General features: G+C 73.3%; 51 protein-coding genes (2 of these 51 running past the window's edge). 27 read left to right on the top strand and 24 right to left on the bottom strand.

Features of this window, described 5'->3' with window-relative positions:
• Positions 1–1,197 carry the 3' portion of a DNA helicase RecQ gene (gene recQ / locus FB388_RS14040; protein WP_142101050.1) on the top strand. 657 nt of this gene lie to the left of the window's left edge, so the window shows 1,197 of its 1,854 coding nt (coding positions 658–1,854); its start codon lies beyond the left edge, outside the window; it ends in the stop codon at positions 1,195–1,197.
• A 7-nt stretch (positions 1,198–1,204) separates the two neighbouring features.
• Here the strand turns inward: recQ and FB388_RS14035 are convergent, their stop codons facing one another.
• Both FB388_RS14035 and FB388_RS14030 read right to left on the bottom strand, forming a co-directional pair.
• On the bottom strand, positions 1,205–1,567 hold the full coding sequence (locus FB388_RS14035) for a DUF742 domain-containing protein (protein ID WP_170225601.1): 363 nt from the start codon (positions 1,565–1,567) through the stop codon (positions 1,205–1,207).
• 263 nt (positions 1,568–1,830) lie between these two features.
• Positions 1,831–4,272 (bottom strand): GcvT family protein, encoded by a 2,442-nt coding sequence (locus FB388_RS14030; protein WP_170225600.1) that lies wholly within the window; start codon positions 4,270–4,272, stop codon positions 1,831–1,833.
• A 53-nt stretch (positions 4,273–4,325) separates the two neighbouring features.
• On the opposite strand from FB388_RS14030, the gene FB388_RS14025 reads away from it, so the two are divergent.
• From FB388_RS14025 to FB388_RS14005, 5 genes are all read left to right on the top strand, one after another.
• Positions 4,326–5,249 (top strand): phosphotransferase, encoded by a 924-nt coding sequence (locus tag FB388_RS14025; protein ID WP_211361907.1) that lies wholly within the window; start codon positions 4,326–4,328, stop codon positions 5,247–5,249.
• Positions 5,250–5,274: 25 nt separating this feature from the next.
• Entirely contained in the window at positions 5,275–7,803 is a 2,529-nt protein-coding gene (locus tag FB388_RS41060; RefSeq protein WP_342787898.1) for an amino acid permease, read from the top strand.
• 119 nt (positions 7,804–7,922) lie between these two features.
• Positions 7,923–9,266, top strand: a complete 1,344-nt coding sequence (locus FB388_RS14015) for a glutamine synthetase family protein (RefSeq protein ID WP_425468560.1) — start codon at positions 7,923–7,925, stop codon at positions 9,264–9,266.
• Positions 9,247–9,963 (top strand): gamma-glutamyl-gamma-aminobutyrate hydrolase family protein, encoded by a 717-nt coding sequence (locus FB388_RS14010; RefSeq protein WP_142101043.1) that lies wholly within the window; start codon positions 9,247–9,249, stop codon positions 9,961–9,963. The genes FB388_RS14015 and FB388_RS14010 overlap by 20 nt, the downstream gene beginning before the upstream one ends.
• A 24-nt stretch (positions 9,964–9,987) precedes the next feature.
• Entirely contained in the window at positions 9,988–10,755 is a 768-nt protein-coding gene (locus tag FB388_RS14005; protein WP_142101040.1) for a 3-oxoacyl-ACP reductase, read from the top strand.
• A 6-nt stretch (positions 10,756–10,761) separates the two neighbouring features.
• Here FB388_RS14005 and FB388_RS14000 read toward each other — a convergent pair whose 3' ends face one another.
• The gene (locus FB388_RS14000) at positions 10,762–11,151 is read right to left on the bottom strand and encodes an MmcQ/YjbR family DNA-binding protein (protein WP_142101038.1); all 390 of its coding nucleotides are present in this window, start codon (positions 11,149–11,151) and stop codon (positions 10,762–10,764) included.
• Entirely contained in the window at positions 11,144–13,432 is a 2,289-nt protein-coding gene (locus FB388_RS13995; protein WP_142103062.1) for a HelD family protein, read from the bottom strand. The genes FB388_RS14000 and FB388_RS13995 overlap by 8 nt, the downstream gene beginning before the upstream one ends.
• Positions 13,433–13,741: 309 nt before the next feature.
• Between FB388_RS13995 and FB388_RS13990 the strand changes: the two genes are divergently transcribed.
• Together FB388_RS13990 and FB388_RS13985 are read left to right on the top strand one after the other, a co-directional pair.
• On the top strand, positions 13,742–14,512 hold the full coding sequence (locus tag FB388_RS13990) for an RNA polymerase sigma factor SigF (protein ID WP_142101035.1): 771 nt from the start codon (positions 13,742–13,744) through the stop codon (positions 14,510–14,512).
• Positions 14,513–14,540: 28 nt separating this feature from the next.
• Entirely contained in the window at positions 14,541–15,059 is a 519-nt protein-coding gene (locus FB388_RS13985; protein ID WP_142101032.1) for an SRPBCC family protein, read from the top strand.
• A gap of 1 nt (position 15,060) precedes the next feature.
• Here the strand turns inward: FB388_RS13985 and FB388_RS13980 are convergent, their stop codons facing one another.
• Positions 15,061–15,681, bottom strand: a complete 621-nt coding sequence (locus tag FB388_RS13980) for a DUF6328 family protein (protein WP_211361906.1) — start codon at positions 15,679–15,681, stop codon at positions 15,061–15,063.
• Positions 15,682–15,732: 51 nt separating this feature from the next.
• Positions 15,733–16,311 (bottom strand): type 1 glutamine amidotransferase domain-containing protein, encoded by a 579-nt coding sequence (locus FB388_RS13975; RefSeq protein ID WP_142101029.1) that lies wholly within the window; start codon positions 16,309–16,311, stop codon positions 15,733–15,735.
• 146 nt (positions 16,312–16,457) lie between these two features.
• Here FB388_RS13975 and FB388_RS13970 point away from each other — a divergent pair, with 146 nt between their 5' ends.
• On the top strand, positions 16,458–17,102 hold the full coding sequence (locus FB388_RS13970; RefSeq protein WP_142101026.1) for an SDR family NAD(P)-dependent oxidoreductase: 645 nt from the start codon (positions 16,458–16,460) through the stop codon (positions 17,100–17,102).
• Between the two features lie 6 nt (positions 17,103–17,108).
• Here the strand turns inward: FB388_RS13970 and FB388_RS13965 are convergent, their stop codons facing one another.
• The 5 genes from FB388_RS13965 to FB388_RS13945 all read right to left on the bottom strand — a co-directional run bounded on the left by FB388_RS13965 (position 17,109) and on the right by FB388_RS13945 (position 23,544).
• On the bottom strand, positions 17,109–18,167 hold the full coding sequence (locus FB388_RS13965) for a DNA topoisomerase IB (protein ID WP_142101023.1): 1,059 nt from the start codon (positions 18,165–18,167) through the stop codon (positions 17,109–17,111).
• Between the two features lie 215 nt (positions 18,168–18,382).
• On the bottom strand, positions 18,383–18,742 hold the full coding sequence (locus tag FB388_RS13960) for a TraR/DksA family transcriptional regulator (RefSeq protein WP_142101021.1): 360 nt from the start codon (positions 18,740–18,742) through the stop codon (positions 18,383–18,385).
• A gap of 69 nt (positions 18,743–18,811) precedes the next feature.
• A complete protein-coding gene (locus FB388_RS13955) occupies positions 18,812–21,172 on the bottom strand; it encodes a glycoside hydrolase family 65 protein (RefSeq protein WP_142101018.1) in 2,361 nt (786 codons plus the stop codon).
• Complete coding sequence (locus FB388_RS13950; protein WP_142101016.1) at positions 21,169–21,915, bottom strand: HAD family hydrolase; 747 nt, start codon at positions 21,913–21,915, stop codon at positions 21,169–21,171. The genes FB388_RS13955 and FB388_RS13950 overlap by 4 nt, the downstream gene beginning before the upstream one ends.
• Positions 21,916–21,981: 66 nt before the next feature.
• Positions 21,982–23,544 carry an ATP-dependent DNA ligase gene (locus FB388_RS13945; RefSeq protein ID WP_142101013.1) on the bottom strand — a complete coding sequence of 521 codons (1,563 nt, stop codon included), beginning with the start codon at positions 23,542–23,544 and terminating at the stop codon, positions 21,982–21,984.
• Positions 23,545–23,607: 63 nt separating this feature from the next.
• On the opposite strand from FB388_RS13945, the gene FB388_RS13940 reads away from it, so the two are divergent.
• The 3 genes from FB388_RS13940 (at position 23,608) to FB388_RS13930 (ending at position 28,853) form a co-directional block, all read left to right on the top strand.
• Entirely contained in the window at positions 23,608–26,133 is a 2,526-nt protein-coding gene (locus FB388_RS13940) for a DEAD/DEAH box helicase (RefSeq protein ID WP_142101011.1), read from the top strand.
• A gap of 132 nt (positions 26,134–26,265) precedes the next feature.
• Positions 26,266–26,637 (top strand): hypothetical protein, encoded by a 372-nt coding sequence (locus FB388_RS13935; protein ID WP_142101009.1) that lies wholly within the window; start codon positions 26,266–26,268, stop codon positions 26,635–26,637.
• An 89-nt stretch (positions 26,638–26,726) separates the two neighbouring features.
• Complete coding sequence (locus tag FB388_RS13930) at positions 26,727–28,853, top strand: putative bifunctional diguanylate cyclase/phosphodiesterase (protein ID WP_142101007.1); 2,127 nt, start codon at positions 26,727–26,729, stop codon at positions 28,851–28,853.
• Positions 28,854–28,895: 42 nt separating this feature from the next.
• On the opposite strand, the gene FB388_RS39925 is transcribed toward FB388_RS13930, so the two are convergent.
• Positions 28,896–29,393: a DUF742 domain-containing protein gene (locus tag FB388_RS39925; RefSeq protein ID WP_211361905.1), complete on the bottom strand. Its 498-nt coding sequence runs from the start codon at positions 29,391–29,393 to the stop codon at positions 28,896–28,898.
• Positions 29,394–29,804: 411 nt separating this feature from the next.
• Between FB388_RS39925 and FB388_RS13920 the strand changes: the two genes are divergently transcribed.
• The gene (locus tag FB388_RS13920) at positions 29,805–30,578 is read left to right on the top strand and encodes an LLM class F420-dependent oxidoreductase (protein WP_142101002.1); all 774 of its coding nucleotides are present in this window, start codon (positions 29,805–29,807) and stop codon (positions 30,576–30,578) included.
• Positions 30,579–30,630: 52 nt separating this feature from the next.
• Here the strand turns inward: FB388_RS13920 and FB388_RS13915 are convergent, their stop codons facing one another.
• The gene (locus tag FB388_RS13915) at positions 30,631–31,743 is read right to left on the bottom strand and encodes an LLM class flavin-dependent oxidoreductase (RefSeq protein ID WP_142101000.1); all 1,113 of its coding nucleotides are present in this window, start codon (positions 31,741–31,743) and stop codon (positions 30,631–30,633) included.
• 249 nt (positions 31,744–31,992) lie between these two features.
• Between FB388_RS13915 and FB388_RS13910 the strand changes: the two genes are divergently transcribed.
• From FB388_RS13910 to FB388_RS39400, 8 genes are all read left to right on the top strand, one after another.
• Positions 31,993–33,894 (top strand): FAD/NAD(P)-binding protein, encoded by a 1,902-nt coding sequence (locus FB388_RS13910; RefSeq protein ID WP_246121908.1) that lies wholly within the window; start codon positions 31,993–31,995, stop codon positions 33,892–33,894.
• A 41-nt stretch (positions 33,895–33,935) separates the two neighbouring features.
• Positions 33,936–35,009: a glycoside hydrolase family 172 protein gene (locus tag FB388_RS13905; RefSeq protein WP_246121906.1), complete on the top strand. Its 1,074-nt coding sequence runs from the start codon at positions 33,936–33,938 to the stop codon at positions 35,007–35,009.
• A gap of 18 nt (positions 35,010–35,027) precedes the next feature.
• Positions 35,028–35,495 carry an NUDIX hydrolase gene (locus FB388_RS13900; protein ID WP_142100997.1) on the top strand — a complete coding sequence of 156 codons (468 nt, stop codon included), beginning with the start codon at positions 35,028–35,030 and terminating at the stop codon, positions 35,493–35,495.
• 9 nt (positions 35,496–35,504) lie between these two features.
• Positions 35,505–36,371: a DUF4126 family protein gene (locus FB388_RS13895; RefSeq protein ID WP_142100995.1), complete on the top strand. Its 867-nt coding sequence runs from the start codon at positions 35,505–35,507 to the stop codon at positions 36,369–36,371.
• 27 nt (positions 36,372–36,398) lie between these two features.
• On the top strand, positions 36,399–37,007 hold the full coding sequence (locus FB388_RS13890) for a sulfite oxidase-like oxidoreductase (RefSeq protein WP_142100993.1): 609 nt from the start codon (positions 36,399–36,401) through the stop codon (positions 37,005–37,007).
• Positions 37,007–37,732, top strand: a complete 726-nt coding sequence (locus FB388_RS13885; protein WP_142100991.1) for a ferredoxin reductase — start codon at positions 37,007–37,009, stop codon at positions 37,730–37,732. Before FB388_RS13890 ends, FB388_RS13885 begins: the two co-directional genes overlap by 1 nt.
• Positions 37,733–38,540: 808 nt before the next feature.
• The gene (locus FB388_RS13880; protein WP_142100989.1) at positions 38,541–39,281 is read left to right on the top strand and encodes a GntR family transcriptional regulator; all 741 of its coding nucleotides are present in this window, start codon (positions 38,541–38,543) and stop codon (positions 39,279–39,281) included.
• A 149-nt stretch (positions 39,282–39,430) separates the two neighbouring features.
• Positions 39,431–39,589: a hypothetical protein gene (locus FB388_RS39400; RefSeq protein WP_170225599.1), complete on the top strand. Its 159-nt coding sequence runs from the start codon at positions 39,431–39,433 to the stop codon at positions 39,587–39,589.
• Positions 39,590–39,693: 104 nt separating this feature from the next.
• Here the strand turns inward: FB388_RS39400 and FB388_RS13875 are convergent, their stop codons facing one another.
• The 4 genes from FB388_RS13875 to FB388_RS13860 are packed head-to-tail and all read right to left on the bottom strand — an operon-like array spanning position 39,694 to position 42,369.
• Positions 39,694–40,146, bottom strand: a complete 453-nt coding sequence (locus FB388_RS13875) for a MarR family winged helix-turn-helix transcriptional regulator (RefSeq protein ID WP_142100987.1) — start codon at positions 40,144–40,146, stop codon at positions 39,694–39,696.
• Positions 40,147–40,162: 16 nt separating this feature from the next.
• Complete coding sequence (locus FB388_RS13870; protein WP_142100984.1) at positions 40,163–40,678, bottom strand: hypothetical protein; 516 nt, start codon at positions 40,676–40,678, stop codon at positions 40,163–40,165.
• A 32-nt stretch (positions 40,679–40,710) separates the two neighbouring features.
• The gene (locus FB388_RS13865; protein ID WP_246121903.1) at positions 40,711–41,532 is read right to left on the bottom strand and encodes a DUF1932 domain-containing protein; all 822 of its coding nucleotides are present in this window, start codon (positions 41,530–41,532) and stop codon (positions 40,711–40,713) included.
• Positions 41,533–41,565: 33 nt separating this feature from the next.
• Positions 41,566–42,369: a metal-dependent hydrolase gene (locus FB388_RS13860; protein ID WP_142100982.1), complete on the bottom strand. Its 804-nt coding sequence runs from the start codon at positions 42,367–42,369 to the stop codon at positions 41,566–41,568.
• A gap of 142 nt (positions 42,370–42,511) precedes the next feature.
• Here FB388_RS13860 and FB388_RS13855 point away from each other — a divergent pair, with 142 nt between their 5' ends.
• On the top strand, positions 42,512–43,105 hold the full coding sequence (locus tag FB388_RS13855) for an APC family permease (protein ID WP_142100980.1): 594 nt from the start codon (positions 42,512–42,514) through the stop codon (positions 43,103–43,105).
• Positions 43,106–43,125: 20 nt separating this feature from the next.
• Here FB388_RS13855 and meaB read toward each other — a convergent pair whose 3' ends face one another.
• The 6 genes from meaB to FB388_RS13825 all read right to left on the bottom strand — a co-directional run bounded on the left by meaB (position 43,126) and on the right by FB388_RS13825 (position 50,222).
• On the bottom strand, positions 43,126–44,109 hold the full coding sequence (meaB, locus tag FB388_RS13850; protein WP_142100977.1) for a methylmalonyl Co-A mutase-associated GTPase MeaB: 984 nt from the start codon (positions 44,107–44,109) through the stop codon (positions 43,126–43,128).
• 2 nt (positions 44,110–44,111) lie between these two features.
• On the bottom strand, positions 44,112–46,274 hold the full coding sequence (gene scpA / locus FB388_RS13845) for a methylmalonyl-CoA mutase (protein ID WP_142100975.1): 2,163 nt from the start codon (positions 46,272–46,274) through the stop codon (positions 44,112–44,114).
• Positions 46,271–48,202 (bottom strand): methylmalonyl-CoA mutase family protein, encoded by a 1,932-nt coding sequence (locus FB388_RS13840; protein WP_142100973.1) that lies wholly within the window; start codon positions 48,200–48,202, stop codon positions 46,271–46,273. The genes scpA and FB388_RS13840 overlap by 4 nt, the downstream gene beginning before the upstream one ends.
• Before the next feature lie 121 nt (positions 48,203–48,323).
• Positions 48,324–48,803 carry a Rieske (2Fe-2S) protein gene (locus FB388_RS39920; RefSeq protein WP_142100971.1) on the bottom strand — a complete coding sequence of 160 codons (480 nt, stop codon included), beginning with the start codon at positions 48,801–48,803 and terminating at the stop codon, positions 48,324–48,326.
• 10 nt (positions 48,804–48,813) lie between these two features.
• A complete protein-coding gene (locus FB388_RS39915; RefSeq protein ID WP_246121900.1) occupies positions 48,814–49,503 on the bottom strand; it encodes a DUF6529 family protein in 690 nt (229 codons plus the stop codon).
• Complete coding sequence (locus tag FB388_RS13825) at positions 49,500–50,222, bottom strand: hypothetical protein (protein WP_142100966.1); 723 nt, start codon at positions 50,220–50,222, stop codon at positions 49,500–49,502. Before FB388_RS13825 ends, FB388_RS39915 begins: the two co-directional genes overlap by 4 nt.
• A gap of 182 nt (positions 50,223–50,404) precedes the next feature.
• Here FB388_RS13825 and FB388_RS13820 point away from each other — a divergent pair, with 182 nt between their 5' ends.
• Together FB388_RS13820 and FB388_RS13815 are read left to right on the top strand one after the other, a co-directional pair.
• The gene (locus tag FB388_RS13820) at positions 50,405–50,947 is read left to right on the top strand and encodes a sigma-70 family RNA polymerase sigma factor (RefSeq protein WP_142100964.1); all 543 of its coding nucleotides are present in this window, start codon (positions 50,405–50,407) and stop codon (positions 50,945–50,947) included.
• Positions 50,944–51,663: a zf-HC2 domain-containing protein gene (locus FB388_RS13815; RefSeq protein ID WP_142100962.1), complete on the top strand. Its 720-nt coding sequence runs from the start codon at positions 50,944–50,946 to the stop codon at positions 51,661–51,663. The genes FB388_RS13820 and FB388_RS13815 overlap by 4 nt, the downstream gene beginning before the upstream one ends.
• Positions 51,664–52,238: 575 nt before the next feature.
• Here FB388_RS13815 and FB388_RS13810 read toward each other — a convergent pair.
• Positions 52,239–53,492, bottom strand: a complete 1,254-nt coding sequence (locus tag FB388_RS13810) for an IS256 family transposase (protein ID WP_142098121.1) — start codon at positions 53,490–53,492, stop codon at positions 52,239–52,241.
• Between the two features lie 358 nt (positions 53,493–53,850).
• Here FB388_RS13810 and FB388_RS13805 point away from each other — a divergent pair, with 358 nt between their 5' ends.
• The 3 genes in view from FB388_RS13805 to cydD are tightly spaced (at most 11 nt apart) and all read left to right on the top strand, a layout consistent with a single transcriptional unit that may run on beyond the window.
• Positions 53,851–55,284: a cytochrome ubiquinol oxidase subunit I gene (locus FB388_RS13805; protein WP_142100960.1), complete on the top strand. Its 1,434-nt coding sequence runs from the start codon at positions 53,851–53,853 to the stop codon at positions 55,282–55,284.
• Positions 55,285–55,295: 11 nt separating this feature from the next.
• The gene (gene cydB / locus FB388_RS13800) at positions 55,296–56,291 is read left to right on the top strand and encodes a cytochrome d ubiquinol oxidase subunit II (RefSeq protein ID WP_142100958.1); all 996 of its coding nucleotides are present in this window, start codon (positions 55,296–55,298) and stop codon (positions 56,289–56,291) included.
• Positions 56,288–57,315, top strand: the 5' portion of a protein-coding gene (cydD, locus tag FB388_RS13795; protein ID WP_142100955.1) for a thiol reductant ABC exporter subunit CydD. 652 nt of this gene lie beyond the right edge of the window; 1,028 of the gene's 1,680 nt are visible here — the first part of the coding sequence; the start codon lies at positions 56,288–56,290; its stop codon lies off the right edge, out of view. Before cydB ends, cydD begins: the two co-directional genes overlap by 4 nt.

The raw sequence follows: 57,315 nt of genomic DNA, 5'->3' as shown, positions 1-57,315 counted from the left end.
AACATCCAGTACCGGATCGCGCCGAAGGACGACCCGCGCCGCCAGCTGCTCGACCTCATCCGCACCGAGCACCCCGGCGACGCGGGCATCGTCTACTGCCTCTCGCGCAACTCGGTGGAGCGCACCGCCGAGTTCCTGGTGGGCCAGGGCCTCACCGCGGTGCCGTACCACGCCGGGCTCGAATCGGGCACGCGCGCGGCGAACCAGGCCCGGTTCCTGCGCGAGGACGGCGTGATCGTCGTCGCCACGATCGCCTTCGGCATGGGCATCGACAAACCCGACGTGCGGTTCGTCGCCCACCTGGACCTCCCCAAGTCCGTCGAGGGCTACTACCAGGAGACCGGCCGGGCGGGCCGCGACGGGTTGCCGTCCACCGCGTGGCTCGCCTACGGGCTCGCCGACGTCGTGCAGCAGCGGAAGATGATCGAGGAGTCCGACGGCGACCGCGACCACCGGCGGCGCCTCGCCCAGCACCTCGACGCGATGCTCGCGCTCTGCGAGACCGTCGAGTGCCGCCGCACGCAGCTGCTCGCCTACTTCGGGCAGCGCGGCGCGCCCGCCTGCGGCAACTGCGACACCTGCCTGGTGCCGCCCGAGTCATGGGACGGCACGGTGGCGGCGCAGAAGGTGCTCTCCACGGTGTTCCGGCTCGATCGGGAGCGGCGGCAGAAGTTCGGCGCCGGGCAGATCGTCGACATCCTGCTGGGGCGGCGCACGGCGAAGGTCGAGCAGTTCGACCACCACACGCTCAGCGTGTTCGGCGTGGGCGCCGACCTCGGTGAGGCGGAGTGGCGCGCGGTGCTGCGCCAGCTCGTCGCCCGGGGCCTCCTCGCCGTGGAGCCGCGGCACCAGACGTTCGTGCTCACCGACGAGAGCCGCCCCGTGCTACGCGGCGAGCACCAGGTCATGCTGCGGCGCGACCCGCAGCGCCAGGCCCGCCGGTCGCGTCCGGCGAAGGCGGCACAGCCCGATCTCGCGCCCGAGGCCGCCCCGGTGTTCGAGCGGCTGCGCACGTGGCGCGGCGCCACGGCCAAGGAGCAGGGCGTCCCGGCCTACGTGATCTTCCACGACGCCACCCTGCGGGAGATCGCGTCACGGCGCCCCACGTCGCTCGCCGAGCTGGGTCGGGTCAGCGGCGTGGGTGAGACCAAGCTCGCCCGCTACGGCGAGCAGGTGCTCGCGGCGCTCTCGGACTGACGGCTCGTCAGCGCGGCCGCAGGCCCTCGAGGAGCCGGGCGAGCACGTCCGCGGTCGGACGTCCACCCGTGAACGCGGGCGGAACGTGCACGTCGAGCAAACCGCGGTCCTCGAGCTCGCCCACGAGCCCGCGCACCACGGCCACCGGCACGGTGAGCGCCGCACCGATCTCGACGAGTGACACCGGCCGCCTGGCGAGCTCGACGACCGCGCGGTGCTCGGGCTCCAGGCCGGAGGTCCGGCCGGCGCGCTCGGTGGCGGTCACGACCGATTCCAGGGGTAGGTCGGCATCACTCCCCCGGGGGTGTTCCTCGGTTGTGACGGCGAGGCGGCCGGCTCGGCGCGCCGGCCCATGGACGCGCGTTGCCATGTTGAAGACAGATCTGCAGACCGAGTGACGCATTCGCATCCTCCACGGCTGTGCTGACGGGGAGCGGAACGCGCGGGCCGAGGTCGGGTGGCCCGGTGCGGGCCACGGCGACTCCGGTGTCGCGGTGAGGCCGACGTTACCGCCGGCAACGACCTCGGTGCAGCGCGTTCACGGGAACAGCGCAGTGGAACTCGACCGCACGGCCCGATTCGTTACGCCCAGTGCTCTATCCGTCGACAGTTGGTACAGCCGGGTGAAGATCGTCAGGCGCGGATGCGTTCGCCCGTCGGGTCGTAGAGCGGGCTCGCGGCCACGGTTGCACGCTCCCAGGCACCGTCCACCTGCACGAACAGCTCGGCTCCGTCCGGAGTGCCTGCCGGCAGGTAGGCGTAGGCGATGGAGCGGGCCACGGTGTACCCGTAGCCGCCGGAGGTCACCTGCCCCACCACCTCGCGGGCCAGGCGCACCGGTTCACCGCCGAGTGCCACGGCGCGCGGGTCGTCGAGCACGAGGCAACGCAGGCTGCGTTCCGGGCCGCGCTCGCGGGCCGCGAGCAGCGCCGTGCGCCCGGCGAACTCCCCCTCCCGGCGGACGGCGAAGGCGAGGCCGGCCTCGTCGGGTGTGGTCTCGGGGGTGATGTCGGCGCCCCACACCCGGTAGCCCTTCTCCAGCCGCAGGCTCTCGATCGCCCGGTAGCCGCACGGCCGGACGCCGGTCCCGGCGAGCGTCCGCCACAGGGCGGCGCCGTACTCCGTGGAGCAGTACAGCTCCCAGCCCAGCTCCCCCACGAACGTCACCCGCACGGCCCGCACGGGGATGTCCCCCACCGTCGTCTCCCGCATCGTGCCGAACGGGAAGTCTCCGTTCGCCAGCGACGCCGGGGTGAGCGGGGCGAGGAGGTCACGGGCCTGCGGGCCCCACAGCCCGAAGCACGCCTCCGCGCCCGTGACGTCGGCCAGCCGCACCGCCGCGCCCGTGAGCCTGGCCTGCCGGCGCAGCCACCCGAGGTCGTGGGTGCCGAACGCCGTGCCGGTGACCACGAGGAACTCGTCCTCGGCGAGCCGGGTGAGCGTGACGTCCATCTCGATGCCGCCGCGGTCGTTGAGCGCCTGGGTGTAGACCACGGCGCCCGGGGCCCGGTCCACCCGGCCGGCGAAGACGTGCGCGCAGAACGCCGCCGCGTCCGGGCCGCTGATCGAGATCTTCGCGAACGAGCTCTCGTCGAACAGGCCGGCCGCCTCGCGCACGGCGCGGTGCTCTGGCTCCACGCACGGCGACCAGTGCCGGCCCGCCCACCCGCGCGGCCGCAGGTCCTCGGACCCGGCTTCGGCGTAGTGGTTGACCCGCTCCCACCCGGCCTTCTCGCCGAACACCGCGCCGTGGGCGGCGTGCCAGGCGTACGCGGGCGACGTGCGCAGGGGGCGGCCTGCCGCCCGCTCGGCCGCCGGGTAGCGGATGTCGTAGTAGCTCTCGTAGTTCTCGACGGTGCGCGCGAGGGTGTAGCCGGGCGAGCGGTAGTGGCGGCCGAAACGGCGCACGTCCATGTGCCAGAGGTCCATGCCCGGGTCGCCGTCGATGATCCAGTCGGCCATCACCCGCCCGATCCCCCCGGCGCCCGCGATGCCGTGCGCGCAGAAGCCGGCGGCGACGAAGAAGCCCGCGACATCGGTCTCGCCGAGGCAGAACTCGTTGTCGGGGGTGAACGCCTCCGGCCCGTTGATCATCGTGACGATCCCGGTGTCGGCGAGCACGGGCACGCGGACCTGCGCGTTGTCGATGATCTCGGAGAACCGGTCCCAGTCCGGCGACAGCAGCTTGCCGTTGAAGTCGGCCGGCACGGCGTCGTAGGAGTGCGGGGTGGCGGTCCAGGGGGCGGACTGCCGCTCGTAGCCGCCCATGACGAGGCCGTCGACCTCCTGGCGGTAGTAGACGAGCAGGTCGGGGTCGCGCAGCGACGGCAACGGCCGGTCGGCGGGCATCGAACCGGCCGGCAACGGCGCGGTGACGACGTACTGGTGCGACATCGGCACCACGGGGATCCGGACCCCCGCGAGCCGCCCGATCTCGGCCGCGAACATCCCGCCGCAGTCGACCACGATCTCGCACTCGACGTCGCCCCGGTCCGTGCGCACCCCGCTGACCTGGCCTTTTTCCGTGTTGATCTCGATGACACGGGTTCGTTGTGCGATCGTGACCCCGTTGCCCCGGGCCAGCGCGGCGAGGGCGTAGCACAGGCGCGACGGGTCCACGTGACCGTCGGTCGGCGTGTACGCGGCGCCGAGCACGCCATCCGTGCTCATCAGCGGAAACAGCTCCTCGGCCGCGTCCGCGGAGATCAACTCGAGGGGTAGGCCGGACCGGGCCGCCCAGCCGGCCTGACGGCGGATCTCCTCCAGCCGCTCGGGCGAGGACGCGAGCCGCAGCGACCCCGACTCGACCCACCCGGGAGCGTGCTCACCACCGGCGGCCTCGAGCTTGCGGTAGAGCTCGGCCGAGTACACGTTCATCCTGGTCAGAGCCGGATCGGAGCGCAGCTGTCCGACCAGGCCCGCGGAGTGGAAGGTTGATCCACTCGTCAGCTCGGAGCGCTCGATCAACAGGACATCCCGCTCACCACGCTCCGCGAGGTGGTAGGCCACACTTGCGCCGCCCACCCCTCCACCGATGATCACGATGCGGGCACGGCCGGGCAACACGTCTGGCATGACCCGCACCTTACGGTCTAGACCGTATTTGACGCGACTTCTACCATCCCCCAGTGGAGTTGACCACGACCGTGCTCGCCTCGGACCTTGACGCGCTGCTCGACACGATTCCGTGCACCGCGCGACAGCCGCGCACCGTCGTCGATCTCCCTGGTGGGCTCACCAATCGCAACCTCAAGGTCACCAACGCGGACGGCACCTGCGTGGTGCGGATCCCGGCCGGTGGGAAGAGCCTGCTCGGCATCGACCGTGACGTCGAGCACGCCAACTCCGTGGCCGCCGCCGAGGCCGGCGTGGGGGCGCCGGTGCTGCACTACCGGGCCGGCGAGGGCCTGGCCGTCGGCTTCCTGCCCGGCCGGGCGCTCGGCAACGCCGACCTGCACCGCCCGGACGTACTGCACCGCGTCGCAGCCGCGTGCCGGCAGCTGCACTCGGGGCCCCGGTTCGTCAACGACTTCGACATGTTCGAGGTGCAGGCGCGCTACCGGCGGATCGTGGCCGAGCACGGCTTCCGGATCCCGGAGCGGTACGACGAGTTCGCTCCGGCGGTGGCCAGCATCCGCGAGGCGCTCGGGCCCCGCACCGACACGGTGCCCTGCAACAACGACCTCCTCGCCGAGAACCTCCTCGACGACGGCGAGCGCGTCCGCATCATCGACTACGAGTACTCGGGCAACAACGACCCGTGTTTCGAGCTGGGCAACATCTGGAGCGAGGCGACGCTGCCACTCCCCCTGCTCGACGAGCTCGTCACGGCCTACTACGGCCGGCCCCGCCCGCGACAGGTCGCGCGGGCGCGCCTGTTCGCCCTGATGTCCCAGTACGGCTGGACGCTCTGGGCGGCCATCCAGCACGGCTCCAGCCCCCTCGACTTCGACTTCTGGTCCTGGGGCATGGAGAAGTACGACCGCGCCGTCGCGGCGTTCGACGGACCCGACCTCGAGCACCTGCTCGTGGCGGCCTCCCAACCCGAATAACCCATATTCATCACCAAGGAGCCACGTGGCTGCCACCGAGAGTGCCGAGCGCACCGAAGACGAGGCGATCCTCCATCGCCTCGGCTACGCCCAGGTGCTTTACCGCGAGATGGGCGGGTTCTCGAACTTCGCCATCTCCTTCACGATCATCTCGATCCTCGCCGGATGTCTGACGTCGTACTACCTCGCCTTCAACAACGGTGGTCCGATCGCGATCACCTGGGGTTGGCTGCTCGTCGGCGCGTTCTGCGTGCTCGTGTCGATGGCGATGGGTGAGATCGCCTCGGCGATGCCGACGGCGGGTGCGCTGTACTTCTGGGCCTCCAAGCTCGGCGGGCCGGCGTGGGGCTGGTTCACCGGCTGGTTCAACCTCATCGGTCAGATCGCCGTGACCGCCGCCATCCAGTACGGCTCTGCACTCTTCGCAACGGCTCTGCTCAACCTGTGGTTCCCCGACGCCGTCGGCACCGACACCGGGGCCGTCTTCATCACCCTGACGGTGATCGTCGCGCTGCAGCTCGGGCTGAACCTGCTCAACGTCAACGTCCTGGCGCTGCTGAACACGGTCTCGGCGTGGTGGCACATGGTCGGCGTCATCGTGATCGTCGCCATCCTGATCGCCGTCCCGGACAACCACCAGTCCGCCGGGTTCGTGTTCGGCGAGGTCATCAACAACTCCGGCTTCTCCGACTCGGCGATCGTGTTCGTCTTCGGCCTCGGGCTGCTGATGGCGCAGTACACGATCACCGGCTACGACGCGTCCGCGCACATGAGCGAGGAGACCCGGCAGGCCTCGCGCGCGTCGGCGCTCGGCATGGTGATGTCCGTCGTCGTGTCCGTGGTGTTCGGGTTCATCCTGCTGGTCGCGGTCACGTTCGCGGTGCCGGACGTGCAGGGCACCCTCGACGCCGCCGGCAACGCCGTGGTCTACATCTGGACCGAGTCGCTCGGCGAGACGTGGGCCGAGTTCCTGCTGCTCATCGCCGTGATCGCCCAGCTGTTCTGCGGCACGGCGTCGGTGACGTCGGCATCGCGGATGATGTTCGCGTTCTCCCGCGACCGGGCGGTGCCGTTCTCGGGGCTGTGGCGCAAGGTCGCGGCCAACCGCGTGCCGGTCAACGCCGTCACCGCGATCTCGGTGCTCGCCTGGGCATTGATGCTCCCGACGCTGGCCAACGGCGTCGTCGGCTACGCCGTGGGCACCTCGATCGCGGTGATCGGCCTCTACATCGCGTTCGCCCTGCCGATCATCCTGCGGATCAAGGCGGGCGACCGGTTCGAGCGCGGCGCGTGGAGCCTCGGTAACCACTACAAGTGGATCGCCCCCGTCTCGGTGGCGTGGATCGCGCTCGTGTGCGTGCTCTTCCTCATGCCGCTCTCGCCCAAGGGCATCCCCGGTGCTGAGGACTTCAGCTGGGAGTCGGTGAACTACGCCCCGATCACCGTGTTCGGCGCGCTCATCCTGTTCGGCGGGTGGTACCTGCTGTCGGCCCGGAACTGGTTCACCGGGCCGGTGCGGGAGGCCGGGTCCGAGGAGGAGCTCAAGACGATCGAGGCGCAGCTGGACGCCGAGGCTCACCGGGACGCCCCGGGTGCCGCTGCAGCGACCGCAGGTGCGGGGGCCGCGGCAGGTGCGGTGGCCGTGGCCGAGAAGGTCGGGACGGACACCGAGACCGCCGACGACAAGGCCGACGACAAGGCCGACGACGCCGGTGACAAGGCCGACCCGGCCGACGACGAGGTCGTCAAGGCCGATGACGAGGTCGACGCGAAGGCCGATGCAGCGGAGGAGTCCGAGGTCGTGGCCACCGAGCCCGTGGCCACCGAGACCGTGGCAACGGAGCCGGTAGTCACGGAGCCGGTGGTGGCCGAGTCCGAGGCCGGGGAGACAGCGGCCGCGGAGAGCGACGCGACGGCCGACGTGGCGAAGGTCGACACCACGGATGGGGCGGAGGACACCGCCACCACGACCGAGACTGCGACCGAGACCCCGGACGCCGAGACGGCCGCTGAGACGGCGGAGACCCCGGCGATCGCGGACCCGGTCAGTGCGGACCCGGCGACTGCAGTCCCGGCCACCGCAGACCCGGCCACCGAGGAAACTGCCACCAAGGAGCCGGTCACCGGCACCGAGGCTGTCCAGGAGCCCGCGGCCGACGCGGGCACCGAGGCCGCGGTCGCGACCGAGCAGCCCCGCGAGGAGGAGGGTGGGACCGGCACGGCTGGGACCACCGCTGGGACCACCGCTGGGACCACCGCTGCCGCAGCGGGTGTCGTCACCGCGGGCGCCGCGACCGCTGCTGCTCCGGCGGTCACCGAGGAGCGGTCCGAGGTCACCGCCGACGAGGCCACGACCGCACCGGTCGTCGCCACCGACGCGGCGGCGCCCGGAGAGGCCGATGCTGACCTGCGGGCGCAGCTGAAGGAGGAGCTCAAGGCCGAGCTGAAGGCGGAGCTGCGTGCGGAGCTGCTCGACGAGCTCCGGCGCGAGGCCACCACCAACGGCACCGTGCCCGCGAGCGCCACCGGCACCGACGCCGGCGCCTCCGCGTAGAGGCGTAGAAAGGCGCACGACCGCTGTACGAACCGCACTCCCGACGGGCAACCTTCCGGCGGGAGTGCGGTTCGTCGTGAACCGCACCACCCGGAAGGACTCCCATGGCCCGCCCCGGCATGCTCACCCTCGAGCAGCTGCGCTCGTCCGTCGAGGACGGATCGATCGACACCGTTCTCGTCGCGTTCACCGACATGCAGGGCCGCCTGCAGGGCAAGCGGTGCGCCGCGCAGTACTTCCTGGACGAGGTCGCCCCGCACGCCGCGGAGGCGTGCAACTACCTGCTCGCGGTCGACGTCGAGATGAACACGGTCGGCGGCTACGCGATGTCGAGCTGGGAGCGCGGCTACGGCGACTTCGTGCTGGTGCCGGACATGAGCACGCTGCGTCTCGTGCCGTGGCACGAGGCCACGGCGCTCGTGCTGTGCGACGTGCAGTGGACCGACGGTGCGCCGGTGGTCGCGTCCCCGCGGCAGATCCTGCGCGCCCAGCTGGACCGGCTCGCGGCGCACGGGCTCACCGCCGATGTGGGCACCGAGCTGGAGTTCATGCTGTTCGCCGACTCGTTCGACTCGGCGTGGCGCAAGGGCTACCACGACCTGGAGCCGGCGAACCTCTACAACGTCGACTACTCGATGCTCGGCACCGCCCGGGTGGAGCCGCTGCTGCGGCGCATCCGCAACGGCATGACGGGCGCGGGGATGGTGGTCGAGTCGGCGAAGGGCGAGTGCAACCTCGGCCAGCACGAGATCGCGTTCCGCTACACCGACGCCCTCGCCACCTGCGACAACCACTCGATCTACAAGACGGGTGCCAAGGAGATCGCCGACCAGGCCGGCATGGCGCTGACCTTCATGGCGAAGTACGACCAGCGCGAGGGCAACTCCTGCCACATCCACATCTCCCTGCGGGGCGAGGACGGCCCGGTGTCGGCGGGCGAGGGCGAGCACGGCTTCTCGAAGCTGTTCGCGCACTTCGTCGCCGGGCAGCAGGCCTGCCTGCGCGAGCTCACCTACCTCTTCGCCCCGAACATCAACTCCTACAAGCGCTACGCAGAGGGCAGCTTCGCCCCCACCGCCGTGGAGTGGGGGCTGGACAACCGCACCTGCGCGCTGCGGGTGGTCGGGCACGGCCCGTCGCTGCGGGTGGAGAACCGGGTGCCGGGGGGCGACGTGAACCCCTACCTCGCGGTGGCCGCGCTGATCGCGGCCGGTCTGCACGGCATCGAGAACGAGCTGCCGCTCGCGCCGCCGTTCACGGGCAACGCCTACCAGTCGAGCGGCTCCCGGGTGCCCACGACGCTGCGCGAGGCGGCGGAGCTGTTCGCCGGGTCGAAGGTCGCGGAGACCGCTTTCGGCACCGAGGTGGTGGAGCACTACAGCAACGCGGCACGGGTCGAGCTGGCCGCGTTCGACGTGGCGGTCACCGACTGGGAGCGCAGGCGTGGTTTCGAACGGCTCTAGCCCGCGGCCGCTCGTCGGCATCACCGCGTACGGGGAGCGCGCCCGCTACGGGGTCTGGGACAACGCTGCCGTGCTGCTTCCGCGCACCTACCCGGACGTCGTGATCGCCGCGGGCGGGGTGCCGGTGCTGCTCCCGCCGGTCCTGGAGTCGGCGGCCGCCGTGGACCGCCTCGACGCCGTGGTGCTCGCGGGCGGTCCGGACGTCGGCCCGGACCGCTACGGAGCCAGCCCGCACCCGCGCACCGGCGAGCCGCGTCCGGAGCGGGACGCGGCCGAGCTCGCCGTGCTGCACCGCGCCCTCGAACGCGGGATCCCGGTGCTCGGCGTGTGCCGGGGCGCGCAGGTCCTCAACGTCGGGCTCGGCGGCACCCTCGTGCAGCACGTGCCCGACGCGGTGGGGCACTCGGGGCACAACCCCTCCCCCGGCGTGTTCGGCACGGTCGAGGTGGCCCTGGAGCCGGGCAGCCGGGTCGGGGCGGCCCTCGGCTCGACCGCGACCGTGCGCTGCCACCACCACCAGGCCCTCGACCGCCTGGCGGACGGCCTCGTGGTCACCGGGCGCGCGACCGACGGGCTCGTGGAGGCGGTCGAGCTGGCCGACGTCCCGTTCGTGGTCGGGGTGCAGTGGCACCCGGAGGAGGACGCCACCGACGTCCGCCTCATGGCGGCGTTGGTCACCGCAGCGGTTACGGTCTAGACCTCAGGATCTAGGCTCGCGGGCATGACGGAAAGGTTCTCCGGCCGCACAGCGGTCGTGACGGGTGGCGGCAGCGGCATCGGGCTCGCCACGGTGCGCCGCCTCGCCTCCGAGGGCGCGCGCGTGGTCGTCGCCGACATCGACCCGGGCCCCGGCAAGGCCGCCGCCGACGAGGTGGGCGGGCTCTTCGTGCAGACGGACGTCACCTCGGAGACGCAGGTGGAGGCGCTGTTCACCGCGGCCGTCGACGCCTACGGGAGCGTCGACGTCGCGTTCAACAACGCCGGCATCTCGCCGCCGGACGACGACTCCATCCTGGAGACCGGCCTCGACGCGTGGCGCCGGGTCCAGGAGGTCAACCTCACCTCGGTGTTCCTGTGCTGCAAGGCCGTGATCCCGCACATGCAGCGCCAGGGCCGCGGCGCGATCGTCAACACCGCGTCGTTCGTGGCGGTGATGGGTGCCGCGACCTCCCAGATCTCCTACACCGCCTCCAAGGGCGGGGTGCTCGCGATGACCAGGGAGCTGGGTGTGCAGTTCGCGCGCGAGGGCATCCGGGTCAACGCCCTGTGCCCCGGGCCGGTCGACACCCCGCTGCTGCAGGAGCTGTTCGCCGCCGACCCCGAGCGCGCCCAGCGCCGCATGGTGCACATCCCGATGGGCCGCTTCGCCCGTCCCGAGGAGATCGCCTCCACGGTCGCGTTCCTCGCCAGCGACGACGCCAGCTTCATCACCGCCTCCACCTTCCTCGTGGACGGTGGCATCTCCGGGGCCTACGTCACCCCGGTGTAGGGCGGGTCAGCTGTTCGCCGGCCCGCCAAGCCGGGCGAGGAGGGACTTCGGCGCCACCTGCCGGTAGGCGTCGGTGACGACCTCGCCGACCTCGTCCCAGTCGGGCCCGGTGTCGAGCCGCATCCCCACCCAGTCGCGCCCGCCGAACCGCGGCGCGAAGAAGCGATCCGGCGCGGCGGCCACCAGCTCCTGCCGCGCCCCCGGCGGGGCCGCCGCCCAGATCGCGACGTGCGGCAGGTCGAACTGCGGGTGCTCGTCGGGGTCGACGAACTTCACGAACGACCGCCTGCCGCGCACGAACCAGGTGGGCGCTGCGTGCGTGCGGCCTTCGGTCACCTCCGGCAGAGCCAGGCAGCGCCTGCGTACCCCGGCCAGCAGCAGCGGCGTGTCAGCCACCGTTCTGCAGCTTGTGCAGCATCGCCGGCAGCGGTTCGGCGTGCACCACGGCGAGCCGCTGGGTGGCGCGGGTGAGGGCGACGTACAGGTCGCCCCGCCCGCGCGGCGACTCGGCCAGCAGCTCGGCGGGCTCCACGACGATCACGGCGTCGAACTCGAGGCCCTTCGCCGCCGAGACCGGGAGCACCACCACCGGAGCGGTGAGGTCCACCGTGGCGCCGCCCGAACCGTCGGTGCCGTCGGCCCCCTCCGTCCGCTCGGTGTCGTCCGCACCGAGCAGCCGGACCCGCAGCTCGTCCAGGCGGCCCGTGGGCACGAGCACCGCCGTGCGGCCGTCGCCGACCGCGCCCGCCTCCTCGGCCAGCACCTTCGCCACGGTGTCCTCCAGGCTGCCCGCCGAGGCCGGCACGGCCCGCGGCGGCACCCCGGTGCTGCGGACCGAGCGCGGCGGCGCGAGGCCCGGTTCGATCGTGGCGAGCACGTCGTCGGCGACGTCGGCGATCTCGGACGGGGTGCGGTAGTTGACCGTGAGCTGCTCGAGGCGCCAGCGGCGCTCGACGAACGGCGCGAGCACCTCGTCCCACGAGCGGGCGCCCGCGAGGTCGCCGGTCTGCGCGATGTCGCCGACGATCGTCATCGACCGGCTCGGGCAGCGGCGCATCACCAGCCGCCACGCCATCGGCGAGAGCTCCTGCGCCTCGTCGACGATCACGTGGCCGTAGGTCCACTCGCGGTCGGCGGCCGCCCGCTCCGCCGTGGAGTCGTAGCGGCGCGTCGCCTGCCGCTCGGCGAGCCGGTCGGCGTCGATGACGTCGGTGGCGCGCAGCAGCTCCGGGTCGAGGTCCTCCTCGAGGTCGAGGACGTCGAGGACGCCCTGGGCGTAGAGCACCTCCTCGCGCAGCGCGGCCGCCTCGCGGGCCGCCGCCTCCGAGCCGTCGTCGCCGAGCAGCTCGGCGGCCTCGTCGAGCAGCGGGACGTCGGCCGGGGTCCAGCGCTGGTCGGCCGGCACGTCGTCGGCGGAGGCCGGCCGGTGGAGCAGGTCGCGGTCGCCGGCGGGCAGCCTGCGCGCCACCGAGTTCAACCGCTTGCGGTCGGCGAACAGGTCGGTGAGCAGCTGCTCGGCCGACAGCGTCGGCCACAGCGCGTCCAGCTCGCGGGCGAGCTCGCGGCTCTCGGTGAGCTCGTCGCGGATGTCGGCCAGGTCGCCCGCGTCGAGCAGGTCGCGCCGTCCCGGGCTCGTCAGGGTGCGCGCCACCTGCTCGGCGAGCAGCCGCACGGCCTCCTTGCGGAAGATCCGCCTTGCCTCGTTGTGCGGCTTGCGGGAGCGGCGGGCGCGGGTGCGGGCGGCGTGGGCGACATCGCGGTCGAGCCGTACCGGCTGGCCCTCCACGACCAGCTCGACGGGCCGGCGGGGAACCTGCTGGCGGTCGCGGACGGCGGCCGCGACGACCGCCGCCATCTCCGCCCGCCCCTTCACGGCCGCGGTGACGGCGGGCTCCGAGCGGCGCGCGTCGAGACCCGGGTGCAGCTGCCCGACGGTGCCGAGCACCACGCTGGTCTCGCCGAGCGATGGCAGCACCTGCCCGATGTAGGACAGGAAGGTGGGGTTGGGCCCCACCACGAGCACGCCGCGGCGGGCCAGCCGGTCGCGATGGGTGTAGAGCAGGTACGCGGCCCGGTGCAGGGCCACCGCGGTCTTGCCGGTGCCCGGGCCGCCCTGCACGACCAGCACCCCCGACGGCTTCGAGCGGATGATGGCGTCCTGCTCGGCCTGGATCGTCGCCACGATGTCGGCCATCCGGCCGGTGCGGCGCGCGTCGACGGCGGCGAGCAGGGCGGCCTCGCTCGTGAGACCGCTGGACTGGGACGCCGCCGTGGCGTCGTCGAGGTCCAGCACCTCGTCGTCAACCGCGATGACGTCGCGGCGGCGGGTGCGCAGGTGCCGCCTGCGCCGGATGCCTTCGGGGGACGCCGCGGTGGCCGTGTAGAACGGGCGGGCCGCGGGCGCCCGCCAGTCCATCAGGAGCGGCTCGTACTCGTTGTCCTCGTCGAGCAGGCCCAGGCGGCCGATGTAGCGGCGCTCGCCGTCCTCGGCGTCGAGCCGGCCGAAGGCGAGACCGTGCTCGGCGGCCCGCAGCGCGGCGAGGCGGTCGGTGTACATGGCTGCCGCGGCGTCGCGCTCGGTGAGCGCCTGCGGCGTGCCGACCGTCTCGTCGTGCAGCACGTTCGACAGCCGCCGGGCCGTCTCGGCCCGCCGCGCGTCGAGGCGTTCGTACAGCATGTGGACGTAGGCCCGCTCGTGCTCGATCCCGTCCTCGAGCCGGCCGGGGAGCTGGTTCGGGATGCGGGCGTCCGGCACCGCGGGGGACGTGCTTTTCGACACCGGCAGATCACCTTCGCGGGCGTGACGTACGACAGGGCGACTTACGAACGTACCAGCGGCCGGGTTTCTGGTCGGCAGGCCGCGGGTAGGTCTTCGCGTGCACCTCCCGGTCTTCCCGTGCGATCAGGGCGTGCGGACGAGCGAGCGAGTCGTCGACACGGCGTCCCCGCCCCGTCCAGCTCGCGAGCGCGCCTGCGAGGCCGCTCGATGAGCGACACGTCCCGGGACTCGGACTACGGCCACCTCGCACCGCTGTTCGAGGAGTTCGCGGCCCTGCCACCGGACCACCCCGAGCGGCCTGCGCTGCGGGCCAAGCTCGTCACCGGGTACCTGCCCGTCGTGCAGCACATCGCGCGCCGGTTCGCGGGCCGCGGGGAACCGGTCGACGACCTCGAGCAGGCCGGCACCGTCGGGCTGCTCAACGCCGTGGACCGGTTCGAGCCCGCTCGGGGCATCGACTTCCTCTCCTACGCGGTGCCCACCATCACCGGCGAGATCCGCAGGCACTTCCGCGACCGGACGTGGTCGATGCGCGTGCCGAGGCGGCTCAAGGACCTGCAGAGCACGATCAACAGCGCGATCGGCCCCCTGTCCCAGGAGCTGGGGCGCGCGCCGCGGCCCAGCGAGATCGCCGCGCGGCTCGGCCTGCCCACCGAGGACGTCGTGGAGGGCATCGACGCCCAGCAGGCCTACCGCAGCAGCTCCCTCGACGAGCTGGTGGCAGGCGCCGACACACCCCTCACCGACACCCTCGGCGACGTGGACGTGGAGCTGGACAAGGTCGAGTACCGCGAGACCCTCGCGCCGCTGCTCGACGAGCTCCCAGAGCGGGAACGCACGATCCTGCTGCTGCGCTTCTTCGGCAACCTCACGCAGACCCAGATCGCCGACCGGGTCGGTATCTCGCAGATGCACGTGTCCCGCCTGCTGTCGCAGACGGTCGCGCAGCTGCGACGGAGGATGACGGAGGACGGATAGGTGCCGATCTGCCGGGTATGTCTGCGGCATGACCACCAACGTTGTGCAGACCGTCGACGTGGACGTGCCCGTCACCACGGCCTACAACCAGTGGACTCAGTTCGAGTCGTTCCCGAAGTTCATGGAGGGCGTCGAGCGCATCGACCAGGTGACCCCCACCCGCACGCACTGGGTCACGAAGATCGCCGGCGTGGAGCGCGAGTTCGACGCCGAGATCACCGAGCAGCACCCCGACGAGCGGGTGGCCTGGCGGACCGTGGACGGCCCCAGCCAGTCCGGTGTCGTCACGTTCCACCGCCTCGACGACAGGCACACCCGCGTGACCCTGCAGATGGACCACGAGCCCGAGGGCCTCACCGAGAAGGCGGGCGAGGCGCTCGGCATCATCGAACGCCGCGTGAAGGGCGACCTGGCGAACTTCAAGGAGTTCATCGAGTCCCGCGGCCGCGAGGAGGGCGGCTGGCGCGGCGACGTCGGGCGCAGCCCCCAGACGCCCCCGTCCGGTTCCACCGGTTCCACCGATCTCCCGGGCAACCTGCCCGGCTGACTCACGCCGACGTCGGTTCGCGGGTCGTCGCCCGATCTCCGGGCGGCGGCCCGCCGTCGTCTTCCCCGCTGTCCTCGCCGTCGTTGTCGCCGCTGCCCTCGCCGTCGCCGCCGTGGAACGCCGTAGGCAGATGCGTGCGGCGCAGCAGCGGGATCGGCAGCACGAACCACAGCAGGCACAGCCCGAGGCAGACCACGACCGCACAGGAGATCGCGAACGACAGCCCGACGGCGACGTCGAGCACCAGCAGCACGCAGCCGGTGAGCGTGAGGGCGAGCGCGCCGAGGCCGAGCGTGAAGAGGCGGTGCCCGAGCTGCACCGTCTCCACCTTCAGCCCGCGGCGGAACGTCACGCGGTGCACGGCTGCCGGGGCGACGAGCAGGCCCGCCGTGAGCACCGAGCAGAGCAACGTGACCACGTAGGTCCAGCGTTGGATCTCGTCGATCGACCCGAAGCGCTCGGTGAACGAGAGCGTCAGCAGGAACGCGAAGAGGATCTGCACGCCCGTCTGCGCAACGCGCAGCTCCTGCAGCAGCTCGATCATGTTGCGGTCGGCGCGCTGCAGCGGACCCTCGCCACGCCCGTCGGCCCGGCTACCGGTGCCCGAGCGCCACTTCGTCATGGGGCATGACTACCCGAACGAGTGACGCACGACTCGGCAACGATGCGCCCGTTATACGGTCGCGCCCTCGTCGTGCACCCGGTGCTCGCCCTCGGCGAACTCCTCCACGATCTTCGCGCAGAACGCGGGCAGGTCGCCGGGGTTGCGGCTGGAGACCAGCCCGTTGTCCGTGACGACCTCCTCGTCGACGACTGTGCCGCCCGCATTGCGGATGTCGGTGCGCAGGCTCGGGTAGGAGGTCAGGGTGCGGCCACGCACCAGGTCGGCCTCCACGAGCGTCCACGGGCCGTGGCAGATCACCCCCACCGGCTTGCCCGCGCGGAACACGTCCTGCACGAAGCCGCGCACGTCCGGGTCCATCCGCAGGCGGTCGGCGTTCACCGTGCCGCCGGGCATGATCAGGGCGTCGTAGTCGGCCGCGGACACCTCCTTCGCCACCTTGTCGACGGTGAACTTCTCGGCGGGCTCGATGTCGCCGTTCATCGCCTGGATCTCGCCGTCGGACAGCGAGACGATCTCGGTGCGGGCGCCCTCACGGGTCACGGCGTCGCGGGGTTCGGTGAGCTCCACCTGCTCCACGCCGTCGGTCGCGAGGATGGCGATCCGCTTGCCGTCCAGCTTGCCGGTCATGAGTTGTCCTTCCGCTCTCTCGTCCTGGGGTCCGCGTGTCGCGTACCCGGCATCGGGGCGGCTACGCCCCGGCGGGCCGACACGCGTGTTGACCTTGACACCGGTGTCAGGCCCTACCGTCCCCACACGACGGAGAGGAGCCGGACATGGCGGGCGCGGTCGTGCTGGGAGCGGGGGCCGGGATCGGACGGGCGGTGGCGGAGCGGTTCGCCGGCGGGGGGATGCCGGTCACGGTCGTGGCCCGGACGCGGGCCACCCTCGACGCCGTCGCGGGCGCGATCGCGAGTGACACCCGTGACCTGCTCGCCCTGACGGCCGACGTCGCCGACGAGGACGGCCTGCGGGCCGCGCTGGACGCGGCCACGGCTCGCTTCGGCGTCCCGGACGTCGTGGTCTACAACGCCGCCCTCGTGCGGCCGGACGCGCCGGGAGAGCTGGCCGCGGCCGGCCAGCTGGAGGCGTGGTCGGTCAACGTCCTCGGCGCACTCACGGCCGCGGCGCACGTGCTCCCGGCGATGGCGACGCGGGGCAGCGGCACGTTCCTGATCACCGGCGGGATGCCGGAGCCGAAGGCGGGGTACGTGTCGCTGTCGCTGGGCAAGGCCGGGGTCCGCGCGCTCGCCGCCATGCTCCACGAGCGGTACGGCCCGTCCGGGGTGCACGTCGCGACGGTCACGGTCGCCGGTCCGGTCGCGCCCGGCGGCCCCTGGGACCCCGACGAGGTCGCAGAGCACTACTGGCGGCTCCACCACCAGCCGCGGGAGGTCTGGACCCACGACGTGGTGCACTGACACCTCTCAGGAGGTGATGAGCCGCACCACCGCCCGCTCCACGGCGGCTCGGGTGGCGTCCTCGGTCAGGTCCGGCATGGCCGAGCCGTTCTCCAGCCGCTGCAGGGCCCGCAGCACGGTGCGCCCCTCCTCGAACCGCTCGATCACGCGCGGATCGACGTAGGAGCTGCGCGCGACCGTCGGGGTGTTCCCGAGATGCGTCGACACCTCCTTGATCGCCTGGTTCACCACCCGCTTGCGGGCGCGTTCCTTGTCGGGCACCCCGCCACGCGCCACCCCCGCGGCGAGCGTGACGGCGGCGAGCACGGTGGCGTTCCAGGTGCGCAGGTCCTTGCAGCTGTACTGCTCCCCGATGATCTCCTTGACCGCGGCGTTGAGGTCCTCGGCCCGCACGTCGTGCCACCCGCGGCCGTTGCGGTAGACGAGCAGGTCCTCCCCTCCCCCGCGGCGGCGCAACAGCGAGTTGACGACCTTGTGCAGCAGCGGGTCGCGCAGCGCCAGCGTGCGGGGGATGCCGCCCTTGGCCGGGTAGGAGAACAGCACCGCGCCGCGCTTGAGCTGCACGTGCTCGCGACGCAGCGTGGCCAGCCCGAACGTGCCGTCCTCGTCGTCGTCACCGGGTGCGTACTCCTCACCCCCCGGCCGGAAGACGCCCACGTCGAGCATCCGCACGCCCGCGGCGAGCACCCGCTCGCGGCCGAGCCCCTTCTCCTGCAGCCGCTGCACCAGCTCCAGGCGCACCTCGGGGAGGGCGGCGCCGAGGGTCAGCACGCGCTCGTACTTCTCCTTGTCCCGCAGGCGGCGCCACTCCTCGTGGTAGCGGTACTGGCGGCGGCCCGCCGCGTCGGTCCCCACGGCCTGGATGTGGCCGTCCGGGTCGGGGCAGATCCACACGTCCTGCCACGCGGGCGGGATCGCGAGGGACTTGATGCGCGCGATCTCGGCCGGATCGGTGATCGGCTCGCCCGCGCAGTCGTAGAAGCTCCATCCCCGGCCTCTGCGTCGCCGGACGAAGCCGGGCTCGGCCGGATCGGCCCGGACCAGCCCCTCGAGAACCTCGCTCACGCCCTCCAGCTACCCCGGCGCGGGCCCGATCAACCCGGCCCGTTCACCGCCTGTCCAGGAGCGATGCTCGGACGCGCCACCACCGTCGGAGACGCCGAACGGAGCGCGCCGGAACGCCGGACTCGCCCAGCCAGAACGCCGGACTCGCGGGTGAGTCCTGCGTCCGAGCGGGCGAGTCCGGCGTCCGAGCTCGCGTGGCGGCTACGGCACGACCGCTACGTCACCACCGGGGTGTCGGCGTGCTCGCGGCAGGTGCGCGCCTCCGGGCGGGCCTCGAGGCGCTCGTCGTCGATCTCGCGGTCGCACACGGCGCACCGCCCGTACTCGCCCCCGTCGAGCCGCTCCATCGCGTCCAGGACGCGGCGGCGCTGCTCGACGAGGGTGTCGACGCTCATCTTCGCTTCCATGGTCGTGTTCACCTCGGAGCCGTAGTCACCGGGGTGCTGACCGAGGGCGCCCTCCTGGCCGAGGGTGTCCGCCGAGGCCTCGGCGCGGTTCTCCTCCGCTGCGCGCAGCCGGTCCTCCAGCGCGCTCAGCTCGTCGGTCAGCAGATGTCGGGCGCGGTCGGGGTCCACGAGCGTCCTCCTTCGTGCTCTGCGTCCCGATCACGTACCCGATCCGCGAGCGCGTACGCCCCCGGCCGCTCAGCTGCCCGGGTGGCGGGCCTTCGGGCCACGACCGTACGGCTGCTCCACCGGCTCGGGCGGGTCGAACGCCGGGATCGCCCGCACCTGCGGCTCCTCGGCGAGCGCCAGCGCTTCACCGTGGTGGCGCAACCGCATCGGCGGCCCGGACACCAGGCTGTACTCCGCCTCGTCCGGCCGGATCTCCACCCGCAGCTGCCTGCCCTGCCACCTGAGCCCGAACGAGATCCGCGACAGCGCAGGGGGCAGGCGCGGCGAGAACGTGATCCCGCCGTTGTCCATGCGCATCCCGCCGAAACCGACGACGACCGTCGTCCAGGTGCCCGCCATCGAGGCGATGTGCACGCCGTGGTCGGAGTTGCCCGCCAGGTCGTCCAGGTCCACCAGCGCGGCCTCGGCCAGGTAGTCGTAGGCCAGGTCCAGGTGCCCCGTCCACGCCGCCACCACCGCCTGCGTGCACGCCGACAACGACGAGTCCCGCACCGTCAGCGCCTCGTAGTAGGCGAAGTTGCGCCGCATCTGCTCCGGGGGGAACGCGTCCGGCCGCAGCTGCATCGCCAGGACCAGGTCCGCCTGCTTGATGACCTGCTTGCGGTACAGGTCGAAGTACGGCACGTGCAGCAGCAGGGGGTACTTCTCCGGGGGCGTGTTCTCGAAGTCCCACACCTGGTGGTGGGTGAACCCCTCCGCCTGCGGGTGCACCCCCAGCACCTCGTCGAACGGGATCCGCATCGACTTCGCGGCGTCCCGCCAGGACGCCATCTCCTCCGCGTTCACCCCGAGCTTCGCGGCCGCCCGCGCGTGCCGTGCCGCCGTGTCCGCGGCCACCCGCAGGTTCTGCTGCGCCATCAGGTTGGTGTAGACGTTGTTGTCGACGATCGCGGTGTACTCGTCCGGCCCGGTCACCCCGTCGATCCGGAACTCCCCCGCCGAGTCGTGGTGGCCCAGCGAGCGCCACAGCCGCGCCGTGGCCACCAGCAGCTCCAGGCCCACCTCCCGCTCGAACACCGTGTCACCGGTGGCCGCCACGTGCCGCCGGACGGCGTCGGCGATGTCGGCGTTGATGTGGAACGCCGCCGTGCCCGCAGGCCAGTACCCCGAGCACTCCTGCCCGCGGATCGTGCGCCACGGGAACGCCGCACCTCGCAGACCCAGCTGCTCGGCCCGCTCGTAGGCGAGCGGCAGGATCGACTGCCGCCAGCGCAGCGCGTCGGCCGCGGCGTCGGGCGCGAGGTGGGACAGGACGGGGAGGCAGAAGGTCTCGGTGTCCCAGAAGGTGTGCCCGTCGTAGCCCTCGCCGGTGAGGCCCTTGGCCCCGATCGCGCGGCGCTCCGCCCGGGCTCCGGCCTGCAGCACGTGGAAGACCGCGAGGCGGACCGCCTGCTGCAGCTCGGCGTCACCGTCGATCTCGACGTTCGCGGTCTGCCAGAAGTCGTCGAGGTAGGCCCGCTGCTCACCGCGCAGGCCCTCCCAGCCCGTGTAGCGGGCCGCCGCGAGCGCCGCCCGCACCTGGTCGTGCAGGGCGGGCAGCGACCGGCGCGACGACCAGCCGTAGGCCAGGTACTTGACCAGCCGCAGGGTCTGGCCGGGCTCGAGCCGGGCGATCACCGTGGTGCGGCCGATGTCCTCGGTGGCCTCGGAGGCGACCTTCACCCCCTCCGGCCCGTGCACCTCGTGGTCCATCGCTGCGGCCACCCGCAGCCCGGAGCGGCGGGTGCGGTGCAGCAACGTGGCGCCTGCCTCGTCGCAGCGGTGCTGCTCGGCCACGAGCGGGTCGGTGAGCGCCGCCTCCACCCGCGGGTCGGCCTCGTCCCGGGCGGGCAGCTGCTCGTTGGCCACCAGCTCGGACTGCAGCACGAGAAGGGCGGGCGCGTCGAGCACCTCCACCTCGTACTCGATCGCGGCGATCGCGCGCTGGGTGAGCGACACCATCCGCGTCGAGCGCACCCGCACCATCCGGCCCGCGGGCGATGACCATTCGACCTCGCGGGTGAGCGTGCCCGCCTGCAGGTCGAGCACGCGCTCGTGACGCCGCAGCTGCCCGTACCGCAGGTCGAACGGTTCGTCCTCCACCAGCAACCGGATCAGCTTGCCGTTGGTGACGTTGATGATCGTCTGCCCGGACTCGGGATAGCCGTACCCGCCCTCCGCGTACGGCAGCGGCCGCCGCTCGTAGAACGAGTTCAGGTACGTGCCCGGCATCGCGTGCGGCTCGCCCTCGTCGAGGTTGCCGCGCATCCCGATGTGCCCGTTCGACAGGGCGAACACCGACTCGACCTGGCCCATCCGGTCCAGGTCCAGCCGCGGTTCCCGCACCACCCACGGCTCCACGGCGAACGCGCGACCCGGGTCAGGGCTCATGGTTTGCCCCCCAGCAGGTCGGCGAGGTCGGTGACGACGATGTCGGCGCCGTGCGCGCGCAGCGCCTCGGCCTGCCCGAGCCGGTCCACCCCGACGACGAACCCGAACCCGCCCGCCTTGCCGGACGCGACACCCGCGAGGGCGTCCTCGAACACGACGGCCTCGTCCTTGCCGACCCCGAGGTCGGCGGCCGCGGCGAGGAACGTGTCGGGAGCGGGCTTGCCGGGCAGGCCGCGTTCCTTCGCGGTGACCCCGTCGACGCGGTGGTCGATGAGGTGGGCGAGGCCTGCGACCTCGAGCACCTGCCCGGCGTTCGCCGACGACGACACGACGGCCGTGGCGAGCCCGGCGTCCTTCACCGCGTGCAGGTAGCGCACCGAACCCGGGTACACCTCGACGCCGACGGTGACGATCTTCTCCTGGACCAGTGCGTTCTTGCGGGTGGCGAGCGCGTACACGGTGTCGGCGTCCGGGGCGTCGTCCGGTCCACCTTCCGGGAGCTCGATCCCGCGCGAGCGCAGGAACGAGTCGGTGCCCGCCATCCGCGGCTTGCCGTCGACGTAGGCCGCATAGTCGGTGGCGATGTCGAACGCCCGGAACGGTGTGCCCTCCCGCTCGGCCCGGGCCCGCAGGTACTCGTCGAACATCTGCTTCCACGCGGCCGCGTGGACGCTTGCGGTATCGGTGAGCACGCCGTCGAGGTCGAAGAGGCACGCGCGCGTTCCGTCGGGGAGGCCGAGCATGTGCGCACGGTACCGAGCCCGCGATCATTGGGGGAGGCGGAGTGGCCGACTCGTGCGGGTGTGGCCCTACGAGGACAGGCGGATCGTCCGGGCGGCGGCCGAACCGCTCGTCACCTGCACCTCGCACCCGCCCTCGACGGGCCGGGCGGCGAGGGTGAGCAGGCCCCCCTCCGGCCGGGGCTCGATGTCACGCTGCACCGCGTCGCGCACGGCGGCGAGGATCTGCATCGGCGTCACCGGGATGGGGTGCAGGGTGGGCGCCACGTCGACCGTGACCCGCAACCGGCGGCCGAAACGGGCCTGCTCGAGCTGCAGGTACCCGTGGACGGCCGCGAGCTCGTCGCCCAGCGTGCTCCCGCCCACCTGGTCGGCGGCCCTGGACAGGTCCGCGAACCCGATGAGCAGGTCCCTGGCCCGGCCCGGATCGGTGCGGATCAGCGCGGCGATCGTGTTCAGGGAGTTGTAGACGAAGTGCTGCTCCAGCCGCCGCACCTCGGTGGTGCCCGCCGCCGGTTCCGGCGCGGCGGGCTCCGCGCTGATCTCCTCGGGCTCGGGCTCGGGCTCCGACTCGGGCGCCGGAACGGGCTCGGACGCCGGCTCCACCGGAGCCGCAGCGGCGGGTGCGGGTTCGGGCGGGCGCGCCCACCGGTCCTCGTGGACGTCCGCCGCGTCGAGCAGACCGCGCCAGTACGGGCGGCGCATGCGGTCGCCGCCGATCCAGCCGGAGAACTCGGCGAGCCCGACGAGGTCGGGGCGAGCCCAGCGGGCGTTGCGGGCCGCCAGCGTGGGCACGGCGCCGACGAACGGGGGCGCGTCCTGCTCGCGTTCCGCGAGCGCCGCGGCGAGCCTGCGGCGTTCGCCGAGCGAGACCCCGACGCGGCCGATGTAGTGGAGGGCGCCCGGTGCGTCCTCCACCGGAGCCCCGAGCAGCAGGGTGGCGACCGTCTCGGGCCGGTGCGGGTCGGCGGGCGTCCAGCCGCCCACGAGCACCTGGCGGGTGCGGGTGACCGGCACGCGCAGCCAGAACCGGGAGCGCCCCCCTGGGTGGTAGCGGCCGCGCAGGTGCCGGGCGTGCAGGCCGTCGGCGCCCTTCTGCTCGGCGATCGCGAGCATCGTGTCGATCTCGGTGGCCGGCAGCGGGGACGTGATCCACACCGGCGGGCTGGCGAAGCCCAGCCGGTCGAGCAGCGCGCGCCGGTCGGCGTAGGGCAGGCCGGTGGTGCTGTGCCCGTCGAGCCACAGCAGGTCGGCGATCTGGAAGTCGACCGGGATGCGCCGGATGGTCGCCTCGGACGGGCGGTGGCGGGCGCTGCGGCGCGCGATGAGCCGGGGCCGGACGGCGTGCTCCTCGCCGCGTGCGACGAGGGTGCCGTCGAGCACCATGCCGCCCGGCGGTGACCGGCGCAGCAGCGGCTCGGCCAGCTCGGGGTATGCGGAGCTCATCGAGTTGCCTGCCCCCGAGAGCAGCCGCACCCGCCGCCCGGGCTCGACGTAGGCGATGCAGCGGTGCCCCGTCCACGCCACCTCGACCACCCAGTCGGATCCGGTGGGCGGGTCGCCGGTGACGGTGCCCGGCTGCATGGGCGGGACGAGGGCGGGCACGCCACCTCGGGTCCCCCGCTCCGTCACGACAGCCACCGTAGCTGGCCGGCGTCACGCCGCCATCCTCCGTGGGGGACGATCGGGGCCATCATGACCCTCACCGACCGGCTTCCCCCCGCCCCCGATCCCGACGCCCTCGTCGAGGCGTTCACCGACTGGGCGTACGAGGAGCGCGGGCTCTCGCTCTACCCGGCGCAGGAGGAGGCGCTGCTGGAGCTGGTCACCGGGGGCAACGTCATCCTCTCGACGCCGACCGGGTCGGGGAAGTCCCTCGTAGCGGTCGGCGCGCACGCCGCGGCGCTCGCCCGCGGGGAGCGCACCTTCTACACCGCTCCGATCAAGGCGCTGGTCAGCGAGAAGTTCTTCCAGCTCATCGACACCTTCGGCGCCGAGAAGGTCGGCATGCTCACCGGGGACGCCGCGGTGAACGACAAGGCGCCGATCATCTGCTGCACCGCGGAGATCCTCGCCAACATCGCCTTGCGGTCCGGGCCGGGCGCCGACGTCGGCTCGGTGGTGATGGACGAGTTCCACTTCTACGCCGACCCCGACCGGGGCTGGGCGTGGCAGGTGCCGCTGATCGAGCTGCCGCAGGCGCAGTTCCTGCTGATGAGCGCCACCCTCGGCGACGTGTCGTTCTTCCGCGAGGACCTCACCCGCCGCACCGGCCGGGACACGGCGGTGATCACCTCGGTCGAGCGGCCCGTGCCGCTGCACTTCCGCTACGTCCTCACACCGCTGCACGAGACGATCGCCGAGCTGCTGCAGACGCACGAGGCGCCGGTCTACGTCGTGCACTTCACCCAGGCGGCCGCGATCGAGCGCGCGCAGGCGCTCATGAGCGTGAACGTGACGTCGCGGGAGGACAAGCAGGCGATCGCCGACCTCATCGGGCGGTTCCGGTTCACCGCGGGCTTCGGCAAGACGCTGTCGCGGCTGGTGCGCCACGGCATCGGCGTGCACCACGCCGGCATGCTCCCCCGCTACCGCAGGCTGGTGGAGACCCTGGCGCAGGCCGGGCTGCTGAAGGTCATCTGCGGCACCGACACCCTCGGCGTCGGGATCAACGTGCCGATCCGCACCGTGCTGTTCACGGCGCTGTCGAAGTACGACGGGCAGCGCACGCGCCCGCTCAAGGCACGGGAGTTCCACCAGATCGCCGGCCGCGCCGGGCGCGCGGGCTACGACACCGTCGGCACGGTCGTCGCCGAGGCGCCCGACCACGAGGTGGAGAACGCCCGGCGGCTCGCGAGGGCGGGCGACGACCCCAAGAAGCGGCGCCGCGTGGTGCGCACGCAGCCGCCCGAGGGCTTCGTCGGGTGGTCGCAGACGAGCTTCGAGAAGCTGCAGAACGCCCAGCCCGAGCCGCTCACCAGCCACTTCGCGGTCACCCACGCGATGCTGCTCAACGTGATCTCCCGGCCGGGGGACGCGTTCGCCGCGATGCGGCACCTGCTGGAGGACAACCACGAGCCGCGGGCGCGGCAGCGCCGCCACATCCGGCGCGCCATCGCCATCTACCGGGCGCTGCGCACCGCGGGCGTCGTGGAGGAGCTGCCGGAGCCCGACGCCGAGGGCCGGCGGGTCCGGCTGGTCGGTGACCTCCAGCTCGACTTCGCGCTCAACCAGCCGCTGTCCCCGTTCGCGCTCGCCGCGATCGACCTGCTGGACCGGGAGTCGCCGCAGTACGCCATGGACGTCCTGTCCGTGCTCGAGGCCACCCTGGACAACCCGCGCCCCGTGCTGATCGCGCAGGAGAAGAAAGCCCGCGGGGAGGCCGTCGCCGCGATGAAGGCCGACGGCATCGAGTACGAGGAGCGGATGGCGCTGCTCGAGGACGTCACCTACCCGCGCCCCCTCGACGAGCTGCTCCACGCCGCCCTCGAGACCTACCGGAGCGGGCACCCGTGGGTCGAGGACGCCCACCTGTCACCGAAGTCCGTGGCGCGGGACATGTTCGAGAAGTCGATGACGTTCGTCGAGTACATCGGGCACTACGGCCTCGCCCGGTCCGAGGGCCTCGTGCTGCGCTACCTCGCCGACGCCTACCGCGCGCTGCGCCAGACCGTGCCGGACGAGGCGAAGACCGAGGAGCTCGCCGACGTCGAGGCGTGGCTGGGCGAGCTGGTGCGGCAGGTCGACTCCAGCCTGCTCGACGAGTGGGAGGCGCTCGCCTCGGGCGCCGGGGCAGGCGAGGAACCCGCGCCTCCGTCGCTCGACGCCACCCCGACCGCGGTCACCGCGAACCCGCGGGCCTTCCGCGTGCTCGTGCGCAACGCGATGTTCCGCCGCGTCGAGCTCGCCGCCCTGCGCCGCTTCGACGAGCTGGGCGAGCTCGACGCCGACGCCGGCTGGGACGCCGACGCGTGGCGGGAGGCCCTCGCCCCCTACTTCGCTGAGCACGGTCACGACGGCATCGGCACGGGCCCGGACGCGCGGGGCCCGCAGCTGTTCACCGTCACCGAGGAGCCCGAGCGCTGGCTCGTCCGGCAGGTCCTCGAGGACCCGGAAGGCCACCGCGACTGGGGCATCACCGCGGAGGTCGACCTGTCCGCGTCCGACGAGCAGGGCAGCCCGGTCGTCTGGGTGACGGGCGTCGAACCCCTCGGGGGCTGACCGGCCACTCCCCCACGTCAGCAAGGCCACCTCCCGGACCCGTGACGTCGGGAAGGTGGCCTTGCTGACGTCCGGCGCGCCGTGTCCATGATCGGTTGACGATTCGAGGGCGTCAATGAAACATTGACAGCTATGAAGTACGAGGATGCGGTGCGCTGGCTCGACCGGGTCGACCCGATGATCGCGCGGCCCGACCCGTCGGTCACCGGGCGGCTCGACCGGCTCAAGGAGGTGTCCAAGGACGGCGGGCTCACCCGGGACGCCGCGGCCGCCTGGTACGCGCTCGTCGGCGAGATGCGCCGGCTCGCCGACTACTACGAGCGCGACCTCATCCGCAAGCTGCGCGCCGACGGGCTCACGTGGGCCCAGGTCGCCGACGCCGTGCAGGCGCAGCTGTCGAGCCGGCAGGCCGCCCAGGCCAAGTGGAAGCGGCTGCTCGACCCCGGCCGCCGCACCACGACCGGCGACATGCGCCGCGGTGGGCGCCCCCGCCAGTCGCCCTGAACGAGCGCCGCGAGCGGCGAGGAGCGGTAGGCTCCGACCAAGATCGCCCCTGGACCCGGGCGGTCAGGGGCACGAGCGGGGGCGCGGGCATGGGTGACGACGCGCATTCGCTCGGAACCGCGTGGGCGGGCTCGGTGCAGGCGGCGGGGTTCGTGCCGCTCCCCCGCCGCGAGCTGCGCGCCGCACTCGTCGACCGCGCCGGCACGCTGCTCGACGCCGCGTCCGGCACCGCCGGTCCGGAGGCGGCCGACGCCGTGGGGCGCTGGCTGGTGGACACCCACTTCACCCACCCGTCCGCCCTCGGGCAGACGCTCACCGTCCTCGGCCCGTCCCTCGCGCGGGTCGATCCCGACCGTGGTGCCACCGTCCTCGCCGCGCTGGCAGCGGGCTACGCCGCCGCGCTCCAGGAGCGCACGCGCGCGGAGCAGGAGCGGCTCACCACGGCCGCGTTCGCCGCGCGGGCCGCCGCCGAGCAGGCGCGCTGGGCGAGCGAGGCCCGCTTCGGCGCGCTGTTCGCCGACGCGGCGATCGGCATCGCGATCGTGACGGCCGATGGCGAGATCGTCGAGGTGAACCGGGCGCTCTGCGAGATGTTCGGCCGCCCGGCCGACGAGGTGCTCCACCGCAGGGTGGAGGACTACATCCCCGCCGACGACCACGAGCACCGGCAGAAGCTGGGTGCGATGCAGGCCGGGGAGCTGGAGCACGTCCGGCTGGAACGGCCCTACTCGCACGCCGACGGCACCACGATCTGGGCCGACATCGTCCTCTCGCTGGTCAGGGCGCCCGACGGCGCGCCCCGCTTCATCGTCGTCATGATTGCCGACGTCACGGAGCGGCACCGCCTCGAGACGTCGCTGCGCCACCAGGCCCAGCACGACCCCCTCACCGGTCTCCCCAACCGCACCATGTTCTTCGAGCGGCTGGAGTCGGCGCTCGCCGCCGGCCGGCACGTCGGCGTCTGCTACCTGGACGTCGACGACCTCAAGGCCGTCAACGACACGCTCGGCCACGACGTCGGCGACCACGTGCTGCAGACCGTGGCGCACCGGCTCGCCGACGAGATCGGGGGCGCCGGGCGCCTGGTCGCTCGGATGGCGGGCGACGAGTTCGTCGTGCTCGTCGAGCAGCCGGCCGACCGCCCCGACCCCGGCGAACCGCTCCGCGTGGCACGCCACGCCCTCGACGTGGTGCGGCGCCCGGTCGTGTCCGGCCCGCACCGGATCCTCGTGTCCGCCAGCGTCGGGGTCGTCGAGCGCGAGGACAGCTCGTCCGGCGCGGGTGAGCTCGAGAACGCGGCGGACCTCATGAAGGCGGCCGACACCACGCTGCAGTGGGCGAAGAAGGACGGCCGCAACCGGGTGGCGCGGTTCGACGCCGAGCGGCACCGCGCCGCCGTCGCCCGGTACGAGCTGTCCGCCCGGATGCCCGACGCCCTCGGGGCGGGCGAGTTCGTGGTCGACTACCAGCCGCTGGTGCGCCTCTCCGACCAGCGGGTGGTCGGGGTGGAGGCGCTCGTGCGCTGGGAGCAGCCCGGCGGCGACCGCATCGGGCCGGACGTGTTCATCCCGGTCGCCGAGGAGACCGGTCTGATCGTGCCGCTCGGGAGGTGGGTGCTCTCCGAGGCGTGCCGGCAGGCGGTCCGCTGGCAGGCGGAGGACCCGGACTCCGAGCTGTTCGTCAGCGTCAACCTCGCGGCCCGCCAGGTGCGCGAGCCGGGGGTCGTCGACGACGTGGCGCGCATCCTCGCCGAGTCCGGCTGGCCCGCGCACGCGCTGCAGCTGGAGCTCACCGAGAGCGATCTCATGGGCACCACGGGCGAGCCGCTCGAGGCGCTGCGCGCCCTGGCGGAGATGGGGGTGCGGATCGCCATCGACGACTTCGGCACCGGCTACTCGAACCTCGCCTACCTGCGGACCCTGCCGGTGCACGCGCTGAAGCTCGCGGGGCCTTTCGTCACGCGGCCGTTCGCCCGGGATCCCGACAAGGGAGGCGATTCCGACTACGACGAGGTCGACCTCGAGGTGCTCGCCCTGCTCGTCGAGCTCGCCCACACGCTCGGCCTGTCGGTCACCGCCGAGTTCGTGGAGACTTCGGTGCAGCTGGAGCGGCTGCGCAAGCTCGGCTGCGACACCGGGCAGGGCTGGTACTTCGCCCCGCCGGTGCCCGCATCGGCCGTTCCGGACCTGCTCCGCGGTCCGGTCGGGCCTGCCTGACGACCGGCGCCGGCTCCTCCGGCGGCACGGGGTCTTCTGGCGTCACAGCCTCTTGAGGCCGGTGAGCACGCGCTGCATGAGGTCCAGGTCGGGGCCGTCGGCGCGGTGGACGGCCACGGCGCCCGCGGCCGCGAGGTCGCCGACGAGCACGCGCGCCACCCCGAGGGGCACGCCCACGCGTGCCGCGAGCTCGGCGACCGACCGCGGCTCCTGGCAGAGGCCCAGCGCCATGTGGTGCTCGCCGGTGAGCCCGGTCGGCTTCGCCTGCGGGACCGCCGACACGAGCGTCTCGATCGAGAGCTCGAACGTCGAGCGGGTGCGGCCGCGGGTGTACACGTACGGCCGCACGATCGCCGGACCGGCGGCGACGGGTTCCTCCGCGTCCGGCGGCGGTGGAGGTGGTTCCTCGGGTGGGGGCGCGGGAGCCTCGGGGATCTCGGGAGCGGCGGGCTCGGCGGGCGCCGGTGGCGGGGTGGGTTCCTTGCGGGCGCCACCGAAGCGGGCGCCGGTCAGCCCGATCGCCGATCCGTCGGGAACCACGGCCTCGGGAGCTTGTTCTACGGGTACCTCGGCCGGCGCGCCGTGCTGCCGTGCCCCGGAACGGGGAAGCGGGCTCTGTTGCACCACCGGGATCACGGCGGTGTCCGCCTCCGGTGCCGGCTCGGCCGTCGGCGGTTGGTCGGCCTCCGCCGACTTGCGGCGGGCGGTGCGCTTCCGTCGTGACGCTCCCCCGAACCGCGCTCCTGTTGTGCCGATCGCAGGCCCGGAATCGTCCCCCGTGTCCACTTCGTGGCCACCCCCATCGCTCCGAAGTGGGTCCACCATGTCGACAGGCCGTTACGATCGCGTTACTGATTCGTTCCACCGCCATGACAAGTCGTGATCATGCGATTACGCAGAGCGAGATGATCCCGCACCCGCTGCTGCCGCCGGAGGTGGAAGGATCAAGGCATGACGCAGCCCATCCGGATCGGTGTGCAGCTGCAACCGCAGCACGCCGACTACGCACAGATCCGAGCCGCCGTCGCCGAGGCCGAAGAAGCCGGCGTCGACGTGGTGTTCAACTGGGACCACTTCTTCCCGCTCTACGGCGATCCGGACGGCAAGCACTTCGAGTGCTGGACGATGCTCGGCGCGTGGGCCGAGGCCACCAGCCGGGTCGAGATCGGTGCCCTCGTCAGCTGCAACAGCTACCGCAACCCCGAGCTGCTCGCCGACATGGCCCGCACCGTCGACCACATCTCCGGCGGCCGCCTGATCCTGGGGATCGGCGCCGGGTGGTTCCAGCGGGACTACGACGAGTACGGCTACGACTTCGCCACGGCCGGGGCCCGGCTGGCCGACCTCGCGCAGGCGCTCCCCCGCATCCGGGACCGCTGGTCCAAGCTCAACCCGGCACCCACGCGGGACATCCCGGTGCTCATCGGCGGCGGCGGGGAGCGCAAGACCCTGCGCTACACCGCCGAGCACGCCACCATCTGGCACAGCTTCGGCGACCTCGACACGTTCACCCGCAAGAGCGGGATCCTTGACCGCCACTGCGCCGACGTCGGCCGCGACCCGGCCGAGATCGAGCGCTCCATCGGCGTGTCGGCACCGCCGCAGGAGGTCGCGGACGGGTTGATCGCCGCAGGCGCGAGCCTCTTCACGATCGGCGTCGGAGGCCCCGACTACGACCTCGGTCTGGTCAAGGAGTGGGTGGCCTGGCGCGACGCCGGGCGCTGACCGCGTGGTGGTGGCCGGCCGCACCGGCCACCACCAGTGGGCAGAAGCCGGATCAGGCCGGCACCGACGCGCGCTGCTCCGCGTCCCGCCTGGCCACCTCCGCCCGTACGAGCGGGATGACCTCGCGGCCGAACTCCTTCGCGTCCTCCAGCAGGTCGTAGCCGCGAGCCGACAGGATCCGCACGCCGAGGTCGTAGTAGTCCAGCAGCGCGGCCGCGACCGTCTCCGGCGTGCCGACGAGAGCCGTGGAGTTACCGGCGCCACCGGTCGCCTTCGCCGTGACCGTCCACAGTGCCCGGTCGTGCCGCTCGCCCTGCTCGGCCACCGCGAGCAGGCGCTGCGAGCCCGCGTTCTCCGGGTCGGTGAGCTTGTGGCGGCGGGTGAGCTGCGCCGTGCCGCCCTTCGTGCGGTCCTGGATGCGGGCCACGGTGGCGTAGGCCTTCTCCCAGGCCTCCTCCTCGGTGCGGCCGAGGATCGGGCGGAACGCCACCTGGAACGCCGGGGCCGGGCGGCCGGCGGCCGCCGCGAGCTCGGTGATCGTGCGGACCTGCTCCGCCGTGCCTGCCAGCGGTTCGCCCCACAGCGCGTAGATGTCGGCCTCCTCGGCCCCGACCTGGTACGCGGCGGGCGACGAGCCGCCGAACGAGATCCGCGGGCGGGGCTTCTGCACCGGCTCGACGTCGAGCACGAAGTCGGTGAACCGGTAGTGCTCGCCGTGGAAGTCGAACGGCTCGCGTGACGTCCAGGCCTTCTTGAAGATCTGGATCGCCTCGCGGGTGCGGTCGTAGCGGCGGTCCTTGGGCAGCGTGTCGCCCTCGCGCTGCTGCTCGTGGTCGTTGCCGCCGGTGATGACGTGCACGGTGGTGCGACCGCCGCTGATGACGTCCAGCGTGGCGATCGTCTTCGCCGCGAACGTGGGGTAGGAGACGTTCGGGCGGTGCGCCACGAGCACCTGCAGGCGCTCGGTTCGGCAGGCGATCAGTGCGGCGGCCTGGGCGGGGTCGGGGCTGCCGCTGCCGTACGCGGTGAGGACCCGGTCCCAGCCGGACTCCTCGTGGGCGCGGGCGAGCGCCACGGTGTACTCGGGGTCGAAGGCGGGGCCGGACCGGGAGTTGGTCTCGGTGCCGTCGTTGGTGGCTCCCATGCCGAGGAACTCCACGGGCATGTCCTGCTCCTTGGGGTAGTGGTGCGATGGCGGGCGTCAGGAGCCCGGACACACCGCCGACCACACCCGACCGAGGTCGACGTGCCGTCGGGTCACCAGCGGAACGCGGATGGCCACACCCCCACTCCAGCACCCGCCACCGCGGCCGTCAACGGGTCGCCTCCCCTGGCTGCCGCTGGGAACGCGACCTACAGTCGGTGGGGTCGGCGCGACGCGGCGCAGCCCCCATTCCCCCTCGAGGAGCAGCCTGTGAGCTCTGCGATCGCGATCGTCGGCGCGGGCCCGCGCGGCGTCGGGATCCTCGAGCGGCTGGGCGCCAGCGCGCCCGGGCTGGGGCCGGACGGCCTGGACGTGCACCTGGTCGACCCCTACCCACCCGGTCCGGGCCGGATCTGGCGCCACGAGCAGTCGCCGCTGCTCGCGATGAACTCGATGGCCGCCGACGTCACGATGTTCACCGACGACACGGTGGTCTGCGAAGGGCCGATCGTGCCCGGGCCGTCGTTCTGGGAGTGGGCGCAGGCGCTGCGCACCAGCGGCGACCCCGACTCGCTCGGCCCCGAGCTCGCCGCCGAGCTGCGCGGCGTCACCGCCCAGACGTTCCCGACCCGCAGGCTGCAGAGCGCCTACCTCTCATGGGTGCTGCGCGAGGTCATCGCCGGGCTGCCACCGGGGATGCGGGCGCACCTGCACCGCACGCGCGCCGTCGACCTCATCGAAGAGGGTGACCTGCAGGTCGTCCGGCTGGAGAACGGCGACACGCTGCGCGTCGACGCCGTGGTGCTGGCGTCCGGGCACCTCGACGCCACGCCGACCGACGAGGAGCGCGCGCTCGCGGCCCGCGCCGCCGACGCCGGGCTCACCTACCTGCCTCCCGAGCAGACCACCGACTCCGACCTGTCCGTGGTCCCCGCGGGTGAGACCGTGCTCGTCCGCGGCCTCGGCCTCGCGTTCGTCGACCTCGTCGTGCTCCTGTTCGAGGGGCGCGGCGGGCGGTTCGAGCCCGACGGGGACGAGCTGCGCTACGTGCCGTCGGGGGCGGAGCCGCGGCTCGTGGCCGGCTCGCCCAGGGGGATGCCCTACCACTGCAAACCCCACTACGGCCTGCGCGCCGGACGCCCGCCGCTCCCCCGGTTCTTCGGCCCGGCCGCCGTCGACCCGCTGATCACCTCGGGCGGGCCGGTCGAGATGCACGCGCAGGCGTGGCCGCTGATGGCGAAGGAGATCGCCTGGGGCTGGTACCACGAGCTGTTCGTCGGCCACCCGGGGCGCGTCCGGCTGCCGTGGCCCGAGTTCGCGGCGCGGTTCGCCCGCCTCGACTGGGGTTCACCGGCGATGGCCGAGCTCATCGCCGCCGCCGTGCCGGACCCCGTGGACCGCATCGACCTCACCGCGCTCGACCACCCCCTCCACGGCGTCCGCGCCCCGGACATCGCCACGCTGCAGCCCCTGGTGCGCGAGCGCATCGCCGAGGATCTGCGCCAGCACGTGGATCCTGCGCACACGCCGCACCTCGGCGCTTTCGTCGCGATGCTGTCGGTGTACGGGGAGGTCACCCGGCTGTCCGGGTCGGGGGTGCTGTCGGCCCGCTCCCGGGCGGAGGGCCTGCCCCGGTGGCAGAGCTTCTTCAACGCGGTCGCGAGCGGCCCGCCCGGCTTCCGGGTGCGCGAGCTCCTCGCGCTGGCCCGCGCGGGCTACGTCACGTTCCTCGGCGAGGGCATGTGGGTGGACGTCGACGGCACGGGCGGCACCTTCCGGGCCGGGAGCGCCAGCGTGCCGGACGCCCCGCCGGTCGCCGCCCGCGTGCTGGTCGACGCGCGCCTGCCGGACCCGAGCGTCGTCCGCACCGGGGATCCGCTGATCGCCGCCCTGCTCGCCAGGGGCGCCGTGAGCGAGGAGGTGCTGCGCGACGCGGACGGCGCGCTGCTGCGGGCCACCGGCCTCATCCGCGTCCGGGCGTCCGACGGCGCCCTGGTCGACGCCGCCGGGATGACACATCCACGGCGGTTCGCCGTGGGCCCGCACACCACCGTGAAAGTGGCGGGTGCGTTCACGCGGCCGGGGATGAACGCGCAGAGCCTGCGCTACAACGACGCCGTCGCACGGGCGGTGCTGCGCAGCCTCCCGGGTGCGCGGGCCGCCGCGGCATAGTGTGATCAGTCCCGTCCGCTGACGACGAGTCCGGAGGGCCCATGGCGCACCCGATCCCGCTGCGGCCGGAGATGGCGTTGATCAGTTCTGCCGTCACCCGCTCGATCAGCCCGGAGAACCCCACCGGCGCGCCCGGCGCCGGGGGCGGCGCCACCGAGGGCACCGGCGCCGACGCGGCACGCGACCTGGGCCGCGGCTGGAAGGTCTCCCCCTCGATCGAGGTCCCGGCCGGCACCACCGCCTGCCTCGCCGACATCGACGGGCCCGGCACGGTGCAGCACATCTGGATCACCACGCACCCGTCGAACTGGCGCAGCCTGCTGCTGCGGATGCACTGGGACGGCGACGCGGAACCGGCGGTCGAGGTACCGCTCGGCGACTTCTTCGGCCAGGGCTGGGGCGAGTTCGCCCAGCTGTCGTCGCAGGTCGTCGCGGTGAACCCGCACGGAGGGCTCAACTGCTACTGGCAGATGCCGTTCCGGTCGGGTGCGCGGATCACGCTCGAGAACCTCGGCGCCGACCCGGCGATCGTCTACTTCCAGATCACCTACGCGCTGGCTCCGGTGCCCGAGCAGGCGGGCTACCTGCACGCCCAGTGGCGCCGCGACAACCCCCTGCCCGAGGGATGCACGCACACCCTCGTCGACGACGTCACCGGGAGCGGGCACTACGTCGGCACGTACCTGGCGTGGGGGGTCAACTCGAACGGCTGGTGGGGCGAGGGCGAGGTCAAGTTCTACCTCGACGACGACCGGGAGCTGCCGACGATCTGCGGCACCGGCACCGAGGACTACTTCGGCGGCGCGTGGAACTTCGACGTCCCCGGCCACGGCTACACCGCATTCACCACGCCCTACCTCGGGCTGCACCAGATCGTGCGCCCGGACGGGGGCTACCGCAGCCAGCAGCGGTTCGGCATGTACCGCTGGCACCTGCCCGACCCGATCCGGTTCTCCCGCGCCCTCCGCGTCGACGTCCAGGCCCTCGGCTGGCGCTCCGGCCACCGGTACCTGCAGCTGCAGGACGACATCGCCTCGGTCGCGTGGTTCTACCTCGACCGGACCTCCACCTCCCGCCCGCCCACACCCGACGCCGACCACCTCGAGGTCACCTGACCTGCCACACTTCCTCGGGTGGCGGCGACGAGGAGCGCGGGAGTGGTGCTGCACCGACCGGGACCGGACGGCACCGAGGTGCTGCTCGGGCACATGGGCGGGCCGTTCTGGGCCCGCAAGGACGACGGGGCCTGGTCGATCCCCAAGGGTGAGCACGGCCCCGACGAGGACCCGCGGGCCGCTGCGGCCCGCGAGTTCGCCGAGGAGCTCGGCTCGCCCATGCCGGACGGGCCGCTCGTCGAGCTCGGAGAGGTACGGCTGTCGGGGGGCAAGCGGATCACGGCGTTCGCCCTCGCCGCCGACTTCGACGCCGACCGGATCGTCCCGGGCACGTTCACCCTGGAGTGGCCGCCGCGGTCGGGCACGCTGCAGGAGTTCCCCGAGATCGACCGGGCCGCGTGGTTCGACCTCGACACGGCACGCCGGAAGATCACGAAGGGGCAGCTCTCCCTGCTCGACCGGTTGCCGGCCGTTGTCGCCGGGTAGCGGGATCTCATGAGGTCCCTCGTCTCCGGACTGCTGCGCGGCGCCGCAGCTGGCGCAGCCGGCACCACCGCGCACTCCGCCGCCGGCTACCTGGACCGGGCGCACCGGCCGGCCCGGTTCTCCGCCTCGGGCCTGCTCGCGGACACCGCCACCGGCGTGGGTGTCGGCGCGCTCGCCGGCGTGCTGCGGGCGACCGGGGTGCGCCCGCCCGCCGCCGTGAGCGGACCGCTGCTCGGGCTGGCCGCCGCCGCTGCGCGCGGCGGTCCGTCGGCCGTGCTGCGGATCGTCGATCCGCGCCGCAGCGCGCACTGGGTCGCCGAGGCCGTCCCACCCGTGGTGTACGGGTTCACGACGCACGCCACCCTCGTCTCGGTGGCCCGCGTGGCCGAGGGCAGGGAGCCGGTACCGCAGGCGAGCCCCGCAGCGCTGCTGCGCGCGGCCGCGCTGGGTGCGGCGAGCGGGTCGCGCAGTGTCACCGGACTGGCCGCCGTGGCGCTGACGTCCCGGCCCGGCGACACCGGCCCGGTCGCCTCCCGGCTCGGCGGCCGCACCGGGAGCGCGGTCTCGAGCCTCGCCGCAGCCGGGGAGCTCGTGGCCGACAAGCTGCCGGGCGTACCGAGCCGCCTCGCGCCACTCGGGCTGATCCCCCGAGCCGCGTTCGGCGCCACGTCGGCCGCCGCGGTCGCCCGCCGCGACGGGCACGACCCGACGCTGCCCGGCCTCGTCGGCGCCGCCGCCGCGATCGGCACGGCCGTGCTGGGCGTGCAGCTGCGGGCGGCCGCGCAGCGGCGGTTCGGATCGGACCGGCCCGGGGCGCTGGCCGAGGACGTCATCGCGGCCGCGCTCGGCTGGCTCGGCGCGCGCCGCCCGGAATGATCCCGCGACGCGGAGGTTGATGAGAGCATGGCCGGTATCACCCGAGGTTTCACCGGACGGCGGCGCGAGCGCGACCAGCGACTGCCTCCCGGGCAGTACGACGCGCGTGACGAGTGGCCGGTGCTGCACGCCGAGGCCACCCCGAACATCCCCACCGACCGCTGGACGTTCACGATCGAGGGGCTGGTCGAGAACGTCGTCACCTGGAACTGGGACGAGATCCACGCGCTCCCCCGGTCCCGCTACGAGGGTGACATCCACTGCGTCACCACCTGGTCGAAGCTCGGCATGACGTTCGACGGCGTCTCGGTCGACACGCTGCTCGGCGCCGCGAAGCCGCTGCCGACGGCCACCCACGTGATGGCGGTGTCGCACACCGGCTACACCACGAACCTCCCGCTCGCCGACATCACCGACGGCAAGGCCTGGGTCGTGTGGGACGCCGACGGCAAGCCGCTCAGCACGATCCACGGTGGCCCGGCGCGCCTGCTGGTGCCACACCTGTACTTCTGGAAGAGCGCGAAGTGGGTGTCCGGCCTGCGCCTCATGGACCACGACGAGCAGGGCTTCTGGGAGCGCAACGGCTACCACGACCGCGGCGACCCCTGGGCCGAGCAGCGCTACCAGGGCGACTGATGACGCTGACCCCGGGCGGCACCACCCACCGCCGCACCCTGCGCTGGCAGACCGCGAAGGTCCTCTCCGTGCGGGACGAGACGCCGCGCGCCCGCACGTTCCGGCTCGCGCTCCCCGAGCCGCGCCCGCACCTGCCCGGGCAGTACTACGTCGTGCGGCTCACCGCCCCGGACGGCTACACGGCCTCCCGCGACTACTCCCTCGCGTCGGCTCCGGACGAGACGGGGGAGATCGAGCTGACCGTCGAACGGCTCGACGACGGAGAGGTCTCGGAGTTCCTGCACGACGTCGTGGTGCCCGGCGACGAGCTGGAGGTGCGCGGTCCGATCGGCTACTTCGGCTGGGACGCGAGCGGGCCCGCGCTGCTCGTCGGCGGCGGATCGGGCGTGGTGCCGCTGATGGCGATGCTGCGCCACGCCCGCCGGCTTGGCCGCCCCGACCTCGTGCGGCTGGTCGTCTCCGCCCGCTCGCCGGAGGACCTGTACTACGCCGACGAGCTGCCCGGCCCCGAGACCACCCTGATCTACACGCGCCGGGCGCCCGCCGACGCCGGCCGCGCCGTCGGCCGCCTCGCCGTCGCCGACGTCGCGCCGCTGGTGCGCGGGGGCGAGAGGGCCTACGTGTGCGGCTCCCCCGCCTTCGCAGACGCCGCCACCAACGTGCTGGTCGAGGCCGGTGTCCCGGCCGAGAGCATCCGCGTGGAGCGCTTCGGCCCATCGGGCTGAGACCCGGCGCCCACGCTGCGCGCCAGCTCGAGTCCCGGGTGGCGCGAGCGGTATCGAGCAAGGCGACTTTCCGGTGGTCACCCTGCGGGTCGAGGGTCGGAACCACCGGATAGTTGCGCGGCACCCGGCAACGACGGACTCGAGAACCGCCGTGCCCCCGCGTCGGGAACGGCCGCCCGAGCAACCACGGAATTCGGTGGTTCCGCCAACCCGACCCACTCGCCCACGCAAGAGCTCGATGCGAACGATGGGGACTACCCGGAAGGCCGGGACGGGTGCGCGACGGCCAGGGGCGCGGGGTGTCGAGAACGGCGCGCCAAGCCGAGGCTTTCATGATCAATCGACCCCTCGGGGCCTGATCGCGAGATCAAGCGACTGTGGCGCGCTGAGGCGCCCATGATCGTCCCGAGATGCGGCTCACCGTCCTCACCAGGGCGACCCACCTTTCTCTCGGACCGATCACGGGTCGTTGATCGCGGCGAGATGACGGTTCGCGCCCTGGCTAGGGCGGTCGTCGCCATCTGGGATCGATCATGCGCGCCCGCCCCGACCACCGCGCCTGTGAGCGCCGCTCGCGGGACTGAGTCCGGCGCCTGACCGCATGATCGCCGCGAGTGGTGGGAGAGCGACAGATCTGTCGCCGCCACTCCACTCCGGCCGATCTCGCCCGGCGATCCGTGGCCGGAGGGCCCGCCGTCGCGGTCCCCGCGGCCGACGCGCGGGGTGCTCGTTCACCTCCGCCGGTAGCTCGCCGTCCGGCTGATCGTTAGGTTGTCAGGACCAACGGCACCCCGGACAGGAGGCTGCGATGCCCGACCGCCCGCAGGTCCTGGTGGACCGAGCCAGCCCGGTGCCGCTGTACTTCCAGGTGGCGCGCCAGCTGGAGCAGGCCATCGAGTCGGGCGTGCTGCCGCCCGGCTCCCGCCTGGACAACGAGATCGCGCTCGCCGAGGAGCTGGGGCTGTCGCGCCCCACGATGCGGCAGGCGATCCAGTACCTGGTGGACAAGGGGCTGCTGGTGCGCAAGCGCGGCGTCGGCACCCACGTCGCACGGGCGCGGGTGCGCCGCCCGGTCGGTCTCACCAGCCTGTTCGACGACCTCGCGAGCTCGGGTCAGCGGCCGACGACCACCGTGCTCTCACACACCGTGGAACCCGCGTCGGGTGCGGTGGCGGCCGCGTTGGAGGTGCCGGAGGGCACGTCGGTCGTCACGCTGGAGCGGCTGCGCCGCACGGGCGGCGAACCCCTCGCGATCATGCGCAACCACCTGCGCGCCGACCTCGTGCCCCTGCAGCCGGAGCTCCTCGAACAGCGCGGGCTCTACGAGGTGCTGCGCGAGGCCGGGGTGGCACTCGCCTCCGCCACCCAGAGCATCGGCGCCCGCCGGGCCACCGCCGCCGAGGCCGCACTCCTCGACGAGACGCGCGGGGCCCCGCTGCTGACGATGCGGCGGACCACGTTCGACGACCGCGGGCTCGTCGTCGAGTTCGGCGACCACCTCTACCGGGCGTCGCGCTACTCGTTCGAGGTGGCGCTCACCGGCCGGTGACCTCGCACGGGCCCCGGAGCGGGACCGTCCCGCCGCGTCGGGCACGCTGCGTGCCCCCATCACCCGATCCAGTTCCCCAGGGGACCTCTTCGGGTGGAATTGGCCCGCCGCTCGCGACGGGCGCCGACCCGGGCAGTCAAGCTGTGGCCATGCGACGCAAGCGTCTGGCAGCAACAGCCCTGGTCAGCCTCGTGATCGGCGCGGTGCTGGCGCTTCTCGCGCCGTCGGCCCCCGCCGCGTCCGCCTCCGAGTCCGGCAGCTCGCCCGGAAACCGGGGCTGGGTCGCCGGGAGCGACGGCGACGACTGACCTCAACCTGCTCCGAACCCGACCCGGGGCCACCTGCCCCGTGCAGACCGCCGCCGCTCCCACCCCCTCCGGTGCGGCGGCGGTCCGCGTTCCGGGAGGGATCGTCAGCGCACGTCCGCTGCAGCGAGGACCTCGCTCAGCCGCCGCACGGTCTCCCGGGCCCGCTGCAGGTCGGCCACGCCGAGTCCGCTGCGGGCCAGCAGGTCCGCCCGCCGTGGCTCGCTCTCGCCCCAGAGCCGCTCCAACGTCCCCAGTCCGGCCGCAGTGGCGCGGAACTTGGGCGAACGTGGCCGCCGCGCGTTCGCCACGCCCGCCAGCTGCCCGTCGGCAACCAGCTCGTCGACGACGCGCTGAACCCCCTGGCGGACCTGGCCCAACCGGCGGGCGATCTCCGGTACGGACAGCGCCTCCTGCGAGACGACGCTGAGGACGTGCCAGCGCGCGACCGTCGTGCCCGCCTCGGCGGCGTCGCGTTCGCTGATCCGCCTGCTGCGACCGGCCAGCTCGTAGACGTCGGCCATGAGGAGGCGGTACTCGCCGACGAGCTCGGAGGTCATCGAGGGCACCGGCCCCTCACCGCTGCCGCCGGGCGCGGAACCGCTGGCGGACCCGCATACCGGCACCACCGGGCTCGCCCTCCTCCGCCTGCCAGCGAAAGCTCTCGGCGCCGAGCTCGCTGAACGTCCACCGGACGGGCACGGGGCCGGACCCGCGATCGAGCTCGCCGTCGAGCCGCAGGCCGTCCGCGGTCGGGCGCCCGACGAACGGGATCACCCAGCCCCGGCCCGGCCCGTGCCACGTCGACCGGAAGGCGCCGAGGTCGGGGTCGTAGAACCGGACGGTCATCCCCCACTCGCCGTCGACGCCCTCGGCCGCCCGGGTGCTGCGCGACGGGCTGATCCACACGTCGACGACCGCGCGCCCGTCGAGTGCCCACCCGAAGTGCCACTCACCGTCCCGGGTGTGGACGGTCCCGTCCGGCCCGATGTCGTCGACCTCGAGCGACCAGCTGCCGATCAACGGCGCGAAGAGCGCGAGGTGGTCGGCGAGGTCGTCGCGGGGCCCAGGGGCGAACAGCACGTCCTGCATCTCCGCATCCTGTCGTCTTTGACAGCATGCTGTCAAAGACGGTCAGGTGATCCATCTGCCATCCGCCGGTAGACCTCCGCGGCGGCGCGGGAGAAGCCGTCCGGCACGCCGACCGCGGCGAGGGCGGCGGCCGCTTCGTCCATCTCCCCCGCCCAGCGCCACGCCTTCGCCCCTGCGCGGGTGTGCAGCGCGTCCAGGTGCGCCGTGAGATCGACGCCGTCGCGGGCCAGCTGCTCGGCGAGGGGATCGCGCACGCCGTAGGCGTCGGCGGCCTCGGCGAGCGCCGCCCACAGCGTGGGAAGGGCCTTGGTCTGCAGGGCGTAGCAGGCCTTGATCGCGCTCGCCTGGCCGAGGCCGGGCCCGAGCACCCGGGCGGTGAACGGGGAGCCGGCGAACAGGTCGGCCACCGCGGGTGCCGCCTCCCCCGACAGCCACAGCACCGTGCGGCCGCGCTCCCAGGCCGGTGCGCCGATCACGGCCCCGTCGACCACGTGCCGCTCGCCCAGCAGCGCGCCGATGCCGTGCACCGTGGCGGGTGCGACGGCGTTCGCGTCGACGTAGAGGGGAGGGTCGGGACGGCCTGCGCACGCGGCGGCCACCTCCTCGGCGACGGCGCGCGCGGCGTGCGGCGGGCAGATCGAGATGATCAGGTGCGCGCGGCGGGCCAGCTCGGCCACGTCGGGCACGGCGACGAGGTCGGCGAGCTCCGCCCGCTTCGCGGTGGCGTGGCTGCGCCCGGCCGCTGCCCAGATCACCGCGCCCGCGCGCGCCTTCAGCGCCGAACCGAGCGCGGCGCCCATCGCACCGGGGTGCAGGATCCCGACCACCGGCCGGTTCGGGAGAGGTGAGTCCACGCCCGCATCATCGTCCCCGCCCGGCCGGCCTCCTCAGCCGCCCGCGACGAGCCGCTCGACGTGAGCTCGCATCTCAAGCAACCAGGGCGCAACCCCGGGCACGACGAACGCGCCGAGCAGGAACACCCCGACGGTGAGGGCGGGCGCCACCAGCAAGGCCTCGACGGACCCACCGGTGCGGAACCGCAGCGGCCGCGGGCTGCCAACCGGGTACCACCGGCGCCGCCGGATCGGCAGCGGCCACAGCAGCGGCGCGCCGGACTCGGTGATCGCATCGCCGATCGAATGCACCACCATCCCCAGCGTGACCGCGGTGCCCAGCCAGCCCGCCGTGCCCGCGGTGCCGCCCGGCACCGCGTGCTCGATGCCGTAAGTGAGCCCGGCGGCGATCACCAGCGACGGTGGCCCCGGCACCAGCGCGTCGAGCCCCTTGATCGCCAGGGCGAGGCACACGAACAGCGTGCCGACCAGCACCGGGGTGCCGAACCGCGCCGACGCGAGGTTCACCGCCACCCCGAGCAGGACGGCCCCGACGACGGTGTGGGTGAGGCCGCGGTGGGAGCCGCGACCGGTGTCCCGAGGACCTCGGGTGAGGTCGTACACCAGCCGCGACAGCGGCCGCACGAGGTGGCTCGCGACGAACGAGGCCGCCGAGAACCGGCGCGTGGCCATCGACGACGGGTGGTCCAGGTCGGGCAGCAGGGCCGCACCCGCGCAGACCGCGGTGAACGTCAGCACGGTGCCGGCGTCGGGGTGCTCCCCCAGGAGCTGGGGTACGAACCCCGCGACCGCAAGCCCGAGGGCCGCTCCCGACAGCGCGTGACTGACCCCGAGCACGCCGCGACGTTAACCCGACCGGGCGACATGATCGCCTCGCCACGCCGACGCGCGTGATCGGTGATCAGCCCCTGACCACGAGTGCCGGGTGGCGCCGGCGTGCGTAGCGCCTGGCGCAGCGAGCGGCATACCCTCGCGCGTCGTGGGCGACGGGGCTCTCAAGCGCGACGCGGTCGGCGTCACCGGCTCGGTGGCCATGTCGCTGGGCGTCATGAACCCCGCATCGGGGATCATGTTCACCGCGGCCTTGATCGCGGTCCACGCCGGCCCGGCGCTCCCGCTCGTCTACCTGATGTCGCTGGTCGGCGTGATGCTGCTCGTCAACACGATCGCCGAGTTCTCGCGCCGCCTGCCGCACGCCGGGTCGTTCTACGCCTTCAACACGGCAGGCCTCGGACCCACGTTCGGGTTCTTCGCCGGGTGGCTGCTGTTCGCGGCCTACCTCTACCCGCAGAACCTGCTCGCCTTCGGGGCCTTCGCCTCGGCAGCGCTCGCTACCCAGCTCGGGATCCACGTCGCGTGGTGGGTGTTCACGGTCGCCGCCGCGGTGACGATCTGGGCGCTGTCGCTGCGCGGCCTGCTCGGCCTGCGCGAGCGCGTGGAGGCGGTGGCGGGGCGGATGAGCGTCCGCAGCCTGCGTGGCGCCGGCACGGTGCTCCTGGTGCAGATGCCACTGGTGCAGACGCCACTGCCGGTTGAGCGGGCGGCCGCGCCGACTCCTCGGCACGGCTCATAGCCCGCCCGCAGCCATCTCGATCAGCCGCCGAGCCGGTCCAGGAGCTGCTGGGCGGCCAGCGTGGGGGTGAGCTCGCCGTCCCGGACGGCCCGCTCGACCTCGGGGAGGGCCGCGCGGACGCCCGGGTCGGACTGCAGGCGGTCGAGCAGGCGGTCGCGGACCACCCGCCACATCCACTCGACTTGCTGGTCGGCGCGGCGGCGCTCCAGCTCGCCCGCCGCTTCGAGTGCGGCGCGGTGGTCCAGCACCGCCGTCCACACCTCGTCCATGCCTGCGCCGGTCTGGGCGCTGCACGTGAGGACCGGTGTGGTCCAGGCCGCGGTGGAGGGGGTGAGCATGCGCAGGGCGCCGCGCAGCTCGCGGGCCGCCGCGCGGGCGTCGGCCTCGTGCGGGCCGTCGGCCTTGTTGACGGCGACGACGTCGGCGAGCTCGAGGATGCCCTTCTTGATCCCCTGCAGGGAGTCGCCGGTGCGGGCGATCGTGAGCAGGAGGAACGTGTCGACCATCGCGGCGACGGCCACCTCCGACTGGCCGACCCCGACTGTCTCCACCAGCACCACGTCGTAACCGGCGGCCTCCATCAGCACGATCGTCTCGCGGGTCGCGCGTGCGACGCCGCCGAGCGTGCCGGCGCTCGGCGAGGGCCGCACGAACGCGCCGTCGTCGCTCGCGAGGCGCGCCATGCGGGTCTTGTCGCCGAGGATCGAGCCCATCGTCCGGGTCGAGGACGGGTCGACGGCGAGCACGGCCACGCGGTGGCCCGCCGCGGTGAGCCGGGTGCCGAGCGCCTCGATGAAGGTGGACTTCCCGACGCCCGGCACGCCGCTGATCCCGACCCGGCGACCGCCACCGGCGTGCGGGAGCAGCTCCATCAGCATCTGCTGCGCGGCCTCGCGGTGGTCGGTGCGGTGCGACTCGACGAGCGTGATCGCCCGCGCGAGCACCGCCCGCGACCCGGCCAGCACGCCCTTCACCAGGCCTGCGACGTCGACCTCGCGCGGCACGGCTACCCGTGCAGCTTCGCCGTGAGGGTGCCGAGCAGGTCGACGGCGGCCTCGGCGATGACGGTGCCGGGGCCGAAGACCGCGGCGGCGCCCGCCTCCTGCAGTGCGGCGTGGTCGGCGGGCGGGATCACACCGCCGACGACGATCATGATGTCGTCGCGGTCCAGCTCTGCGAGCTCGGCGCGCAGCTCGGGCACGAGCGTGAGGTGCCCGGCGGCGAGCGAGCTGACCCCGACGACGTGGACGTCCGCCTCGACGGCCTGGCGGGCGACCTCGGCGGGGGTGGAGAACAGGGGGCCGACGTCGACGTCGAACCCGAGGTCGGCGAACGCGGTGGCGATCACCTTCTGGCCGCGGTCGTGCCCGTCCTGGCCGATCTTGGCCACCAGGATGCGCGGCTGGCGGCCCTCGAGGGCGGAGAACTCCTCCACCAGCTCGCGGGCGCGGTCGATCGCCGGGTTCTGCCCCGCCTCATGCGCGTACACACCGGAGATGATGCGGATCTGCCCGGCGTGGCGCGAGAACAGCTTCTCCAGCGCGTCGGAGATCTCCCCGACCGTGGCCTTCGCCCGCGCTGCAGCGACCGACAGGGCGAGGAGGTTCTGCTCCTCGCTGCGCGGGGAGCCCTCGGCGACCAGGGCGGCCGCGTTCGTCAGCGCCTGCAATGCGCCCTCGACCGCGCGATCGTCACGTTCCTCCCGCAGCCGGCGCAGCTTCTCCAGCTGCTCGCGACGCACGCCGGCGTTGTCGACCTTCAACACCTCGACGTCCTCGTCGGAGTCGGCGACGTAGGTGTTGACGCCGATCACGGGCTGGCGCCCGGAGTCGATCCGCGCCTGGGTGCGGGCCGCGGCCTCCTCGACCCGCAGCTTCGGGATCCCGGCGTCGATCGCGGCCGCCATCCCACCGGCCCGCTCCACCTCGGTGATGTGCGCCCAGGCGTGGCGGGCCAGGTCGTAGGTCAGCCGCTCCACGTAGAAGCTGCCACCCCACGGGTCGATCACCTTCGTGGTGCCGGACTCGTGCTGCAGCAGCAGCTGCGTGTTGCGCGCGATCCGCGCGGAGAAGTCGGTCGGCAGCGCGAGGGCCTCGTCCAGGGCGTTGGTGTGCAGCGACTGGGTGTGGCCCTGGGTGGCGGCCATCGCCTCCACGCAGGTGCGGATCACGTTGTTGTAGACGTCCTGCGCGGTCAGCGACCACCCCGAGGTCTGGCAGTGGGTGCGCAACGACAGCGACCTGTCGCTACCCGGGTCGAACTGCTTCACCAGCTTGGCCCACAGCAGCCGCGCCGCGCGCAGCTTCGCCACCTCCATGAAGAAGTTCATGCCGATGCCGAAGAAGAACGACAGCCGGGGCGCGAACGCGTCGATCCCCAGCCCGGCGTCGACCCCGGCCCGCAGGTACTCCACGCCGTCGGCGAGCGTGTAGGCCAGCTCCAGGTCGGCGGTCGCACCCGCCTCCTGGATGTGGTAGCCGGAGATGGAGATCGAGTTGAACTTCGGCATCTCCCGCGAGGTGTAGGCGAAGATGTCGGAGATGATCTGCATCGACGGCTGCGGCGGGTAGATGTAGGTGTTGCGGACCATGAACTCCTTGAGGATGTCGTTCTGGATGGTTCCCGTGAGCTTCTCGTGCGGGACGCCCTGCTCCTCGCCGGCCACGATGTAGAGGGCGAGCACCGGTAGCACGGCGCCGTTCATCGTCATCGACACCGACATCTCGCCGAGCGGGATGCCGTCGAACAGCTGCCGCATGTCGTAGATCGAGTCGATGGCGACGCCCGCCATGCCCACGTCGCCCCCCACGCGGGGGTGGTCGGAGTCGTAACCGCGGTGCGTCGCGAGGTCGAACGCGATGGACAGACCCTTCTGCCCGGCCGCCAGGTTGCGCCGGTAGAAGGCGTTCGACTCCGCCGCGGTGGAGAAGCCCGCGTACTGGCGCACCGTCCAGGGCTGGGTGGTGTACATCGTCGGGTACGGGCCACGCAGGTACGGCGCGATCCCCGGATAGGTGTGCAGGAAGTCGATGCCGGTGAGATCGGCCGCGGTGTAGAGCGGCTGCACGGCGATGCCCTCCGGCGAGTCCCACACCGGGACCTCTCCGGCCCAGTGCTGCTCGGGCGGTGCCTCGTCGTCGAGGGGGACCCGGGTGAAGTCGGGGATCACGGCTGCACCTCCAGTGCCCGGTGGACCGACTCGATCACGGCCAGTGCGTCGCACCCCGCGGCGAGGTTGCCGTCCACGCCCGGCACCTCCGCCGTGCCCGCCAGCAACAGATACCTCGCCCCGGCTGCGCGCAGCGCCGCCACCGTCTCCTCGGCGCGCTCGGCGTAGAGCGCGTCCGGCGCGCAGAGCACCGCCACCGGGGTGCCCGCCTCCCGGAACGCCGCGACCACCTCGTCGGAGGTCTCGGTCGGTCCCGCTTCCGGGGTCTCGATCCCACCGGCCTGCAGGAGGTTGCGCGCGAACCCCGCCCGCGGCGTGTACGCGGCGAGCGGGCCGAGGGTGGCCAGGAACGCCCGCGGCCGGGAGCCGGTCTCGGCGAGCAGGGCGTCCGACCGGTCCCGGTAGGCCTCGTAGCGCTCCGCGGGCCGGAACCGCGGCAGCCCGGCCGGGGGCGGACCGGGGTCGCCCGCCGGCTCCCGAATCTCCCCCGGGTCGGCGTACTCGCTCACCCCGACGATCGGCGCGGTGCGCCGGGCGGCCGCCTCCTCGCGCCGCCCGCGAACGACGGCGACCCGTTCGGCCACCAGGCCGGCGTCCAGGGCGGCGAGCACCCCGCCTGCTGCCTCGATCTCCTGGAAGAACGCCCACGCCGCGGCGGCGAGCTCGCGGGTCAGCGACTCCACGAACCAGGAGCCGCCCGCCGGGTCGATCACCCGCGCCAGGTGCGCCTCCTGCACGAGCAGCGACTGCGTGTTGCGCGCGATCCGCCGGGAGAACGGTCCGGACCCACCCAGGGCGGCGTCGAACGGGGCCACCGTGACCGCGTCCGCCCCGCCGATGCCGGCCGCGAAGCCCGCGACCGTGCCGCGCAGGAGGTTGCCGTGCACGTCCCGCCGGGTCAGCATCGACGGCGACCCCACTGCGTGCTGGAACTGCGGCGACGCCGCACCGCACGCCTGCGTGACCCGCGACCACAGCAGGCGCGCCGCCCGCAGCTTCGCGATCGTCGGGAACTGCTCGGCAGTGGCGGCGTACCGGAACTCGATCAGCCCGGCCGCCGCGGGCAGGTCGAGCCCGGCCGCGGTGAGCGCCCGCAGGTAGGCGACGCCCGCGGCGAGCGAGAACCCCAGCTCCTGCGCATCCGACGCCCCGGCGCCGTGCACCGGCAGCGCGTCGACGACCACCGCACGGACCCGCGGGAACTCCTTCGCCACCCGCACGGCGAGCGGCACGACCGCATCGGGCTCCGGCCCGTCGCCGGTACGAGCCCGCCTGCCCACCGGGTCGAGACCCAGCGTGCCCAGCAGATCGGCGGGCGGGACGCCGCGATCCGCCGCCAGGCCGAGGAACGCGTCGGCCGCGGCGAGCTCCGTGTCCGCGCTGTCGCCCGACGCGTCGAGCACGACGGGGGCGAGATCGAGGTGCACGCCGTCGAGGACCGCGCCGAGATCCGCGACGGCGGTGCCACCGGCACCGACCGCGAGCCAGATCGAGGACACCCCGTTCTCGAGGTCGGCGAGCACCGCACCACGAGCTGCCGCGGGGTCGGGATCGGCGTGGCGCTGCCGCACGTCCCATCCGGCGGGGGCGGGGCCGTTCGCGCGCCCGCCGCGCACGTACGGGGCCGCGCCGGGCACCCCGGCAGCATCCGGGTCGGGGGCGTCGCCCGCCGTGTAGAGGGGGCGGACCGGGATGTCGTCGAGCGTGCGCCCGGTCAGCCTGTCGAACCCCGCGCCCGGCTCGGCGTTCTCCGGGAGCTTGCCTGCCTTGCGCACCACCTGGTCGACGAGCGCGAGCCAGTCGGCCCGGTCCGCCTCGGGGAACTCAGCGGCGAGCGCCAGCTCCTCCGGCTCCGGGGGCGCCTGCGCGTCGAGCGCGTCACCGTCGACCTGTGCCGTACCGGCCGTTCCGCTGGGGGCCGTGTCCATGCAGCGCCACACCTTCCGCCACCCCGGGCGGCAACCCTGCCGCCGGGCCCGACCGTCCGGAGTGTAGGTCGGTGCGGCTGCTGCGGCCGGGTCCCCGCGGGGTGATCCGACCCACGGCCGCTCAGGCGAGCCGGATCTCCTCCCCGGTCACGGTGATGTCCCGCTCCGCGAGCGGGGTCTTCGCGGGCCCGTCCACGACGGAGCCGTCGGCGGCTGCGAACTTGCTGCCGTGGCAGTTGCAGTTGATCGTGCCGTCGGCCACCTCCGTGACCGGGCAACCCTGGTGGGTGCAGGTGGCGGAGAAGGCGCGGTACTGCCCCGCGGCCGGCTGGGTGACCACCACGTCCTGTTCGGCGAACACGGCACCGCCGCCGACCGGGATGTCGGACGTCTTGGTGAGCGCTGCGCCCTGCGAAGAGCCGCCCTGGGGAGAACCGCCCTGGGCGGGAGCGCCCTGCGCGTCCGGTGCGGCGGGCGCCTGCGCGGGCGCCGTGCCGGCTCCGTAGGTGGTGCAGGCGCTCAGCGCTGTGACGCAGGCGGCACCGCACGTACCCGCGACGAACGCGCGCCGCGTGAGGGGGCTCGGGTGGGCAGGAAGCACGGGTTTCCCTTCAGAAGGAGAGTCCGGACGTCGAGAAGAACCACACCGCCGAGCTGAGCCAGACGGCGGTGAGGGATGTGAACAACAAACCCCCGAGCAGCGGGAGGCTCCAGCGGGGGCTCGTCGGCCGCTGCAGCACGAGCATCTTCGTGACGAACACGCCGTACAGGAAGCAGCCTGCGAGTGAGTGCACGAGCACGCGCGTCGTGCCGTCGGCGAATCCGAGGGCGTAGAGGCAGTGCACGGCCACCGGGACGGTGAGCAGCACCGCCGCCCGCCCCGACCAGCGGTGCAGGCCCGCCACCCAGCCGGGCGCGCCGCCCGCCGCCCGCCACCGGCGACCCACCCGCCCGTAGAGGGCGGCCGCGGACCACAGCTGCACGAGCGCGAGCAGGAACGCGCCGGTGGCCAGCCACGACTTCGCGGCGATCCCCGAGGAGAAACCTGCGATGTTGAGCGCGACCGACGTCGGCTCGTGCGTCCGGCCGTACACCCCGAGGCCCACTGCGACCAGCGAGCCGATGGCCGCCGCGACGACGAACCCGGCGGCTCCGCTCCGCGGTGCGGCGCGGCGGTGGGGCGGAGGGATGGGATAGCCCACCGCGCGCGGCATGGTCCGCTCATGATCCGGCCCGGAATGCGGCCCGGGCATCCCGGCGGTCGTCTGCTGGGACGGGAAGCCGGGTGCGGAGCGGGTCATCGCCGGACCACCGGCGCGGAGCCGTCGAGGGCGGTGACCGTGACCGGAACGCCGTCGATCGTCGTCGCGGCGGGGTCGGCCGGGTTCAGCGCGGGCGCGGGCCTGCGGGTGCCGCCCGCGTTGGCGACGCCGGTGACCTTGCCGTCCTCGTCGACGATCCAGCCGATCCGGGTGAGGACACCGCGCACGGCGGCGCGACCCTCGTAGAGCCCGGCAGGCGTCGCGACGCTCTCCGCGGCGAAGGGCAGCTCCTCGCCCCCGACGGTGACCGTGCCGAGTGTGGCCGCGTCCGTCACGGTGGCGGTGATGCCGGGCTTGCCGTCCGCCCCGGACAGCTGCAGGTCCGCGCCGGTGATCGTGCCGTCGAGCCAGGCCTCGACCTTCTTGCCGTCGCAGACGTAGGCCACGGCCTTCCCGTCCTTCACAGCGAGGGCGACGGTGACCTCGTTGCCCGCCGACCGGCCCGTGTACGCCGCCTGGACCACGGCGGGCGCTACCGGGGCGGCGGCGGGCGGGACGGGTGGTGCGGCGGCGTTCGGCGCGGGACCCGCGTCCGGCGCGGCTCCCGGCGCCACCTCGGCCGCGACGACCGGCGGCGCGGCCACGGCGGTGCCGGCCGTGGTGGCCGGCGGGCCGAGGACCGTGGTGTTGACCAGCAGCAGCCCACCGCCGAGCGCGGCCACCGTCCCGAGTGTGATCAGCGGTGCGAACCTGGACACGGCATTTCCCCCGGGGTCGTCGGGGCCCGGTCGGTCCGGGCGCACTCCTCCCCACACGGATGCGATGGCCGAGCGGTTCGAGGAAATACCGATGAACCACCCGCCGCGTTCGGCCGTGTCGGGGGTGGGAACTGCTCCGCTAGGGTTCCGCCCCCGACCCAAGCCCCGGGAGCCCACCGACCATGCCACCCGCCCGTGATCGTGACGAGGCACTGGTGCACGCCGTTTACTCCGAGCACGGGCGCGCTCTGCTCGCGTACGCCACCCGGCTGACCGGCGATCGTGCCGCTGCGGAGGACATCGTGCAAGAGACGCTCATCCGTGCCTGGCGACATCCCGACGTACTGACCAACGGCAAGGGCTCCACGCGGGGCTGGCTGCTCACGGTGGTGCGCAACCTCGTGACCGACCGGTACCGGGCCAAGGCCGCCCGGCCGCAGGAGGTCGCGGAGAACCCGGACATGCCGCCCATGGTCCGTGACCACGCCGACAGCGTCGTGGCCTCGGTCACGGTGATGGCGGCCCTCGACGAGCTGTCGGAGGACCACCGGGGCGTGCTCGACCAGATCTACTTCCAGGGACGCAGCCTCGGCGAGGCCGCCATGGCGCTCGGCATCCCGGCCGGCACCGTGAAGTCGCGGTCGTACTACGCGCTGCGGGCACTGCGGCAGGCACTGGCGGGAACGATGTCCGAAGGCGCGACGGGGCGGGAGGTGCCGGCATGAACCGCCACCGGGCCGGGAACGGCGGCTGGACGGGACCGGAGTACGGCGGGGCGCACATCCCCGAGGAGCTCGGCGCCCATGCCCTTGGCCTGCTCGACCCGGCGCAGTCGCGCGCCGTTGAAGAGCACCTCGCCGGCTGCCCGGCGTGCCGCCGCGAGTGGGAGGAACTGCGCGGGATGGTCGACCTGCTCGACGACGTGCCACCGGAGGCGTTCCTCGACGGTCCACCGGACGCCGACTTCATGCTGCAACGCACCGTGCGCCAGATCCGGGCGGAGGCGGCGGCGCGACGCCGCCGGGGCCGGTTCCTGTTCGTCGCCGCGGCCGCCGCCGTGATCGCCGTCGTACTGGGCGGCGGGGTGATGATCGGGAGACAGACCGCCCCACCACCCCCCGCGGTCGTGGCCGCGCCGGGCGCCGTACAACTGGCGGGCGACGGCGCTCCCGGCGTCTCGATGACCGCGACGCTCACCCCTGCCGCTGGCTGGGTGCGCCTCACGACCTCGGTGAAGGGGATCCCGGCCGGCGAGCGGTGCTACATCGTCGTGGTGGCCGAGGACGGTACCCGCGAGATCGCGGGGGGCTGGCTCGTCTCGCCGTCCGGCTGGCGCGACGGCGTGACGCTCGACGGCTCCGCCCTGGTGCCACTCGACCAGGTCGCCGAGGTGGTCATCCAGAACGAGGCAGGCCGGGAGTTCGCCACCGCAAGGGTTTAGGAGCCTCGAGGCCTGCCTTCTCAGGGCCTCCCGGCGGCGCCGCGCATTGTGCGGGGACGCCCCTCACAGCTCAAGGGCGCTGCGCGTCGCTCCGCGATCGCTAGCGCGACCCTTGACCTGCGAGCCTCTGCGACCCCTTGAGGGCAAGCTATGCGGGCAGGCCCAAGGGCCTGCCCTCTCGGTGCGCGGCGCCGCCAGGAGACCGGTGTCGGGCATCTCCTTGTCCCGGTCCCTCGCGCACCCCGTTTCGGCTCACGCACCCCGTTCCGGTCCATGCGACCGGTCGACGGGGTGCATCAGCCGAGAAGGGGTGCGTGAGCTGTGAAGATCACCAGTTGGGTGCGTTTTCCGACGCAGGGCGTCGGGTTTCGCACCGAAACGCTGATCATGCCCGTGAGACCGGGCTTCGGTGGCGCCGCGCCCCGAGAGGGCAGGCCCGGGCCTGCCCGCGAAGCGGGCCCTCAGGGGTCGTAGAGGCTCGCGGGTCAAGGGTCGCGTAGCGATCGCGGCAGCGACGCGCGGCCACGTCCGCGGAGGTGGTGTACAAGATCGCCCCCGCGTGATCTTGGTGAAGGTTATGCGGTGAGCGCCTCGGTTGTCACCGGTGGCTCGCTGGTGGCCGGGTTGGGTTCGGTGGTGATGATGCGGATGCGGGACTTGGCCAGCAGTTCCAGGCCCATGTAGCGGCGGCCTTCGGTCCATTCGTCGCTCTGCTCGGCCAGGACGGCGCCGACCAGGCGGATCAGGGCGTCGCGGCCGGGGAAGATCCCGACCACGTCGGTGCGGCGGCGGATCTCCTTGTTCAGCCGCTCTTGCGGGTTGTTGGACCAGATCTGGCGCCAGATCTCGCGTGGATAGCTGGTGAAGGCCAGTAGCTCGGCGCGGGCCGCTTCGAGGTGTTGGGCCGCGTCGCGGAAGCGGGGCTCGAGGGCGTCGATGACGCGGTCGTACTGGGCGTGCACGGCGTCGGTGTCGGCCTGGTCGAAGATGGTGCGCACCTGGGTGGCCACGTGCGGCTGCGCGCTCTTCGGGACGCGGGTGAGCAGGTTGCGCAGGTAGTGGGTGCGACACCGCTGCCAGGCCGCGCCGGGCAACGCGGAGCCGATCGCCGCGACCAGGCCGGGGTGGGCGTCGGAGATGACCAGCTGCACCCCGGACAGGCCGCGGGCGACCAGTCCGCGCAGGAACGCCAGCCAGCCGGCGCCGTCTTCGGCGCTGGCGACGTCCAGGCCGAGGATCTCCCGATGGCCATCGGCGTTCACCCCGGTCGCCACGAGCGCGTGCACGTTGACCACGCGGCCGTCCTCGCGGACCTTCACCACGAGAGCGTCGACCCAGACGAACGTGTAGGGCCCGTGATCGAGGGGGCGCTGCCGGAACGCGGTGACCTGGGCGTCGAGGTGGGTGGCCATCTCCGACACCTGCGATCGGGACAGCGACTTGACGCCGAGCTGCTCGGCGAGGCGCTCGACTCGGCGGGTGGAGACGCCGAGTAGGTAGGCGGTGGCCACGACGGTGACCAGGGCCTGCTCGGCGCGGCGGCGGTGGGTCAGCAGCCAGTCGGGGAAGTAGGAGCCCTCGCGCAGCTTCGGCACGGCGAGCTCGACGGTGCCGGCGCGGGTGTCCCATTCCCGGGCCCGATACCCGTTGCGCCGGTTGACCCGCTCCTGGCTGCGTTCGCCGTAGTCGGCGCCGCAGGCCTGGTCGGCCTGGGCGGACATCATCGCGTTCGCCAGCGAGGCGATCATCTGCCGGAGTAGATCCGGCGACGCGCCCTGCAGCTGCTGCTCCAACAGTTCGGTGACCTCGATATGGTGCGGTGCGGCCATCGTGGTGATCCTCTCGGTGAGTTCCTTGGTCGGTACTCATCAAGATCACGCGGTGGCCGTCTCACATCACGACGCCACGCCGCTCACCAGCGAGGGACTCGTACACCACCTCTGAGGACGCAGCCCGACGCGCAGCGCCCTTGAGGCGTGAGGGGCGGCCCCGCATGATGCGCGGCGCCACCGAAGGCCCGGGGAGAGGTGGCCTCGACAGACCGCGACGCCACCCAAGGCCCGGGGAGGGCCGAGCCTGGACGGGCGACTGCCACCGGGGGCGAGATCCGCGACACCCACCCACCCCTCGATCTTCTACATGCGGTAGAACTACTACAGGCAGTAGAAGTTCACGGGGGAGGCTCGGGTGGACGCACTGGACCTGGCGCGGTGGCAGTTCGGGATCACGACGATCTACCACTTCCTGTTCGTCCCGCTGACCATCGGGCTCTCCGTGGTGGTCGCGGCGCTGCAGACCGCATGGCACCGGACCGGACGGCCGGAGTACCTGCGCGCGACGAAGTTCTTCGGGAAGCTGTTCCTGATCAACTTCGCGATGGGCGTGGTGACCGGGATCGTCCAGGAGTTCCAGTTCGGGATGAACTGGAGCGCCTACTCGACGTTCGTCGGGGACGTCTTCGGGGCGCCGCTCGCACTGGAGGCCCTGCTCGCGTTCTTCCTGGAGTCCACGTTCATCGGCCTGTGGATCTTCGGGTGGGACCGGCTCCCGCGCCGCGTCCACCTGGCGACGATCTGGGCCGCCGCGATCGGCTCGAACCTGTCGGCGTTCTTCATCCTCGCCGCCAACGCGTGGATGCGGCACCCCGTCGGGTTCGCCGTCGACCCCGTGAACGGGCGCGCGTACCTCACCGACATCTGGGCGGTGGTCACCAACCCGCAGGCGCTCTCGACGTACGTGCACGTGGTCAGCGCGTCGTTCGTCGTGGCCGGCCTGTTCGTGGTCGCGGTCTCGGCCTACAAGCTGCTCCACCGCGACCGGGCACCGCACCCCGATGAGCCCGGTCTCTTCCGCCGGACGCTGCGCGCAGGCCTGGTCACCACGGCGGTCGCCGGCGCGGTTGTTGCCCTCTCCGGGGACCACCAGGCCAAGCTCATGGCCGAGTACGAGCCGATGAAGCTCGCATCGGCCGAGGCGATCTGGGAGACGGAGGGCGCGGCCGGCTTCTCGCTGTTCGCGATCGGGGACCACGAGATCGGCGAGGTCGGCGTCGGCCGCAACTTCGTGGACCTCGAGGTGCCCTACGTGCTCAGCTTCCTCGCCACGGGGTCCCCCGCCGGTGAGGTGGAGGGCATCAACGACCTGCAGCGCCGGTTCAGCGAGCAGTTCGGACCGGGCGACTACACCCCGAACATCCCGGTCCTGTACTGGTCGTTCCGGCTGATGATCGGGCTCGGGCTGGCTGGCGTCGGGGTCGGTGTCCTCGGCCTGTGGCTCACCCGGCGCGGGGCTCTGCCGCGACAGCGGTGGATGTACCGGGTGGCGATCGCCGCGCTGCCCGCTGCGCTCGCCGCCAACATCTTCGGCTGGGTCCTCACCGAGATGGGCCGCCAGCCCTGGACGGTGGTCGGGCAGCTGCTCACCGCCGCGAGCGTCTCCCCCGGTGTGAGCCTCTTCGAGGTGGCCTTCTCGCTCACGGTCTTCACCCTGCTCTACGGCGTCCTCGCCGTCGTCGAGGCGCGGCTGCTCCTGCGCTACGTCAAGGCGGGGCCGGGCCACGTGATGCCGTACCCGCGCGCGGGTGAGCCGGAGCCCGACCGCATCCCCGCGTTCGTCTACTGAGGAGCCACGCCATGGACCTGCCAACCGTCTGGTTCGTCGCGATCGCGGTGCTCTGGACCGGCTACTTCGTGCTGGAGGGCTTCGACTTCGGGGTCGGCATGCTGCTGCCCGTGCTCGGCCGCGGCTCCGACGCCGACCGGAGGGTCGTGATCAACGCGATCGGTCCGGTCTGGGACGGCAACGAGGTCTGGCTGATCACCGCGGTCGGGGCCATGTTCGCCGCGTTCCCGGCCTGGTACGCGGGCCTGCTCAGCGGCTTCTACCTGCCGGTGCTGCTGGTCATCGTGGCCCTGATCGGACGCGGCGTTGCGTTCGAGTACCGCGGCAAGGTCGACGACCCCCGGTGGCGCGCCCGCTGGGACGCCGTGATCGTCGCCGGCAGCGCGGTGCCCGCGTTCACCTGGGGCCTGGTGTTCGCCAACCTCCTGCGCGGCGTCGAGCTGGGCCCCGACGGCGTCGTGCGCTCCGGCCTGCTCGACCTGCTCAACCCGTACGCGCTGGTGGGCGGCCTGGCGACGCTGACGCTGTTCGTCCTGCACGGCGCGGTGTTCCTGGCGCTCAAGACCGACGGCCCGGTCCGGCACCGCGCGCGGGCCGCGGCGGGTGCGGCGGCCCCCGCCGCCGGGGCGACGCTCTTCGCGTTCCTCATGTGGACCCAGGCCGACCACGCCTCGCCAGCCACGTCGGTCGTCGCCGCCTGCGCGGTCGGGGCCCTGGTGGCGGGGGCGCTGCTGGTGGCCCGCCGGCGGGAGGGCTGGGCGTTCCTCGCCACCGCGGTCGCGATCGCGGCCACGACCGCGGTGCTCTTCGGGACGCTCTTCCCCGCGGTGCTGCCCTCGCTGCTGGACCCGGCGTACGACCTCACCGTCCACGGCGCCGCGTCGGCGCCGTACACGCTGGGGATCCTGTCCTGGATCGGCGCGTTCTTCCTGCCCGTGGTGGTGCTCTACCAGTCCTGGAGCTACTGGGTGTTCCGGCGCCGCGTGACGCGGGCGCACGTGTCATGAAGCCGCTCGACCCGCGACTGGTCCGGTCGACCGCGGCCGTGCGGGTGCACCTCGCCGTCACGGTCGCGTGCGGGTTCGCGGCCACCGCGCTGATCCTGCTGCAGGCCTGGCTGGTGGCGCGGGTGATCGGGGGCGCCACGGCGGGGGCGGCGGACACGCTGGGCGCGACGGTCGCCGCGGTCGGCGCCGTCGCGCTCGCCCGCGCCGCCCTGACCTACGGGGCCGAGACCGCCGCGCTGCGCAGCGCCGCCCGGGTCAAGTCCGACCTGCGCAGGCGGCTCGTCCGGCACGTCGCCACGAGCGACCCGGCGAGCACCGACGCGGGCGAGCTCGCCACCCTCGCCACCCGCGGCCTCGACGCGCTCGACGACTACGTCGCCCGCTACCTCCCCCAGCTCGTGCTCGCGGTGCTCGTGCCCGTGGCCGTGCTCGCCGTCGTGTTCCGGGCCGACTGGATCTCCGGCCTGGTGATCGCACTGACGCTGCCGCTGATCCCGGTGTTCATGGCGCTCGTCGGGATGCACACCCAGGAGCGCACGCGCCGGCAGTGGCACCTGCTGGAGCGGCTCGGCGGCCACTTCCTCGACGTGGTCGAGGGGCTGCCGACGCTCGCCGTCTTCCGCCGCGCGAAGGCCGAGGCCGCGCTCATCCGGCGCGTGACCGACGCCCACCGCGAGGCCACGATGCGCACGCTGCGGGTGGCGTTCCTGTCGGCGTTCGTGCTGGAGCTGCTCGCGACCCTGGCCGTGGCGCTGGTGGCGGTGGAGATCGGGCTGCGGCTGCTCTACGGCCGCCTCGACCTGGAGACGGCGCTCCTGGTGCTGATCCTCGCGCCGGAGGCGTACCTGCCGCTGCGGGAGGTGGGAGCGCGGTTCCACGCGAGCATGGAGGGCGTCACCGCGGCCGAGCGGGTGTTCGCCGCGCTGGAGCGGCCTGGCACCGCGCCTGCCCCGGTCGCCCCCGTCGAGCCCGCGCCGCGCCCGACCGTGCGGTTCGCCGGCACCGGCCTGACCTACCCGGGCCG

The organism is Pseudonocardia cypriaca, assembly GCF_006717045.1.
Lineage (GTDB): Bacteria > Actinomycetota > Actinomycetes > Mycobacteriales > Pseudonocardiaceae > Pseudonocardia > Pseudonocardia cypriaca.
Note: the sequence above shows the minus strand (reverse complement) of the source record. Positions and strands in the feature narration are given on the sequence as shown.

Bases quoted from the DNA above. Each gene is read 5' to 3' on its own strand.
- FB388_RS14035 (WP_170225601.1), bottom strand. From the start codon at position 1,567: ATGGCAACGCGCGTCCATGGGCCGGCGCGCCGAGCCGGCCGCCTCGCC.
- FB388_RS14030 (WP_170225600.1), bottom strand. From the start codon at position 4,272: ATGCCAGACGTGTTGCCCGGCCGTGCCCGCATCGTGATCATCGGTGGA.
- FB388_RS14015 (WP_425468560.1), top strand. From the start codon at position 7,923: ATGCTCACCCTCGAGCAGCTGCGCTCGTCCGTCGAGGACGGATCGATC.
- FB388_RS14005 (WP_142101040.1), top strand. From the start codon at position 9,988: ATGACGGAAAGGTTCTCCGGCCGCACAGCGGTCGTGACGGGTGGCGGC.
- FB388_RS13995 (WP_142103062.1), bottom strand. From the start codon at position 13,432: ATGCTGTACGAACGCCTCGACGCGCGGCGGGCCGAGACGGCCCGGCGG.
- FB388_RS13990 (WP_142101035.1), top strand. From the start codon at position 13,742: ATGAGCGACACGTCCCGGGACTCGGACTACGGCCACCTCGCACCGCTG.
- FB388_RS13985 (WP_142101032.1), top strand. From the start codon at position 14,541: ATGACCACCAACGTTGTGCAGACCGTCGACGTGGACGTGCCCGTCACC.
- FB388_RS13980 (WP_211361906.1), bottom strand. From the start codon at position 15,681: ATGACGAAGTGGCGCTCGGGCACCGGTAGCCGGGCCGACGGGCGTGGC.
- FB388_RS13975 (WP_142101029.1), bottom strand. From the start codon at position 16,311: ATGACCGGCAAGCTGGACGGCAAGCGGATCGCCATCCTCGCGACCGAC.
- FB388_RS13970 (WP_142101026.1), top strand. From the start codon at position 16,458: ATGGCGGGCGCGGTCGTGCTGGGAGCGGGGGCCGGGATCGGACGGGCG.
- FB388_RS13955 (WP_142101018.1), bottom strand. From the start codon at position 21,172: ATGAGCCCTGACCCGGGTCGCGCGTTCGCCGTGGAGCCGTGGGTGGTG.
- FB388_RS13950 (WP_142101016.1), bottom strand. From the start codon at position 21,915: ATGCTCGGCCTCCCCGACGGAACGCGCGCGTGCCTCTTCGACCTCGAC.
- FB388_RS13940 (WP_142101011.1), top strand. From the start codon at position 23,608: ATGACCCTCACCGACCGGCTTCCCCCCGCCCCCGATCCCGACGCCCTC.
- FB388_RS13935 (WP_142101009.1), top strand. From the start codon at position 26,266: ATGAAGTACGAGGATGCGGTGCGCTGGCTCGACCGGGTCGACCCGATG.
- FB388_RS13930 (WP_142101007.1), top strand. From the start codon at position 26,727: ATGGGTGACGACGCGCATTCGCTCGGAACCGCGTGGGCGGGCTCGGTG.
- FB388_RS13920 (WP_142101002.1), top strand. From the start codon at position 29,805: ATGACGCAGCCCATCCGGATCGGTGTGCAGCTGCAACCGCAGCACGCC.
- FB388_RS13915 (WP_142101000.1), bottom strand. From the start codon at position 31,743: ATGCCCGTGGAGTTCCTCGGCATGGGAGCCACCAACGACGGCACCGAG.
- FB388_RS13905 (WP_246121906.1), top strand. From the start codon at position 33,936: ATGGCGCACCCGATCCCGCTGCGGCCGGAGATGGCGTTGATCAGTTCT.
- FB388_RS13895 (WP_142100995.1), top strand. From the start codon at position 35,505: ATGAGGTCCCTCGTCTCCGGACTGCTGCGCGGCGCCGCAGCTGGCGCA.
- FB388_RS13890 (WP_142100993.1), top strand. From the start codon at position 36,399: ATGGCCGGTATCACCCGAGGTTTCACCGGACGGCGGCGCGAGCGCGAC.
- FB388_RS13885 (WP_142100991.1), top strand. From the start codon at position 37,007: ATGACGCTGACCCCGGGCGGCACCACCCACCGCCGCACCCTGCGCTGG.
- FB388_RS13880 (WP_142100989.1), top strand. From the start codon at position 38,541: ATGCCCGACCGCCCGCAGGTCCTGGTGGACCGAGCCAGCCCGGTGCCG.
- FB388_RS39400 (WP_170225599.1), top strand. From the start codon at position 39,431: ATGCGACGCAAGCGTCTGGCAGCAACAGCCCTGGTCAGCCTCGTGATC.
- FB388_RS13875 (WP_142100987.1), bottom strand. From the start codon at position 40,146: ATGACCTCCGAGCTCGTCGGCGAGTACCGCCTCCTCATGGCCGACGTC.
- FB388_RS13870 (WP_142100984.1), bottom strand. From the start codon at position 40,678: ATGCAGGACGTGCTGTTCGCCCCTGGGCCCCGCGACGACCTCGCCGAC.
- FB388_RS13840 (WP_142100973.1), bottom strand. From the start codon at position 48,202: ATGGACACGGCCCCCAGCGGAACGGCCGGTACGGCACAGGTCGACGGT.
- FB388_RS39915 (WP_246121900.1), bottom strand. From the start codon at position 49,503: ATGACCCGCTCCGCACCCGGCTTCCCGTCCCAGCAGACGACCGCCGGG.
- FB388_RS13820 (WP_142100964.1), top strand. From the start codon at position 50,405: ATGCCACCCGCCCGTGATCGTGACGAGGCACTGGTGCACGCCGTTTAC.
- FB388_RS13815 (WP_142100962.1), top strand. From the start codon at position 50,944: ATGAACCGCCACCGGGCCGGGAACGGCGGCTGGACGGGACCGGAGTAC.
- FB388_RS13810 (WP_142098121.1), bottom strand. From the start codon at position 53,492: ATGGCCGCACCGCACCATATCGAGGTCACCGAACTGTTGGAGCAGCAG.
- cydB (WP_142100958.1), top strand. From the start codon at position 55,296: ATGGACCTGCCAACCGTCTGGTTCGTCGCGATCGCGGTGCTCTGGACC.